The organism is Thalassobaculum sp. (assembly GCF_040219615.1).
Taxonomy (GTDB): Bacteria; Pseudomonadota; Alphaproteobacteria; order Thalassobaculales; family Thalassobaculaceae; genus Thalassobaculum_A.
In genome coordinates this window covers 1-54,015 of sequence record NZ_JAVJSE010000028.1, presented here as the reverse complement: position 1 = coordinate 54,015, position 54,015 = coordinate 1, and the positions used below count along the sequence as shown (strand labels likewise).

57 protein-coding genes, 1 pseudogene and 1 riboswitch are annotated in these 54,015 nt (G+C 70.0%); of the genes and pseudogenes, 27 read left to right on the top strand and 31 right to left on the bottom strand.

The annotated features are described in order from the left end of the window. On the bottom strand, window positions 1–2,728 hold a 2,728-nt coding region (locus RIC31_RS15090), incomplete at its 3' end, for a trypsin-like serine protease (RefSeq protein WP_350109151.1). A 46-nt stretch (window positions 2,729–2,774) separates the two neighbouring features. Further along, a complete protein-coding gene (locus tag RIC31_RS15085) occupies window positions 2,775–2,966 on the bottom strand; it encodes a hypothetical protein (RefSeq protein ID WP_350109148.1) in 192 nt (63 codons plus the stop codon). 561 nt (window positions 2,967–3,527) lie between these two features. Here RIC31_RS15085 and RIC31_RS15080 point away from each other — a divergent pair. Continuing rightward, window positions 3,528–3,788 carry a hypothetical protein gene (locus tag RIC31_RS15080; RefSeq protein WP_350109145.1) on the top strand — a complete coding sequence of 87 codons (261 nt, stop codon included), beginning with the start codon at window positions 3,528–3,530 and terminating at the stop codon, window positions 3,786–3,788. Window positions 3,789–3,875: 87 nt separating this feature from the next. Here RIC31_RS15080 and RIC31_RS15075 read toward each other — a convergent pair whose 3' ends face one another. Further along, entirely contained in the window at window positions 3,876–4,436 is a 561-nt protein-coding gene (locus RIC31_RS15075; protein WP_350109142.1) for a helix-turn-helix domain-containing protein, read from the bottom strand. Window positions 4,437–4,588: 152 nt separating this feature from the next. Beyond that, a riboswitch (SAM riboswitch) is annotated at window positions 4,589–4,664 on the top strand. A gap of 113 nt (window positions 4,665–4,777) precedes the next feature. Here RIC31_RS15075 and RIC31_RS15070 point away from each other — a divergent pair. The 5 genes from RIC31_RS15070 to RIC31_RS15050 all read left to right on the top strand — a co-directional run bounded on the left by RIC31_RS15070 (window position 4,778) and on the right by RIC31_RS15050 (window position 9,289). Then, a complete protein-coding gene (locus RIC31_RS15070) occupies window positions 4,778–5,812 on the top strand; it encodes an SAM-dependent methyltransferase (protein ID WP_350109139.1) in 1,035 nt (344 codons plus the stop codon). A gap of 11 nt (window positions 5,813–5,823) precedes the next feature. After that, entirely contained in the window at window positions 5,824–6,123 is a 300-nt protein-coding gene (locus RIC31_RS15065; RefSeq protein WP_350109136.1) for a DUF2849 domain-containing protein, read from the top strand. 14 nt (window positions 6,124–6,137) lie between these two features. Further along, window positions 6,138–7,796, top strand: coding sequence for a nitrite/sulfite reductase (locus RIC31_RS15060; RefSeq protein ID WP_350109133.1), 1,659 nt, complete (start codon window positions 6,138–6,140; stop codon window positions 7,794–7,796). Continuing rightward, window positions 7,783–8,358 (top strand): DUF934 domain-containing protein, encoded by a 576-nt coding sequence (locus tag RIC31_RS15055; RefSeq protein WP_350109130.1) that lies wholly within the window; start codon window positions 7,783–7,785, stop codon window positions 8,356–8,358. Before RIC31_RS15060 ends, RIC31_RS15055 begins: the two co-directional genes overlap by 14 nt. Window positions 8,359–8,533: 175 nt before the next feature. After that, window positions 8,534–9,289, top strand: a complete 756-nt coding sequence (locus RIC31_RS15050; RefSeq protein WP_350109127.1) for a phosphoadenylyl-sulfate reductase — start codon at window positions 8,534–8,536, stop codon at window positions 9,287–9,289. Between the two features lie 158 nt (window positions 9,290–9,447). Here RIC31_RS15050 and RIC31_RS15045 read toward each other — a convergent pair whose 3' ends face one another. Continuing rightward, on the bottom strand, window positions 9,448–10,461 hold the full coding sequence (locus RIC31_RS15045; protein WP_350109124.1) for a 1-aminocyclopropane-1-carboxylate deaminase: 1,014 nt from the start codon (window positions 10,459–10,461) through the stop codon (window positions 9,448–9,450). 158 nt (window positions 10,462–10,619) lie between these two features. Between RIC31_RS15045 and RIC31_RS15040 the strand changes: the two genes are divergently transcribed. Beyond that, window positions 10,620–11,084, top strand: coding sequence for an Lrp/AsnC family transcriptional regulator (locus RIC31_RS15040; protein WP_350109121.1), 465 nt, complete (start codon window positions 10,620–10,622; stop codon window positions 11,082–11,084). 198 nt (window positions 11,085–11,282) lie between these two features. Here the strand turns inward: RIC31_RS15040 and RIC31_RS15035 are convergent. Both RIC31_RS15035 and RIC31_RS15030 read right to left on the bottom strand, forming a co-directional pair. Then, window positions 11,283–11,537: pseudogene (locus RIC31_RS15035) on the bottom strand (ketopantoate reductase C-terminal domain-containing protein); the annotation flags it as partial. A gap of 36 nt (window positions 11,538–11,573) precedes the next feature. Further along, window positions 11,574–12,092: a PAS domain-containing protein gene (locus RIC31_RS15030; RefSeq protein WP_350109118.1), complete on the bottom strand. Its 519-nt coding sequence runs from the start codon at window positions 12,090–12,092 to the stop codon at window positions 11,574–11,576. Between the two features lie 270 nt (window positions 12,093–12,362). Between RIC31_RS15030 and RIC31_RS15025 the strand changes: the two genes are divergently transcribed. Further along, on the top strand, window positions 12,363–13,394 hold the full coding sequence (locus tag RIC31_RS15025) for a D-cysteine desulfhydrase family protein (RefSeq protein ID WP_350109115.1): 1,032 nt from the start codon (window positions 12,363–12,365) through the stop codon (window positions 13,392–13,394). A 7-nt stretch (window positions 13,395–13,401) separates the two neighbouring features. Here the strand turns inward: RIC31_RS15025 and RIC31_RS15020 are convergent, their stop codons facing one another. The 3 genes from RIC31_RS15020 to RIC31_RS15010 form a co-directional block, all read right to left on the bottom strand. Next, entirely contained in the window at window positions 13,402–13,929 is a 528-nt protein-coding gene (locus tag RIC31_RS15020; RefSeq protein WP_350109112.1) for a PAS domain-containing protein, read from the bottom strand. A gap of 137 nt (window positions 13,930–14,066) precedes the next feature. Next, window positions 14,067–14,846: an SDR family oxidoreductase gene (locus tag RIC31_RS15015; RefSeq protein ID WP_350109109.1), complete on the bottom strand. Its 780-nt coding sequence runs from the start codon at window positions 14,844–14,846 to the stop codon at window positions 14,067–14,069. A gap of 28 nt (window positions 14,847–14,874) precedes the next feature. Next, entirely contained in the window at window positions 14,875–15,636 is a 762-nt protein-coding gene (locus tag RIC31_RS15010) for an aspartate/glutamate racemase family protein (RefSeq protein ID WP_350109106.1), read from the bottom strand. Window positions 15,637–15,804: 168 nt separating this feature from the next. On the opposite strand from RIC31_RS15010, the gene RIC31_RS15005 reads away from it, so the two are divergent. Next, a complete protein-coding gene (locus RIC31_RS15005) occupies window positions 15,805–16,269 on the top strand; it encodes a PAS domain-containing protein (protein ID WP_350109103.1) in 465 nt (154 codons plus the stop codon). Between the two features lie 31 nt (window positions 16,270–16,300). On the opposite strand, the gene RIC31_RS15000 is transcribed toward RIC31_RS15005, so the two are convergent. Together RIC31_RS15000 and RIC31_RS14995 are read right to left on the bottom strand one after the other, a co-directional pair. Then, window positions 16,301–17,086 (bottom strand): class II aldolase/adducin family protein, encoded by a 786-nt coding sequence (locus RIC31_RS15000; RefSeq protein ID WP_350109100.1) that lies wholly within the window; start codon window positions 17,084–17,086, stop codon window positions 16,301–16,303. A 69-nt stretch (window positions 17,087–17,155) separates the two neighbouring features. After that, window positions 17,156–17,566, bottom strand: a complete 411-nt coding sequence (locus RIC31_RS14995) for a VOC family protein (protein WP_350109098.1) — start codon at window positions 17,564–17,566, stop codon at window positions 17,156–17,158. Window positions 17,567–17,625: 59 nt separating this feature from the next. Here RIC31_RS14995 and RIC31_RS14990 point away from each other — a divergent pair, with 59 nt between their 5' ends. Beyond that, the gene (locus RIC31_RS14990) at window positions 17,626–18,828 is read left to right on the top strand and encodes a winged helix-turn-helix domain-containing protein (protein ID WP_350109095.1); all 1,203 of its coding nucleotides are present in this window, start codon (window positions 17,626–17,628) and stop codon (window positions 18,826–18,828) included. A 252-nt stretch (window positions 18,829–19,080) separates the two neighbouring features. Here RIC31_RS14990 and RIC31_RS14985 read toward each other — a convergent pair whose 3' ends face one another. After that, window positions 19,081–20,034, bottom strand: a complete 954-nt coding sequence (locus RIC31_RS14985) for a PLP-dependent cysteine synthase family protein (RefSeq protein ID WP_350109092.1) — start codon at window positions 20,032–20,034, stop codon at window positions 19,081–19,083. A gap of 79 nt (window positions 20,035–20,113) precedes the next feature. Between RIC31_RS14985 and RIC31_RS14980 the strand changes: the two genes are divergently transcribed. Further along, on the top strand, window positions 20,114–21,052 hold the full coding sequence (locus tag RIC31_RS14980; RefSeq protein ID WP_350109089.1) for a LysR family transcriptional regulator: 939 nt from the start codon (window positions 20,114–20,116) through the stop codon (window positions 21,050–21,052). 182 nt (window positions 21,053–21,234) lie between these two features. Here RIC31_RS14980 and RIC31_RS14975 read toward each other — a convergent pair whose 3' ends face one another. From RIC31_RS14975 to RIC31_RS14965, 3 genes are all read right to left on the bottom strand, one after another. Next, entirely contained in the window at window positions 21,235–22,197 is a 963-nt protein-coding gene (locus RIC31_RS14975; protein ID WP_350109086.1) for a dimethylarginine dimethylaminohydrolase family protein, read from the bottom strand. Between the two features lie 77 nt (window positions 22,198–22,274). Next, window positions 22,275–22,700, bottom strand: a complete 426-nt coding sequence (locus RIC31_RS14970) for a hypothetical protein (protein WP_350109083.1) — start codon at window positions 22,698–22,700, stop codon at window positions 22,275–22,277. Between the two features lie 61 nt (window positions 22,701–22,761). After that, complete coding sequence (locus tag RIC31_RS14965; RefSeq protein WP_350109080.1) at window positions 22,762–23,358, bottom strand: helix-turn-helix transcriptional regulator; 597 nt, start codon at window positions 23,356–23,358, stop codon at window positions 22,762–22,764. Between the two features lie 78 nt (window positions 23,359–23,436). On the opposite strand from RIC31_RS14965, the gene RIC31_RS14960 reads away from it, so the two are divergent. Both RIC31_RS14960 and RIC31_RS14955 read left to right on the top strand, forming a co-directional pair. After that, window positions 23,437–24,990, top strand: a complete 1,554-nt coding sequence (locus RIC31_RS14960; RefSeq protein ID WP_350109076.1) for an adenosine deaminase family protein — start codon at window positions 23,437–23,439, stop codon at window positions 24,988–24,990. Then, window positions 24,987–25,382: a DUF2306 domain-containing protein gene (locus RIC31_RS14955; RefSeq protein ID WP_350109073.1), complete on the top strand. Its 396-nt coding sequence runs from the start codon at window positions 24,987–24,989 to the stop codon at window positions 25,380–25,382. Before RIC31_RS14960 ends, RIC31_RS14955 begins: the two co-directional genes overlap by 4 nt. A 171-nt stretch (window positions 25,383–25,553) precedes the next feature. Here the strand turns inward: RIC31_RS14955 and RIC31_RS14950 are convergent, their stop codons facing one another. The 3 genes from RIC31_RS14950 to RIC31_RS14940 are packed head-to-tail and all read right to left on the bottom strand — an operon-like array spanning window position 25,554 to window position 28,651. Further along, window positions 25,554–26,684, bottom strand: coding sequence for a CaiB/BaiF CoA transferase family protein (locus RIC31_RS14950; RefSeq protein WP_350109071.1), 1,131 nt, complete (start codon window positions 26,682–26,684; stop codon window positions 25,554–25,556). A gap of 16 nt (window positions 26,685–26,700) precedes the next feature. After that, window positions 26,701–27,648 (bottom strand): hydroxymethylglutaryl-CoA lyase, encoded by a 948-nt coding sequence (locus RIC31_RS14945; protein WP_350109068.1) that lies wholly within the window; start codon window positions 27,646–27,648, stop codon window positions 26,701–26,703. Between the two features lie 16 nt (window positions 27,649–27,664). Next, a complete protein-coding gene (locus RIC31_RS14940) occupies window positions 27,665–28,651 on the bottom strand; it encodes an SMP-30/gluconolactonase/LRE family protein (protein ID WP_350109065.1) in 987 nt (328 codons plus the stop codon). A gap of 153 nt (window positions 28,652–28,804) precedes the next feature. On the opposite strand from RIC31_RS14940, the gene RIC31_RS14935 reads away from it, so the two are divergent. Together RIC31_RS14935 and RIC31_RS14930 are read left to right on the top strand one after the other, a co-directional pair. Then, entirely contained in the window at window positions 28,805–29,377 is a 573-nt protein-coding gene (locus RIC31_RS14935; protein WP_350109063.1) for a YMGG-like glycine zipper-containing protein, read from the top strand. Continuing rightward, window positions 29,374–29,934, top strand: a complete 561-nt coding sequence (locus tag RIC31_RS14930) for a hypothetical protein (protein WP_350109060.1) — start codon at window positions 29,374–29,376, stop codon at window positions 29,932–29,934. The genes RIC31_RS14935 and RIC31_RS14930 overlap by 4 nt, the downstream gene beginning before the upstream one ends. Window positions 29,935–29,940: 6 nt before the next feature. On the opposite strand, the gene RIC31_RS14925 is transcribed toward RIC31_RS14930, so the two are convergent. After that, window positions 29,941–30,831 (bottom strand): pirin family protein, encoded by an 891-nt coding sequence (locus RIC31_RS14925; RefSeq protein ID WP_350109057.1) that lies wholly within the window; start codon window positions 30,829–30,831, stop codon window positions 29,941–29,943. A 71-nt stretch (window positions 30,832–30,902) separates the two neighbouring features. On the opposite strand from RIC31_RS14925, the gene RIC31_RS14920 reads away from it, so the two are divergent. Next, on the top strand, window positions 30,903–31,841 hold the full coding sequence (locus tag RIC31_RS14920) for an SMP-30/gluconolactonase/LRE family protein (RefSeq protein ID WP_350109053.1): 939 nt from the start codon (window positions 30,903–30,905) through the stop codon (window positions 31,839–31,841). 171 nt (window positions 31,842–32,012) lie between these two features. On the opposite strand, the gene RIC31_RS14915 is transcribed toward RIC31_RS14920, so the two are convergent. After that, a complete protein-coding gene (locus RIC31_RS14915) occupies window positions 32,013–32,654 on the bottom strand; it encodes a DUF4347 domain-containing protein (RefSeq protein WP_350109050.1) in 642 nt (213 codons plus the stop codon). 206 nt (window positions 32,655–32,860) lie between these two features. Between RIC31_RS14915 and RIC31_RS14910 the strand changes: the two genes are divergently transcribed. Continuing rightward, complete coding sequence (locus RIC31_RS14910; protein WP_350109047.1) at window positions 32,861–33,973, top strand: helix-turn-helix domain-containing protein; 1,113 nt, start codon at window positions 32,861–32,863, stop codon at window positions 33,971–33,973. A gap of 5 nt (window positions 33,974–33,978) precedes the next feature. On the opposite strand, the gene RIC31_RS14905 is transcribed toward RIC31_RS14910, so the two are convergent. Further along, window positions 33,979–34,416: a hypothetical protein gene (locus RIC31_RS14905; protein ID WP_350109044.1), complete on the bottom strand. Its 438-nt coding sequence runs from the start codon at window positions 34,414–34,416 to the stop codon at window positions 33,979–33,981. Between the two features lie 81 nt (window positions 34,417–34,497). Here RIC31_RS14905 and RIC31_RS14900 point away from each other — a divergent pair, with 81 nt between their 5' ends. The 5 genes from RIC31_RS14900 (at window position 34,498) to RIC31_RS14880 (ending at window position 40,375) form a co-directional block, all read left to right on the top strand. After that, the gene (locus tag RIC31_RS14900; RefSeq protein ID WP_350109041.1) at window positions 34,498–35,301 is read left to right on the top strand and encodes a helix-turn-helix domain-containing protein; all 804 of its coding nucleotides are present in this window, start codon (window positions 34,498–34,500) and stop codon (window positions 35,299–35,301) included. 329 nt (window positions 35,302–35,630) lie between these two features. Then, the gene (locus tag RIC31_RS14895) at window positions 35,631–36,767 is read left to right on the top strand and encodes a sugar ABC transporter substrate-binding protein (RefSeq protein ID WP_350109038.1); all 1,137 of its coding nucleotides are present in this window, start codon (window positions 35,631–35,633) and stop codon (window positions 36,765–36,767) included. Window positions 36,768–36,839: 72 nt separating this feature from the next. Continuing rightward, a complete protein-coding gene (locus tag RIC31_RS14890; RefSeq protein ID WP_350109034.1) occupies window positions 36,840–38,405 on the top strand; it encodes a sugar ABC transporter ATP-binding protein in 1,566 nt (521 codons plus the stop codon). Beyond that, window positions 38,402–39,388 carry an ABC transporter permease gene (locus tag RIC31_RS14885; RefSeq protein ID WP_350109031.1) on the top strand — a complete coding sequence of 329 codons (987 nt, stop codon included), beginning with the start codon at window positions 38,402–38,404 and terminating at the stop codon, window positions 39,386–39,388. The genes RIC31_RS14890 and RIC31_RS14885 overlap by 4 nt, the downstream gene beginning before the upstream one ends. 9 nt (window positions 39,389–39,397) lie before the next feature. Next, complete coding sequence (locus RIC31_RS14880) at window positions 39,398–40,375, top strand: ABC transporter permease (protein WP_350109028.1); 978 nt, start codon at window positions 39,398–39,400, stop codon at window positions 40,373–40,375. 350 nt (window positions 40,376–40,725) lie between these two features. On the opposite strand, the gene gntR is transcribed toward RIC31_RS14880, so the two are convergent. The 6 genes from gntR to RIC31_RS14850 all read right to left on the bottom strand — a co-directional run bounded on the left by gntR (window position 40,726) and on the right by RIC31_RS14850 (window position 46,941). After that, the gene (gene gntR, locus RIC31_RS14875) at window positions 40,726–41,754 is read right to left on the bottom strand and encodes an HTH-type transcriptional regulator GntR (RefSeq protein ID WP_502990127.1); all 1,029 of its coding nucleotides are present in this window, start codon (window positions 41,752–41,754) and stop codon (window positions 40,726–40,728) included. Between the two features lie 157 nt (window positions 41,755–41,911). Next, window positions 41,912–42,751, bottom strand: coding sequence for a polysaccharide deacetylase family protein (locus RIC31_RS14870; RefSeq protein WP_350109022.1), 840 nt, complete (start codon window positions 42,749–42,751; stop codon window positions 41,912–41,914). A 139-nt stretch (window positions 42,752–42,890) separates the two neighbouring features. Next, window positions 42,891–44,027, bottom strand: a complete 1,137-nt coding sequence (locus RIC31_RS14865) for an ABC transporter ATP-binding protein (protein WP_350109019.1) — start codon at window positions 44,025–44,027, stop codon at window positions 42,891–42,893. Beyond that, window positions 44,024–44,848, bottom strand: coding sequence for an ABC transporter permease (locus tag RIC31_RS14860; protein WP_350109016.1), 825 nt, complete (start codon window positions 44,846–44,848; stop codon window positions 44,024–44,026). The genes RIC31_RS14865 and RIC31_RS14860 overlap by 4 nt, the downstream gene beginning before the upstream one ends. Before the next feature lie 7 nt (window positions 44,849–44,855). Next, window positions 44,856–45,767, bottom strand: a complete 912-nt coding sequence (locus RIC31_RS14855; RefSeq protein WP_350109014.1) for an ABC transporter permease — start codon at window positions 45,765–45,767, stop codon at window positions 44,856–44,858. Between the two features lie 10 nt (window positions 45,768–45,777). Beyond that, window positions 45,778–46,941, bottom strand: a complete 1,164-nt coding sequence (locus RIC31_RS14850; RefSeq protein WP_350109011.1) for an ABC transporter substrate-binding protein — start codon at window positions 46,939–46,941, stop codon at window positions 45,778–45,780. A gap of 204 nt (window positions 46,942–47,145) precedes the next feature. Between RIC31_RS14850 and RIC31_RS14845 the strand changes: the two genes are divergently transcribed. After that, complete coding sequence (locus RIC31_RS14845; RefSeq protein WP_350109008.1) at window positions 47,146–47,823, top strand: peroxiredoxin-like family protein; 678 nt, start codon at window positions 47,146–47,148, stop codon at window positions 47,821–47,823. Window positions 47,824–47,832: 9 nt separating this feature from the next. On the opposite strand, the gene RIC31_RS14840 is transcribed toward RIC31_RS14845, so the two are convergent. Both RIC31_RS14840 and RIC31_RS14835 read right to left on the bottom strand, forming a co-directional pair. Beyond that, window positions 47,833–48,543, bottom strand: coding sequence for a 2OG-Fe(II) oxygenase (locus RIC31_RS14840; RefSeq protein ID WP_350109005.1), 711 nt, complete (start codon window positions 48,541–48,543; stop codon window positions 47,833–47,835). A 91-nt stretch (window positions 48,544–48,634) separates the two neighbouring features. Next, window positions 48,635–49,084: a dihydroneopterin aldolase gene (locus tag RIC31_RS14835; RefSeq protein ID WP_350109002.1), complete on the bottom strand. Its 450-nt coding sequence runs from the start codon at window positions 49,082–49,084 to the stop codon at window positions 48,635–48,637. Window positions 49,085–49,263: 179 nt separating this feature from the next. Here RIC31_RS14835 and pcaC point away from each other — a divergent pair, with 179 nt between their 5' ends. Genes pcaC through RIC31_RS14820 form a run of 3 tightly spaced genes read left to right on the top strand, consistent with a single transcriptional unit; the run spans window position 49,264 to window position 51,487 of the window. Then, window positions 49,264–49,641 (top strand): 4-carboxymuconolactone decarboxylase, encoded by a 378-nt coding sequence (gene pcaC, locus RIC31_RS14830; RefSeq protein WP_350108999.1) that lies wholly within the window; start codon window positions 49,264–49,266, stop codon window positions 49,639–49,641. A 14-nt stretch (window positions 49,642–49,655) separates the two neighbouring features. Continuing rightward, window positions 49,656–50,570, top strand: a complete 915-nt coding sequence (locus RIC31_RS14825) for an NAD(P)-dependent oxidoreductase (protein WP_350108996.1) — start codon at window positions 49,656–49,658, stop codon at window positions 50,568–50,570. After that, window positions 50,570–51,487, top strand: coding sequence for an NAD(P)-dependent oxidoreductase (locus tag RIC31_RS14820; protein WP_350108993.1), 918 nt, complete (start codon window positions 50,570–50,572; stop codon window positions 51,485–51,487). The genes RIC31_RS14825 and RIC31_RS14820 overlap by 1 nt, the downstream gene beginning before the upstream one ends. Window positions 51,488–51,502: 15 nt before the next feature. On the opposite strand, the gene RIC31_RS14815 is transcribed toward RIC31_RS14820, so the two are convergent. After that, window positions 51,503–52,150, bottom strand: a complete 648-nt coding sequence (locus tag RIC31_RS14815; protein ID WP_350108990.1) for a hypothetical protein — start codon at window positions 52,148–52,150, stop codon at window positions 51,503–51,505. A 66-nt stretch (window positions 52,151–52,216) separates the two neighbouring features. Beyond that, window positions 52,217–53,020, bottom strand: coding sequence for a phosphodiesterase (locus RIC31_RS14810; protein ID WP_350108987.1), 804 nt, complete (start codon window positions 53,018–53,020; stop codon window positions 52,217–52,219). 157 nt (window positions 53,021–53,177) lie between these two features. On the opposite strand from RIC31_RS14810, the gene RIC31_RS14805 reads away from it, so the two are divergent. Continuing rightward, window positions 53,178–53,783: a superoxide dismutase gene (locus tag RIC31_RS14805; RefSeq protein WP_350108984.1), complete on the top strand. Its 606-nt coding sequence runs from the start codon at window positions 53,178–53,180 to the stop codon at window positions 53,781–53,783. Window positions 53,784–54,015: the final 232 nt, after the last annotated feature.

The following is a 54,015-nucleotide window of genomic DNA, read 5'->3' as shown; positions in this document are numbered from 1 at the left end:
TCGACACCGACACCGCCGGGGCCACCAGCGTGATGCTGGTGCTGCCGCCCGCGAACACCGCCGAGAAAGTACCGCTGGCGGAACCGACTCCCGCCAGTATCAGGGCCTGGCCGCCGCCGAGGTCGATGCTGCCGCTCGCCGCCTCGCCATCCAGCGACGACAGGTCCGCCCCCACCACTGCGATGCTGTCGCCGACCGCAAAGTCCGCGACTGTGTCGCCGTCCAGATTCCAGACCCGGCCTGCGAACTCGTCGTTGCCGGCTCCGCCCGAGAGCCACTCGACTCCCGAGCCGGCGATGACGGTATCGTCGCCCGACCCGCCGAGCAGGCTGTCAGCGCCGGCACCTCCGGACAGACGGTCCGACCCGTCGCCCCCGAACAGGACGTCGTCCCCCGCATCGCCGAGCAGGGTGTCGGAGCCGTCACCGCCCGACAGCGTGTCGTTGCCGTCCATGCCCGACACACGGTCGTCGCCATCCAGCGCAGAGACCATGTCGTCTCCGCCCAGCGCCGTGACGGTTTCGGCCCCGTTCGTGCCGATTATCGTATCGGCCGCCTCCGTCGAAACGATGGCCGGTGATATCAGGGTGATTGTCGAAGTGGTCCCGCTTTGGCTGACCGAGAACGTGCCGCTTCCAGCATCGACACCCGCGAGCGTCAGGATCTGGCCGCCACCGAGGTCGATAGTTCCGCTGGCCGCGGTTCCGTTGAGCGAGGTGAGATCGACATCGCCGACGAGGATCTGATCGTCGTGCGTGAAATCGGCGATCGTGTCCTCGCCGAGTTCGGTGGGCGTGCCGCGGAACGCATCGTTCCCGGAGCCACCGCTCAGCAGATCGGCGCCGGCATCGCCAAAAAGCGTGTCCCGTCCGCCGCCCCCGACCAGGGTGTCGTCGCCGTCACCACCCCGCATGTAGCTGGAACCGGAGCTGCCATACAGAAGATCGTTCCCGGCATTTCCGTAGTGATTGGCGATCCAACCGCTCTCGCCGCCGTAGATGGTGTCGTCGCCGGTGCCGCCGCTCAGCTTGTCGCCGCCGTGGCCGCCGTAGAGCACATCGGCGCCGCTCCCGCCGCTCATGCTGTCGTTGCCGTCGCCGCCGGACAGCAGGTCGTTGCCGGCGCCGCCCAGCACGATGTCGTTGCCGTCGAGCGCCGAGACCGTGTCGTCCCCGTCGAGGGCGCTGATCGTGTCGCTGTGCGACGTACCGGCAATCGCCTCGCTGCCGGCGGTGCCCACGATAGGATCGGGAGTGGTCGCGACGATGTCGGTGCCGAGCGCACCGGAAACGGTCGAAAAGAACAGTTCCTGGTCGCTCGATATCTGAAGGCTGACGTCCCCGAAGCCGTCGCCGTCCGTGTCGACGACCATCACCGTGTCGGCGCCCAGACTCGACACCGACACTATGCCGGCGGTTGGCGCCCCCTCCACGCTGATCGAGTCGTGGCCCGCCTCGAAGCCGACGATCTGGATCGACGTGCCCGACAAGCCCTGGCCCGACAGGATATACCGGTCGTCGCCGGGCCCGCCGACCAGGACATCCGATCCACCGTCGGCGTACAGCGAGTCGTTGCCGAGGCTCCCGGACAAGGTATCCAAGCCGTCACCGCCATATAGCGTGTCGTCACCGCCCGTGGCCCATAGCTGGTCGTTGCCGCTACCTCCAGACAGCACATCATCGCGGCCGGTACTGAGCAGGAAATCGTTGCCATCACCGCCCACCAGCAAGCCGAATCCATTGCTGCTGTACAGAGAATCGTCGCCCGCTCCGCCCGAGAGAGTGTCGTTGCCAGTGTTTCCCGAGAGCCTGTCGGTTCCGGCACCGCCCAACAACAGATCATCGCCGAAGCCGCCGTACATGGTGTCATTGCCGTCGCCGCCGGACAGCACATCGCCGCCGCCACCGCCGCTCAGGACATCGTTGCCGCCAAGCCCGCTGACGGTGTCCGAGGTTTCATTGCCGCCGACGATCGAATCGTTCGAGTTCGTACCGGCGACGACGCTGCCCGGAGTGACACCCGTCGTGATGTCACCACCGGTCCATCCGGAGATCAGGTTGTAATAGTCCGAGGTGATGGTCGCGCCGGCGTTGCTACTATTCCCTGCGCCGGCGAGGACGCCGACCGCTGTAAGCTGACCGTCGAGCGAGACCCACATCGGTGAGCCGCTCTGGCCGCCGGCGACATCGATCGTATCGCTGAACCGTATGAGGTCGTGATACTCCGAATAAACGACGGACCCGGACGCGGTGTACTGTGCGAGGCCGCCCGAGAAGTCGCCCGGGTATCCTGCGGTCGTCACCGAAGACCCGATTAGGCCATGACCGGAATTCGCCTGGATCGCAAAGGTGCCGGTCGAATCGCCGATCGACGTGCCCAGGTTGATAATACCGACATCGTGCTGGTATTGCGTCTGACTGCCGGACGTACGCAGGTCCTGGTACTGTTCGGACACATGCAATGTCGAGCTGTTGACTGAACCGAACGGTTGGCTCCCGACATCGATACCGGGGATCACCCGGACGTTCTGGGCATAGCCGTAGGTGGGGTTCCACAGAACATGCGCGGCAGTGAGGACGTCGTCGGGGCTGATCATCGCCCCGGTTCCCCAGCCTTCGTATGAGCCGTCGCCGTCCCAGTCGATTTCGATTCTGACGACCGCCGCGTTCGGGAATGCAGTGGTGTCGGGCACCTGGGTCCGATCGTCCGTGCCGATAATCCCGGCCATTCCCTGCCCCCGTCGTCGCTGAACCCGTAGCCGCCGACCCTACCGGTCAGGCATGCATCACCACGCCGGCCGAACCGGCCGATACCCCGCCCTCATTCAGCTTGATTGCCTGCCCGGTCCACCAACTCGCGACCGAAACGCCGCCGTCGGAGTCAATGTAGGCTTTGACGATCGACGAGCACGGTCGTGCCATGGTCTCGCCGAGCAGAACCCGGTCGTCGGCTTCCGTCGAAGGCATCCTCGATCCTCGACTATTCTATCGAGGGCGATGACGCGGCCACCGGCAACACTCACGCTTGCAGCGATCCTGCCACCCGTCTCCCGCCCCCGCCTCCAACGGTTGTTCTAGTGATACGATTGTATTTGCGCGATTTACGAGCAAGCAAGTCCAATTCGACAATTGCTCGATGAAAGTTCGACACCAAACTTCGGCCAATGTCGATCGCTTGGCGACATTGCAATCGACCGAACAGCCAAGAGGCATTCGCCACATCCGGGCGCTTCCACACATCCGAGAAGCGACGTCGGGCCAAGACGCGAGGTCCGGCGCACCGGGCACCCGGCCGCCGACTTCCACCCGCGAGATCAGCCTTGCCGTTCCCCGAAATCTCGGTGCGCCGGCGCCAAGCGGTACCCTGCAACCGTCCTTCAAGTGATGACGCCTGCCTATCGTCGTCCTATGTTGGAACCTTCCTAGACCACGCGCGTTTCAGACTCTGACAATTCCGGGGCGCCGAAGCCGCAGCCGGGGCTTATTCCCGGTCAACACTGAGGTCCCATTCAGGAGGGGTAAAGAGAGATGAAAGCCACTATCGCGACGATCGCCTTCGGTCTTCTGGTGTCGGCCTGTGCCAACGACACCGGGGCCATTCCGGCGGCCGAGATCCAGTCGATGTCCGACAACCAGATCAAGGTCGTCTACTACGACAGCATCTCCGGCATGGGCGACGCCACCCGGATCGCCAGGGAGCACTGCGACCCGCGCGGCCCGATGTCGGCCGGCAGTGCCGACGCCGGCGCCATGCCGGACCAGACCGTGGTGACCTTCAACTGCAAGTGACCTGACGGCGGCCGCCGCCACGGTCGCCGCGCCGATCAGCGAACGGGCCGGCCCGGCGAGCGATCGCCGGGTGCGGCCCGTTCGTCTTCAGAGCACGCAGACCATCATCGCCCGCGCAGGCTCGCTGCCGGCGTTCTTCACCACATGGGTCCCCTGGGCGGTAGCGTAGCGCAGGGTCTCGCCGGGGCCGGCGGTCTTGGTGTCGCCGTTGGCGGTCACCGCCAGGGTGCCCTCCAGCACCGTCAGGTGCTCGACGCTGCCGTTGCCGTGCGCCGTCGAGACCAGCTCGCCGCCGGGGTCGGCCGCGAACTCGTACCACTGCACGCGCTCGACGGTCTCGATCGCGCCCAGGATGCGCAGCCGGCAGCGCCCGTCCTCGCTCTGGATCTCCGGGGTGGCGTTGGCGCTCAGCAGCACCACGCCGGACTCCTCCGCCTCGCCGCTGCGGAACAGGCTCTCCGGCGTGCGCTCGAGTGCCGCGCAGATCCGCCAGACGGTGGCGATGGTCGGATTGGTGCTGTCGCGCTCGATCTGCGAGAGGATCGACTTCGACACGCCGCTGCGGCGCGCCAGTTCGTCGAGGCTGAGGCCCGCATCCTTGCGCGCCCGCAATATCTCGCCGCCGAACTTCGGCGGTGCCACGGCCATTCCCGGCTCCCTGATCCGCTGCGACATCGTTCCCTGACCTATCACAATCCCCGCCGGAGCGGATTTCGTTCTTTCTGTCGATCCATGTTCTTTACAACGAACGTTCGTTCGCTATATGCTACTTCGAACGTCGCATCGGGCCTGGTCCTCCCTGACGGACCCGCGGCCATTTGATCGGGCAGCTTGCAGCCGCGTCACAAAATGCTAAAGCGCCACGGGGAACAACTCCGTGGGCTCGTGGATACGAACCAGTGGAGTGTGACCGTGCCCCTCGCCACCCTCACCGCAGACACTAGCACAGCCGCCCGGGGCACCGTGCGCTCCACGTGGGAGCGCCGCCCGTGAACGGCTTTCCCGCCTTCCTGCGGCTGGCCGGCCAGCCGGTGCTGGTGGTCGGCGGTGGCGAGGCAGCGGTCGCCAAAACCCGGCTGCTGCTGGCCGCCGGCGCCGACGTCACCGTCGCCGCCGGGGCGCCCGCCCGCGAGCTGCTGGAGTGGGCCCGGGACGGGCGCGTGACGATCGATCGCCGCCGCCCGACCGCCGACGCGGTGGCAGGCCGGGCGGTCGTGATCGTCGCCGAGCCGGACGCCGACGGCGTGGCGGTGTCGGCGGCCGCACGGGCGGCCCGGGTGCCGGTCAACGTGGTCGACCGCCCGGCGCTGTCGACCTTCATCATGCCGGCGATCATCGACCGCGACCCGGTGCTGATCGCGGTGTCGACCGGCGGCAGCTCACCGGCGCTGGCCCGCCGGGTGCGCGCCTGGATCGAGGCCCTGCTGCCGGCCCGCCTGGGCGCCCTCGCCCGCGCCCTCGACGACGCCCGGCAGGCCGTCAACGAGACGCTGGAATCGGCGCCGGTCCGCCGCCGGTTCTGGGATTCGGTCCTGGACGGGCCGATCGCGACGCGGATCCTGCGCGGCGACGAGGCCGGGTGCTCCCAGGTCCTCGGCCAACTCGCCGCGCAGGACCGCGGCCAGCCCGCGGGCGTGGTGCACATCGTCGGCGCCGGCCCGGGCGACCCCGACCTGCTGACCCTGAAGGCGCTGCGGCTGCTGCAGCAGGCCGACGTGGTGATCCACGACCGGGAGATCGACGGCGAGGTACTCGCCTACGCACGCCGGGACGCCACCCGCATCGCGGTCGGCAAGGCCCGGGGCGCGCAGTCCTGGAGCCAGGCCGAGATCGACGCCCTGCTGGTGCACCGGGCCCGCGAGGGCCAGCGGGTCGTCCGGCTGAAGTCCGGGCCGGCGACCGCCGGCCACGAGGCCGCTCACCTGCGGGTCCACGGCATCGAGGTCGAGGTCGTCCCCGGCGTGGCCGCATCCGGCGCCGCTCCGGCCGCAAGCGCGCCCCGCACGCTTTCCGTCGCCTCCTGAGGACCATGGCCATGCCGAGCACCGCCATCACCGCCAATCGCCTGCTGGACGGCGCCGTGATCTACCTGACCGCGGACGGCGACTGGACGGAGCGCCTGGCCGACGCCGCCGTCGCCGACGGCAAGGACGCCGAGGCGGCGCTGCTGGCGGTCGCCGAGGCCCAGGCCAGGGCCGGCACGGTGATCGGCCCCTACGCCTTCAAGGTCGACATCGCCGAGGGCTTCCCGACCCCGCTCGGACAGCGCGAGGCGATCCGCACCCTCGGCCCGAGCGTGCGCACCGACCTCGGCTACCAGACCGCCCCGAACTGACCGGAACCGGCGACATGTACCGCTACGACGAATTCGACCACACCTTCGTGACCCAGCGGGTCGAGCAGTTCCGCGAGCAGGTCGCCCGCCGGATCAGCGGCGAGCTGAGCGAGGACGAGTTCAAGCCGCTGCGCCTGATGAACGGCCTGTACCTGCAGCTGCACGCCTACATGCTGCGGGTCGCCATCCCCTACGGCACCCTGTCGGCCCGGCAGCTGCGCCAGCTCGCCTACATCGCCCGGCGCTACGACCGCGGCTACGGCCACTTCACGACCCGCCAGAACATCCAGTTCAACTGGCCGACCCTGTCCGACACCCCGGACATCCTGGCCGACCTGGCGGCGGTCGAGATGCACGCCATCCAGACCAGCGGCAACTGCATCAGGAACACCACCGCCGACGCCACCGCCGGCGTCGCCGACGACGAGGTCGCCGACTCCCGGATCTACTGCGAGATCATCCGGCAGTGGTCGACCCTGCACCCGGAATTCTCGTTCCTGCCGCGCAAGTTCAAGATCGCGGTGACCGGCTCCGGCCGCGACCGCGCCGTGACCGCCGCCCACGACATCGGGCTGCGCATGAAGCGCGATGCCGACGGCAACCCCGGCTTCGAGGTGCTGGTCGGCGGCGGCCAGGGACGCACCCCGGTGCTGGCCGCGAAGATCCGCGACTTCCTGCCCGAGCAGCACCTGCTGTCCTACCTCGAGGCGATCCTGCGCGTGTACAACCAGCTCGGCCGCCGCGACAACATCTACAAGGCCCGCATCAAGATCCTGGTGCGCGAGACCGGGGCCGAGGAGTTCGCCCGGCTGGTCGAGGAGGAGTGGGCGCATATCCGCGACGGCGAACTGCGGCTGCCGGCCGACGAGATCGAGCGCATCCGCGGCTATTTCGCGCCGCCGGCCTACCAGACGCTCGACGATTCCTGCCTGGAGCTGGCGGTCCAGCGCGCCGGCAACCGCGGCTTCGACGCCTGGGTCCGGAGCAACGTCGAGGCCCACAAGCGCCCCGGCTACGCCATCGCCACGATCTCGCTGAAGCCGCATGGCGGCATCCCCGGCGACGCCTCGGCCGAGCAGATGGAGGCCGTCGCCGACCTCGCGGACCGCTACGGCTTCGGCGAGATCCGCGTCACCTACAAGCAGAACCTGCTGCTGCCGGACCTGCGCAAGCACGACCTGTTCGCAGTCTGGCAGGCGCTGGTCGCGGCCGGACTGGCGACCGCCAACTCGCACCGGCTGTCCGACATCATCGCCTGCCCGGGCCTGGACTACTGCAACCTGGCGAACGCCCGGTCGATCCCGATCGCCCAGGTCATCAGCACGCGCTTCGCCGACCTGGAGCGCGAGCAGGCGGTCGGCAACGTCACCGTCAACATCTCCGGCTGCATCAACGCCTGCGCCCATCACCACGTCGCCAACATCGGCATCCTCGGCGTCGATAAGAAGGGCAAGGAGTTCTACCAGGTCACCCTCGGCGGGGCCGCCGACGAGAACGCCGCGATCGGTGACATCGTCGGCCCGGCCTTCGACGAGGAGCAGATCGCCGGCGCGGTCGAGACCGTCGTCGACGTCTACCTCGCCGAGCGCCGCGACGCCGACGAATCCTTCATCGACACCTACCGCCGCATCGGCCTCAAGCCGTTCAAGGAGAAGCTCTATGCCGCTCATTAAGAACGGAGCCCCGCTCCAGGATCCGTGGTTCACGGCCGCCGGCGAAGGCGACCTCGACCGTGACGGCCCGTTGCTGGTGCCACTCGAGCTGTGGCAGGAGCACCGCGACCGGCTGTCCGGCCGGGTCGGCCCGGTCGGGGTGCGGCTGGCCAGCCACCAGTCGCCGGCGCTGATCGCCGACGACCTGGACCGCCTCGACCTGGTGGTGCTGGAGTTCCCGAAATTCACCGACGGCCGGGCATATTCCTACGCCCGCCTGCTGCGCGAGCGGCACCGCTTCAGCGGCGAGATCCGGGCGGTCGGCCACATCCTGCGCGACCAGTTCGCCTTCCTGCAGCGCTGCGGCTTCGACGCGCTGGAGGTCGACGAGCGGGCGGCCGCCGGCTGGCAGGCGGCGACCTCGGCGTTCAGCGCCTGGTACCAGCCGGCCGCCGACAGCCAGGCGCCGATCCCGGCACGCCGGCGCTACGCGGTGCCGGCGCGGTCGACCGCCGCGGTCATCCGCTCCGAGCCGATGGCGGCGCCGGAACCCGCCGTATGCGCGGCAAACTGGGCGTACTGAGCTGGACGCGACTGAGCAGCGGGTGGGTTCCGGAGCCTGGCGTTGACGCGCCCTCTCCGGAATGACGGAAATCAAGTGTCGTCATCCCGGAGAGTCCCGGACTTGATCCGGGATGGCTCCGGGACCCACGGTGCGACGGGCGCAGACCAGCAGATCTCCAACCGGGAAGACCGAGATGTATCGGGATCCGACCACCGAGCCGGCGGACAGCGGTCCGCCGAACGCCCCTTCCGTTGCCCGCAGCTATGCCGCCGCCTGGGACCGGGCGTTCGGCCGGCTCGACGGCGAGGCGCTGCTGGAAGCGATGATCACCCGGGTGTTCCCGGGCCGGATCGCCCTGGTCTCGTCGTTCGGCGCCGAGGCGGCGGTGTTGCTGGACATGGCGGCCCGCATCGACCGCTCGGTGCCGGTGCTGTTCCTGGACACCGGCAAGCATTTCGACGCCACCCTGAACTACCGCGACATCCTGGCCCGTCGCTTCGGCTTCACCGACCTGCGCAACCTGCGCCCGGATTCCGCCGACCTGCGGCACGCCGACCCGGACGGCAACCTGCACCGCCACGATCCCGACGCCTGCTGCCACATCCGCAAGGTGGTGCCGCTGGAGCGCGCGCTGACGGGTTTCGACGCCTGGATCACCGGCCGCAAGCGCTTCCAGGGCGCCGACCGGTCGCGGCTGAGCCCGATCGAGGTGATCGACGACCGGGTCAAGGTGAACCCGCTGGCCGGCTGGACCGCCGGGCAGGTGGAGGACGCGTTCCGCCACCGCAACCTGCCGCGCCACCCGCTGTTCGAGGACGGCTACCGTTCGATCGGCTGCGCGCCCTGCACCCGTCGGGTGACGGCCGGCGAGGACGCCCGCGGCGGCCGCTGGGCCGGGCTCGGCAAGACCGAGTGCGGGATCCATCGCGGGGCGGCGGCTTCGGGCTGAGACGCCGGTCGCTCCGTAGGTTCCGGCTCCGTTCCGCCTACGGCGACCCGGTCCGGAATGACGTCCACTAGAACAACTCGTCATTCCGAACGGACGCGCCGCCCTCGGCGCGGCCGAGCCGGAACCCACCCGCCACCTCGTTGTCCTGGACTACACCCTCACCCGTTGCGGTACACGTAGCTGTAGCCGTTGATCGCCGGCACGCCGCCGAGATGGGCGTAGAGGACCCTGGAGCCGGCCGCGAAGAAGCCCTTGCGCACCAGGTCGATCATCCCCTGCATGGATTTTCCCTCGTAGACCGGGTCGGTCATCATGCCCTCGAGCCGGGCCGCCATGCGGATCGCCTCGTTGGTCTCGGCCGACGGCACGCCGTAGACCGGGTAGGCGTATTCGGTCTTCAGCACCACCTCGTCGTCCTCGATGGCGCGGCCGAGGCCGACCAGATCCGCCGTGCCGCGGGCGATCTCCAGGACCTGCTCGCGGGTCTGCTCCGGGGTGCAGGACGCGTCGATGCCGATGACGTTGCGGGCCCGGCCGTCGGCGGCGAAGCCGACCACCATGCCGGCGTGGGTCGAGCCGGTGACAGTGCACACGACCACGTAGTCGAACTTGAAGCCGAGCTCGGCCTCCTGGGCCCGGACCTCCTCGGCAAAGCCGACATAGCCGAGGCCGCCGAGCGGGTGCACCGAGGCGCCGGCCGGGATCGCGTAGGGCCGGCCGCCCTTGGCCTTCACGTCCTCGATGGCGTTTTCCCAGCTCTCGCGGATGCCGATGTCGAAACCCTCGTCGACCAGTTCGATCTGGGCCCCCATCACCCGGCTCATCAGGATGTTGCCGACCCGGTCGTAGACCGCGTCCTCGAACGGCACCCAGCTCTCCTGCACCAGCCGGCACTTCATGCCGAGCTTGGCCGCCACCGCCGCCACCTGGCGGGTGTGGTTGGACTGCACGCCGCCGATCGACACCAGGGTGTCGGCGTTCGATCGGATCGCGTCCGGGACGATGTATTCCAGCTTGCGCAGCTTGTTGCCGCCGAAGGCCAGGCCGGAGTTGCAGTCGTCGCGCTTGGCGAAGATCTGCACGCCACCGCCGAGATGGGCGGACAGCCGCTCCAGCTTCTCGATCGGCGTCGGGCCGAAGGTGAGGGGATAGCGTTCGAACTTCTCCAACATGGCGGTCGCTCCTGGCGCCTCAACGAGAGCGCCAGACTAGCGGCTTCGGCTCGGAAGGTGCTTCCGAAGTGGACCCTCGATTCGAATGGACTGGACGGCCAACTGCCGGATATATCCTCAATTGCATCGAGCTGATCGGATTTTCGGGAGATTCTTTCATGGATCGCGGGCTGGACCGAACCGACCTGAAGATTCTCCGCCTGCTGCAGGCCGACGGCCGGCTCAGCAATGCCGAGATCGCCGCCCGGTCCGGCACCAGCCCGGCGACCTGCCACCGCCGCACCCAGCGCCTGCTGGCCGAGGGCTACGTCAAGTCGGTGCGCGCCCAGATCGCGCCGGATCGGGTCGACCGTGGCGCCCTGGTGATCGTCGGCGTGGTGCTCGACCGCTCGACGCCGGAGAGCTTCGCGGCCTTCGAGACCGCGATCGAGGGGCTGGACTTCATCCTCGACTGCCACCTGGTGGCCGGCGATTTCGACTACTTCCTGAAGATCCGGGTGCGAGACATCGCGGACTTCAGCCGCCTGCACGCCGAACGCCTGCTGCCGCTGCCGGGGGTGCGCCAGACCCGGACGTTCTTCGTGATGAAGGAGGTCACCGACAACGCGCCGCTGGCGTTCTGAGCGGGCGCCCGTCGCGTCGTGGGTTCCGGATCCGTCCCGCCTCCGGCAGTCCGGTCCGGAATGACGATGGAAGGAGGGCTTCTCCCCTTCCGTCATTCCGGGCAAGCCCAAGCGCGACCCGGGACCCACCCCGCGACGGGCGCTCTCCTGGAACGCCAGCCCGTAGGCCCCGGCCTTGAAGCCGCGCAGCTTCACCAGCCCCAGCACCGCGTCGATGGTCGGGGTCGGGACCTCGGTCGGGCGGCCGAGTTCCTGGGCTGCCGTCACCAGGGCGTCGATCTCCATGGCCCGGCCGCGCTCCAGGTCCTGCGGCATCGAGGTCTTGTGGGCGCCGAGCGCCGCGAGCGCGGCGCCGGTGCCGCACTGTCCGTGCCTAGGCTCTCCCTCGGAAGCGTTCTGGTGGCGCGGCCGGAATGCACAGTCCCGGCCTGTCGTACAGGGCCGCCATTCCACGGCCGAGCCGGCTCCGGCGCATGGCCCCCGAGCGGCTCAACGCCCGAGGGCGCCGAACTCGGCCAGGACCAGAACAATGTCGAGACGCTCGCCATCGTCCGACAGCGGCAGGCGGAGCACCCGGAAGCGGCGGGACACGGCCTCCCGGTTGATGAAGTCGTGCCGCAGGTATTGCGGCTCCAGGTCCTGCGCCATGCGCATCAGGTCGGCCTGCAGGATCTTCGCGAACGGCTCGGGCTCGAGGTCCAGGACCCGCACGCCCCTCAGCCGCATGCCGTGGATGTGGTCCGCCGCGGTGCCCGCGAGCCGGTACCGGAAGTCGAGGGGATCCCGTTCGACGTCGATCAGCAGCAGATGCGGCAACAGGGCCGCCGGCAGGTCTACCGGGTCGATATCGGCCCGGCTGGGCGCCACCCGGTCGCGCCGCCGGTCCGCCCAGTACCCGAAAAGCGGTCGGAAGAACTCGAAGTCGGCCGCGTCCGGAACGATCTCGAGCGCAGTGCGCTGGACCACCGTCGCGCCGCTCAACTCGAAGGTGTCCGTCGAAGAAGCCATCCCGGGCGTTCCCCCATCTGCATTTTGCAGCTGGTCGCACTCACGCTTCGCATCCCGCCTCGCTTCCGGAGGCTCACGACATATGACGCGACGGGGCCCCGGAGTCCACATGGTTGCGATTCGCCAGGTCCACTATCGTACCGTGACCGGCCAGAACCAGGCCCCTTCCCGGCCGGTCTTCGCCGGCAGCCGGGCGGCGGGTAGTCTGGCGGGTTCGCGCCGCACGCCGTCCTGGCGGTCCGCGGCGCGGCGCTTGCGGGGGAGACTTCCATGTCCGACGCCATCGACCGCCTGATCGCCCCGTTCCCGAGGACCCGGCTGCTTTCCTGGGCCACGCCGGTCGAGGCGCTGCCCCGCCTCGGCGACCGGCTGGGGATCGACCTGCGCGTCAAACGCGACGACCTGACCGGCATCGCGTTCGGCGGCAACAAGGTCCGCAAGCTGGAGTTCTATCTCGGCCAGGCGCGGCACGAAGGCGCCGATACCCTGCTGATCACCGGTGCGGTGCAGAGCAACTTCGTCCGCGTCGCCGCCGCCTGCGCCGCCCGCCTCGGCATGGACTGCCACGTCCAGCTGGAGGAGCGGGTTCCCGGGCAGGGCGACACCTACCGCAGTTCGGGCAACGTGCTGCTCGACGACCTGCTCGGCGCCACCCGGTACAGCTATCCGGTCGGCGAGGACGAAGCGGGTGCCGATGCCCGCCTGCACGAGATCGCCGCGGACCTGACGCACCGGGGCCGACGGCCCTACGTGATCCCGCTCAGTCCCGGGCATCCGCCGCTCGGTTCGCTCGGCTATCTCGTCTGCGCCGCCGAACTGATGGCGCAGGGCGCCCTGGACGTCGACACGATCGTGCTGGGTTCGGGCAGCGGGCTGACCCATTCGGGCCTGCTGTTCGGGCTGCGGACGCTGGGCTGGCGCGGCCGGGTGGTCGGCATATGCGTGCGCCGGGCCGCCGCGGCCCAGGCCGAACGGCTGCTGCGCCACTGCGAGCGGCTGGCGGCGCTCCTGCAGGTCGCAGTGCCGGTCGGCCCGGGCGATATCGAGGTGCATGACGACGTGCTGGCGCCCGGCTACGGGCAGGTCAACGACCCGGTCGCCGACGCGATGCGCCTGGCGGCCCGCCTCGATGGGATGCTGGTCGACCCGGTCTATACCGCGCGGGCGCTGGCAGGCCTGATCGCCTGCGCCGCCGACGGCCGGATCGCGGCCGGCAGCCGCGCGCTGTTCCTGCACACCGGCGGCCTGCCCGCCCTGTTCGCCTACGAGACCGACCTGCGGTCGCGGGTGCTGAACGGCTGAGCGGCGGTCAGGGAATTCCGGCGCCGATGTCGATGAACTCGCGCTCGAACACGTGGAAGCTGGTGGTGGCGCCGTGGTCGGGCCAGTTTCCGGGGGTCTCGTCGATCCGCGTGCCGACGAACACCATCTGCATCCCGGCGCCGTCGTCGCGCCGGAACGGGAATCCCACGGTCTCGACCGTCAGCGTCTTGCCGTTGCCGTACCGGTTCTCGCCCAGCACGCGCATGCCGCAGGGCTGGCTGGCCGGGACGATGAAACCCTCATACGCGGCCTGCCGCCGTGCCGGCTCCACCAGTTCGAGGTAGTCGCGGCCGGTCGGGTCGAACCCGAAGCTCGACACCATGCCGGTGCCCATCAACCGGATCCGCACGATCCCGGGTTCCGAGAGGTCGCAGATCAGCATGTGCGGGAGCAGCCGCGGAATCGCCAACGGGTCGAACACCGATCGTGACGGCACCACGGTCTCGCGCGGCAGCGACAGCCAGTGGCGCGCCCAGGCGCGGCTCCCCTCGGTGACGAAAGCCTTGGTGTCCATCTCTCCTGACCGGGCAGGACTCGCGGCAAGACCCACGCACATGACGACTTGTTCCAGGACCTCCGGGCCGTGGCGGCCACATGCCGCCACGGCAGAGACTAACGATCATGCCTTAAGTCCCGGTTAACGAGCGTTTCTCAGAACGAGGCCTGGTAAAGCCCGCCGTCCAGCAGCAGGTTCTGGCCGGTGATGTAGCCGGCCCGGGCGCTGCACAGGAACGCCGCCGCGTCGCCGAACTCGGCCGGGTCGCCGGCGCGCCGGGCCGGGACCGTGGCGACCCGCTCCGCATGCATGGCGTCATGCGACTTGCCCTGCGCCTTGGCGGTGGCGTCGATGCCGGCCCGGTAGCGGTCGGTGTCGAAGTAGCCGGGCAGGATGTTGTTGATGGTGACGTTCGCGTGCGCCACCGAACGCGAGACGCCGGCCAGGAAGGCCGTCAGCCCGGCGCGCGCGCCGCTCGACAGGTCGAGGCCGAAGATCGGCATCTTCACCGAGACCGAGGTGATGTTGACGATCCGGCCGAACCGGCGCTCGACCATGCCGTCGACCGAGCGCTGGATCAGTTCGATCGGGGTCACCATGTTGGCGGTCACACCCTTCAGCATGGCCTCCCGGTCGATCTCCCGGAAGTCCTTGAACGGCGGTCCGCCGGCGTTGGTGATCAGGATGTCCGGCTCCGGGCAGGCCGCGAACAGGGCGTCCTGGCCGTCCCGGGTGGTGACGTCGGCGGCCACCGGAATCACCTGGGCCCCGGTCTCGCGGGCCAGTGCCTCGGCCCGCTCCGCCAGCTTCCCGGCGTCGATGCCGTTCATCACCACGACGCAGCCGGCCCGCGCCAGCGACCCGGCGATCGCCCGGCCGAGCCCCCGGCTCGACCCGCACACGATGGCCTTGCGGCCGCTGATTCCCAGATCCATGGCTTCCTCCCTCGATGTCGCGCCGACTCTATCCGTGCCCGTCGCTGCGCTCCACCCACGCCGTGAGCGACGGCGACAACCCCTGGGACGGCTTCGCAGGCGGCCGCGCGAAACTGCCGCGCGACGCCGGCCGGGGCGCCAGGTCGACCATCGCCTCGGCCAGCCGCACCGCGCAGGAGACGCCGTCCAGCACCGGCACCGGGATCTCCTGCGCCACCGTGCTGGCCAGGCCGGCGATCGGGCCGCCGCCCATGATCACCACCTCGGCGCCGTGCCGGTCGATCACCTCGTGGCAGGCCTCGACCAGCTTGCGGCCGGTCTGCTCCTTGGCGGCAGTGATGTCCGACGGCGGCACGTCGAGCGGCCGGACCGCGACCAGGCGGCCGGCCAGGCCGTGCTCCTCGGCGCATTCGCGGTACCAGACCCCGAGCCGCGGGGTCAGGCAGACGATGGCGTAGCGCCGCCCGAGGGTGTAGGCGGTCAGGAAGGCCGCCTCGGAGATTCCGATCACCGGGATCTCCAGCATCTCCTTGGCCGCGAACAGGCCCGGGTCGCCGAAGGCCGAGACGACGGCGGCGTCGCATCCGGGCGAATGCTCGGCCAGGGCGTCCAGCACCGCGTGGCCGGCGATCGCCGCCTCGACCCGGTTCTCGACATACAGGGTTCCGAAGCGGGCGGTCGCGGCCACGATCTCGGTGTCGGCCGAGGCGACGCGCCGGGCCTCCTCGACCATGGTCGCGGTGATCGCCTCGGTGACGTTCGGATTAAGAACCAGGATTCGCCGTGCCATGCCAACCGCCGACCTTGCCTTAGGAATCCAGCATAGCCGTGCGGCAGGATCATGCGAGCCCAAGTTCCGGCAACCTGGGATCGACCGCGGCGCCGATTCGCGGCATCCTGTCTGCAACACTTTGTCGAAAATGCCTCGAATCGCAGGATGTCCCTCGGTGCAGCGCCCGTGACCGACAATCCGGATCAGCAAGTCGACGTGCTGCCGCCGTCCACGGACGGGCGTGCCCGTGCGTTGCTCGAGCGATGGTCGGCCAGTTGCCTCGACGGCGTGCCGCCGGACCGCGAGACGCTGGACGTGTTCGAACTCCGTCCGTGGCTGGGCCACATCAGCATCTACGAGGCCCTGGACGGCGGCGCCGACTTCCAGATCCGGCTCGAGGGCAGCCGGGTCAGCCAGATGACCGGCGAGGACTGGACCGGCCGTCGGGCGAGCCAGGTCGACGAGAGGTTCGGCACCGAGCTGGTGGCCATCATGCGCGGGGTGATTCGAACCGGCAGCCCCAGCCTGCACATCACGCGGATCTACCAGCGCGAGTTCCGCCGCGCGGTCCGCATGCTGCTGCCGATGCGCAGCCGCCCGGGCGCGCCGGTCGACCAGATCTTCATGGCCCTCTACCTGGACCCGAAGTGACGGGTCCGATCGGAGGACGCCGGCCGGGGGCTCACTCCCGGAACGGCACGCCGAGCCGGTCGAGCTTCCGCATCCACGCCCCGAGTTCGAGCTGGCCATAGCCGCCGAACCGCGTGCCGACCGGTTTCTGCGACCGGGTGCGCTCGACGATCGACGACGGGATCCGGATGACCTCGGCCTGGCCGCCGGCCTGGGCCAGCACCTGCACCCGGCAGGCACGCTCCAGGTTGTACATGTGGAAGAACGCCTCGGCGACGGTCTCGCCGACGGTCAGGGTGCCGTGGTTGCGCAGGATCATCGCCTTGCGGTCTCCGAGGTCGGCGACCAGCCGCGGCTTCTCGTCGTCGTCGAGCGCCAGCCCCTCGTAGTCGTGATAGGCGACGCCGCCGGGCAGGAACATGCCGAACTGCGAGGCGTCCAGCAGGCCCTCGCGCTGGCACGAGACCGCGACGCCGGAGTCGGTGTGCAGGTGGATCACGCAATGCGCCTCGGGCGCCATCTCGTGGATCGCGCCGTGGATCACGAAGCCGGCGTGGTTGATCGGATAGCCGGTGTCCTCGACGATGTTGCCTGCTAGGTCGATCTTCACCAGGTTGGACGCGGTGACCTCCTCGTACATCAGCCCGAACGGGTTGATCAGGAAGTGATGGTCGGGCCCCGGTATCCGCGCCGAGATGTGGGTGTAGATCAGGTCGTCCATGCCCTGCAGGCCGAAGATCCGGTAGACCGCGGCAAGTTCCTCGCGGACGGTCTGCTCCTCCGGCGACCGGGTCTTCGGCCGCTTGGCGCCGGGCTGTGCGAGCGATGTGACGGACATGACGATCCTCCCGATCTCGTGGCAGGCGGCAATCCTAGGCCGGGCCGCGCGGGCGGTCCACGGCAAGACTCAGGCGCTGCCGTCGTAGTCGGTCAGGTCGGCCTCCTCGTCTGCCGGGAAGTCGATGTGCAGGTGGTTGCCGTCGGCGTCGTGGATGTTCACCTGGCGGATCTCGAAATCCGGCAGCACCCGGCAGTAATAGGCGACCTTGTTGCGGCGCAGATGGGCCAGGAAGTCGCCGAGCCCGGTGGCGCTCATCGCATAGTGCTCGAGCCGCTGGTCGGGCCGGTACTCGGGCGGCGATTCGCGGGTACCGATCAGGTGCACGACGGCTTGGTCGCCGGCATACATCCACGCGCCCGGGAAATCGAAACCGGGCCGCGGCCCCTGCCGGAGCCCCATGACGCGCTCGTAGAAGTCGATCTGCCGCGGCAGCTCCTCGGTTCGAATGTTGACGTGGTCGAGCTTGTGGACTGGCATCGCTATCCTCCCGTGCCGGCGTTTTCGCCAGCATAGCGCGGAAAGCGGATTCTACGACCATGACCGACCGGGTGAGCAACGCCGACCTGCGACGCCTGTTCCTGGAGCGCCACGCGCTCGCCGACCCGCCCGGCGGGCCGCTGACCCGCGACGGCCTGGACGCCCTGATCGAGCGCCTGGGCTTCGTGCAGGTCGACACCATCTCGACCCTGGAGCAGGCCCATCACCACATCCTGTTCACCCGCGCCAACGGCTACCGCAAGCCGCAGCTCAAGCACCTGCTGGAGAAGCGGCGCTCGCTGTTCGAGCACTGGACCCATGACGCCTCGGTGATCCCGACCCGCTTCTATCCGTACTGGAAGCCGCGGTTCCAGCGTCGGGCCGCGCGCATTGCCGGAAGCCGGCACTGGATCGAGCGGTTCAACGGCCGGCAGGACGCGGTGCTGGACGAGATCCGGCAGCGGGTCAGGGAGAACGGCCCGGTCGGCTCGCGCGACGTCACCCCGGACGACGACGAGGAGCGTGGCGCCTGGTGGGGCTGGACCCCGTCCAAGGCGGCGCTCGAATACCTCTGGCATACCGGCGAGTTCGCGGTCACCGCGCGCCGCGGATTCTCCAAGCTCTACGACCTGGCCGAGCGGGTCATCCCGGACGAGCACCGCGAGCCCGAGCCGACCCACGAGGACATGGTCGACTGGACCTGCCGCGAGGCGATCGCCCGACTGGGGGTCGCCAGCCATTCCGAGGTCGCGGGGTTCTTCGAGGCGGCATCCCCCGACGAGGCCAAGGCGTGGTGCGCGGCGGCCGGACCCTCGGTACTGCGGCGCATCGAGATCGAGCATGCCGACGGATCGGTACGCGAGGTATTCGCCCGGCCCGACGTGCTCGAGCTGGTGCGCGCCGCCCCCGAGCCACCGGCCCGGGTGCGCTTCCTGTCGCCGTTCGACCCGATGATCCGCGACCGCGACCGCGCCCAGCGCTTCTTCGGCTTCGACTACCGGTTCGAGGCCTTCGTGCCGGCCGCCAGGCGGGTCTGGGGCTACTACGTCCTGCCGATGCTGGAGCGCGACCGGCTGATCGGCCGGATCGAGCTGAAGGCGCACCGGGACCGGAGCGAGCTGGAGGTCCGCGGCTTCTGGCTGGAGCCGCGCGTGCGCGCGGCGGCGTCACGGATGGCCCGGATCGATGCGGAGGTCGAGCGGTGGCGGGCCTTTGCCGGCCTGGATCGGGTGACCTGGTCGGCCCGCCGAGATACTGGGTAAAAATTGCCGTGTAGTTGATTGAAATACGGCAATTTATTCCCATTGATTGTATTGCCGAGTGGTTCCTAAAATTGAAATCGGGAGTTGGGGCGATACGCACGACGGAGAGCTGCCGTGGAAATCGCTATCTGGATTGTCGGCATCTGGTTCGCCCTGTCACTCGTCGCGTCCCCCTTGATCGCGGTGCTCGGACGCGCCAACGACGGGCCGTCCCGGCACGGTCGCTGACCTCGCGGACGGGCTCGAACGGCGTCAGTTCGACGGCGGCGCGTCCCGGTACAGGGCGGTGCTGAGGTACTTGATCCCGGAATCGCACATCACCGTCACCACGGTCGCCTCCGGCCCCAGCCGACCGGCGACCGCCAGCGCGGCGACCAGGTTGGCGCCCGTCGAGGTGCCGGCGAACAGGCCCTCGACCGCGGCAAGCCTGCGGGCCATGGCCATCGCCCGGTCGGTCGACACCGCCACGATCTCCGAGATCGCCGACCGGTCCCACAGCGGCACCACGAAGCCGGCGCCGACCCCCTCGATGCGGTGAACCCCGGAGGCGCCGCCGGACAGCACCGCCGACTCCGCCGGCTCGACGGCCACCGTGTGGATATCCGGACGGCGCGCCCGTAGTGCCTCCGCGACGCCGCGGACCGACGCCGCGGTCCCGGTGCTCTGCACGAAGGCGTCGACCCGGCCGCCGGTCTGCTCCCAGATCTCCTCGCCCATGCGATGGTAGGCCGACAACTGGTCGGCATTGTTCAGCTGGTCGGTCCAGAAGCCGCCGCTTTGCGCCGTGATCCCGCGCGCCGCCTCGATCATCTCGCGGGTCAGCGCGGCGTTCATCCCGCCGGCGTCGCTGCGGATCACCGTCAGCTCGGCCCCCAGCGCCGCCATGTGGTCGCGCTTCTCCCGGCTGAACGCGTCCGAGGTCACGATGCTGAGCGGATAGCCCTTCACCGCGCAGACCAGCGACAGCGACACCCCGGTGCTGCCGCCGGTGTACTCGACCACGCGCTGCCCGGGTGCCAGCCGGCCGTCGCGCTCGGCGGCGGCCACCATGGCCAGCGCCATGCGGTCCTTCATGCTGCCGGTCGGGTTCTCGCTCTCCAGCTTGACCAGGACCCGGGCGGCGCCGTTCGGGGCCAGGCGCCGGAGCTCGATCAGCGGGGTACCGCCGATGCGGTCGAGAATCGAGGAATGGATCGCTGCGGTCATCGGTCCGGCCCCGGGCTGGGTTGGTCGAGCGACACGCTATGCGGTTCAGTTTCGCTCCGCGAGAGTGTAAATCTGCGCCATGACGGATCGATTCTCATCCATCGACTGGGACGACCTGCGGGTCTTCCTGGCGGTCCACCGGGCCGGCACCCTGCGCGGCGCCGCCCGGGCGCTCGGCGTCAACCATGCCACGGTGACCCGCCGGCTGGCGCTGCTCGAGGACGGCCTGGACACCCGGCTGTTCGACCGCCGGCCGGACGGGCTGGTGGCGTCGCAGGCCGGCGAGGACCTGCTGGGCGCCGCCGAGCGCGTCGAGGTCGAGCTGACGGCGGTGCAGCGTCGGGTCGGCGGCCGCGACCACAGCCTGCACGGCCTGGTCCGCATCAGCGTCCCGCCGGCCATGCTACGGTCGTTCCTGGCCCGCGAGCTGGTCGCCTTCGCCCAGGCGCATCCCGGCATCGAGCTCGAGGTCGACGCCGCCCACAGCTATTCGGACCTGGCGCGGCGCGAGGCCGACGTGGCGATCCGCATGGCCGACGAGGTAACCGAGGATGTCGTCGGGCTGCGGGTGATCCGCTACCGCAAGGCCGTGTATGCCGCGCCCGGCTATCTGGCGACCGCCGGCGGCGGGCGGACCTTCGACCCGGCGGTGCACAGCTGGATCGGCTGGGGCGAGGACCTGCCCTACCCCTCCTGGACCCGGGACACCCCGTTTCCGGAGCTGCCGGTCCGGCACCGGCTGTTCTCCAACATCCTGCAGCTCGAGGCCGCCCGCGAGGGACTGGGACTGACGCTGCTGCCCTGCTTCCTGGGCGAGGCCGAGCCGGGCGTGGTGCGGGTGCCGGGGACCGCGACGCTCGACGGCAAGAGCATCTGGCTGCTGCACCACCGCGACCTCGGCCGGACCGCGCGGGTCCGCACCCTGATCGACCACCTGGCGCCGGCGATCAGGCGGCACCGCCGGCTGATCGAGGGAGCGCCTCCATCAGATACAATTGCGGCAAATACCAAATATTAACTTCCGGGGCCCCATGCTCTCTTGCGACCGTTGAGCGGAGGGAGCGTCTCGCATGGAAATCGCGCTGTGGATCGCGGGTGGTTGGCTCGGCCTGGCGGTCGCCATCGCCGTGTGGGTGGCGGCCTTCATCCGGCGTGGCCGCAACACCAACGCGATGGTGCTGTAGCCACCTCGCCCCGGCGTCACCCGACCGGATCGCGCTGCACCACCCCGGTAAGGCAGCCGATCGCGCCCGCCGCCTTGATCAGTTCCGAGCCGTCGACCGTCACGCACTCGATGCCGGCCGACTCGTAGACCTTCTGCACCGACGGATAGCCGGCCAGCATCAGCACCTTGCGCGGGCCGAGCGTGACCACGTTCAGGGCGCGGTTCAGCACCGAATCCGGCTCGTCCGGCAGCCACACGATGCGGTGACCGCGCTCCTCCAGCGCCCGCACCGTCGCGAACGGCGTGCGCTGCGGCCAGCAGATCGCCAGGTCGCGGTCGACGATCCGCAGCATCCCCATGAAATGCATGGTGCCGTACGGCATGTCGACCGCCAGGGTCTCGATCCCGACCTCCTCCAGCACCGCGGCGATCTGGGCCGCCGCCTCCTCGTTGGTGCGCAGGCCCAGGCCGACCATCGCGGTCTCCGGGTCCAGCCACATCAGGTCGGCGCCCTCGAACACCGCGTTGCCGGTCAGGGTGCGCAGGATCGGCACCCCCAGGTCGGCCAGCCGCCGCGCCACCCAGCGCTCCTCGCCGGCCCGCACGGTCGAGGCCGGCCGCGCCAGGATCGCGCCCTCCGGGGTCATCACGAACAGGTCGGCGCAGAACATCTGGTTCGGGGTCGGCTGGCCGGCCGGATCGACGTAGTCGACCGCCACGCCGTTGGCCCGGTAGGCCTCGGCCATGGCGTCGTGCTGCTCGCCGGCCAGGCCGATGTCGAGCGGCGCCAGCATCTGCACGGAGTCGGGGTCGTCGAGCGCCGCCGCCAACTCGCCGCCCGGACGGTGCAGCACGACCGCGCGCAGCCGGCCGTATTCGCTGTCGATACCGGACGCCGCCCACAGGTCGCCGATCTCCTCGCGATGGCTGCGGGTGCGGCCCTGCCAGCCGGGCCCGCCATAGGCCGAGGTGCCGAAGGTGCTGCCGTCGCTGTCCATGGGGTCTCTCCGCCGGGTGGGATGCGGAGGATCGGCCCGGCCGTCCGGCGCGTCAACAGAAGGCCCGCCGAACCGGATCAGCCGGCGGCGCGGACGCCCCGGGCTGCGGCCAGCGCGTCGCCGAGCGCCCGCAGGAAGCCGTCGCGCGGTACCGCGGCCCGGCCGTCGAGCAGGGCGGCGACCGCGCCGACCAGCCGGGCCTCCGAGGTCCCGCCGGTGTCCATCTCCAGGCGCAGGGCGTGAAGATGCAGCCCGTTGTCCGGATCCAGCATGTCGCGCAGCCTCTCCGGCGGCCCGGGGATCACCCTGACCAGGGCCATTTCCAGGACGCGCTGCAGGTCGACCGGATGGTCGAGGTGCCGGGCCGCCAGCAGGACCGCGACGGCGACCCGCCAGGCCTGCGCCGCCACCCCGTCGTCGACGGCGGCCCCGCCGCGCAGGAATCCGGCGATCTCCCTTGCCGGACCCGGGCGCTGGCGGTGTCCAAGGATGGTTCTGTGCATGCCCGGCAAGCTATCCACGGTGCGGTCGCCCGGCCACGCATAACTTATGCTGCCGATGCCCTCAGGCCTGCGGCGGCTCGCCGTCGAACAGCCGCACCAGCCCCCGCTCCGGGGTCGCGCCGGCCGGCAGGGTGGTGACCAGCCGGACCGGGCTGCCGTCGTTCAGGGTCAGCCGCTCCCACACGCAGTACCCGGTCGCCATGCGGATCGGCGCACCGCGATCGCGGCCGCGGATCCACAGCACCGCGCCGGTGGTGGCGTCGGCGAACCAGCCGAGCCCGTCGAGCCGGCTCTCGGCGTCCCGGATCTCGTCGGTGGCGTATGGGAACAGCGGCTCGCCGTGCAGCTCGCTGGCCGACACCGTCCACTCGGCCTCGCGAGCCGGCGACGCCGCCAGCAGCCGGTGCGTCAGGTCGCAGATCAGGTGGACCGGCAGCGGCGAGGACAGCACCAGCCGCTTCAGGCCGCTGTCGCGCGCCAGGTCGGCGACCGGCGTCAGGATCGGGCCGAGGCGGCGAAGCTGCTCCGGCGACGGTTCGATGGCGCCGGCCTCCCAGCGCGACACCGTGGTCTGGGCGACACCGGCGAGGTCGGCGACCGCCTGCTGCTTCCAGCGCCGCAGGGCGCGCGCGCGTCTGAGGAGCGGACCGATCTTCATGGCTGCGGCCTTCGTGCGAACGACCCGGGCATGATACTACGGATGCCTGTGCTGCAGCGACCATCCGCGGGGGAAACCATGCACGAGTTCGTCCGAGGCCTTGCCGTCATGGCTGCCGGCGCCCTGCTGGCCGCCTGCACCACCGCCGACCCGGCCGGCTGGCCCGCGGTGCCCGGCGACGGCGGCGCCGCCGCGGCCCGCTTCGAGCGGCTGAAGGCCGAGCGCCCGGCCGAGCTGTCCGCCTTCCTGCGCGCCATGCCGAAGGGCGGCGACCTGCACAACCACCTGAGCGGCACGGTCTATGCCGAGAACTTCATCGCCTGGGCGATCGCCGACGGCCGCTGCCTGGTGGTCGCCGAACAGGCGATCGCGCCGGCCCCCTGTGACGCCAAGGCCGGCCGGCCGGCGCTCGCCGAGGCCGTGGAATCCGCCGACGCCTACAACCGCCTGATCGACGCCCTGTCGACCCGCAACTACGCGCTGCGGGAGGTTTCGGGACACGACCAGTTCTTCGAGACCTTCGCCCGCTTCGGCGCCGCCGAGGGCGGTCGCGACGGCGACATGCTGGCCGAGGCGATGGTCCGCGCCGCCGACCAGAACATCGGCTATCTCGAACTCATGCTGTCGCCGGGCATGGCCGCCGCCCGCGCCCTCGGCGCCAGGGTCGGCTGGGACGACGACCTCGCCCGGTTCCGCGGCAGGCTGGAGGCGGCCGGGCTGCCGGCCGTGGTGAGCGGCGCGCGCGACGAATTCACCGCCATGGAGACGCGGGCCAGGGAGATCCTGGACTGCGCCGGCAGCCGCCCGCCGGCCTGCGACGTGACCGTGCGCTACCTCGCCCAGGTGATCCGGGTGTTCCCTAGGGAGCAGGTGTTCGCCCAGACCGCCCTCGCCTTCGCCCTGGTCGCGGCCGACCCGCGCATCGTCGGCCTGAACTTCGTCGCTCCCGAGGACGACCGCACGGCACTCGGCGACTACAGCCTGCACATGCGCATGATCGCGGCACTCGCCGCCGGAACCCCGGGCGTACCCGTGACCCTGCATGCCGGAGAGCTGGCGCTCGGCCTGGTGCCGCCCGAGGACCTGCGGTTCCATATCCGCGAGGCGGTCGAGGTCGCCGGCGCGCGGCGCATCGGCCACGGCGTCGACCTGCTGCACGAGGACCGGCCCTACGACCTGCTGCGGCGCATGGCGGAGGGCGGCATCGCCGTCGAGATCAACCTGACCAGCAACGACGTCATCCTCGGCATCGTCGGCGACGAGCACCCGTTCGAGACCTACCGGGCGCACGGCGTGCCGCTGACCCTGTCGACCGACGACGAGGGCGTGTCGCGCATCGACCTGACCCATGAATACGTCCGGGCCGTGCGGACCTACGACCTCGGCTACGGCGACGTGAAGGCGCTGTCGCGCAACGCCCTGACCTACGCCTTCCTGCCCGGGGTCAGCCTGTGGGCCGACCCGGCCGCCGCCCGCCCGCTCGGCGCCTGCATGCGCGACGACCTGGGCGACCCGAAGCCGTCGCAGCCCTGCGCCGCGGTCCTGGCGCGCAGCGAGAAGGCCCGGGCGCAATGGCGGCTGGAAGCGGCGTTCGAAGTGTTCGAGGCCGAGCAGGCGAAGCTCGCGCCGTGAACGTCGCCCCGGTCCTGTCGGCCGCGCCGGCGGTGCTGCTGCATCTGGTCACCGTACTGCCGGCGGCAGGTATCGGCGCCTGGCTGATCCTGGCCAGCCGCAAGGGTGCCTTGTGGCACCGGCGGCTGGGCTCCCTGTTCCTGGCGCTGATGACCGTCAGCGCGATCAGCGCCGTGTTCGTGCGCGAGATCAATCACGGCGGCTTCAGCTGGATCCACCTGCTGATCCCGGTGACGCTGCTCGGCGTCGGCGGCGGGCTGATCGCTGCCCGGCGGCACGACGTGCGCCGCCACAAGGCGGCGATGCTGGGCCTCTATCTCGGGGCCCTGGTGATCGCCGGCGCCTTCACCCTGGCGCCCGGCCGGCTGCTGCACCGGGTGCTCTTCGGGTAGCCGCCTGCGCCCGTCGCGCCGTGGGTTCCGGCTCTGTCACGCCCTCGGCGATCCAGTCCGGAATGACGGCAGGAGTGAAAGCGTCGGGCACCTTCCCCGCTATGTCGTCATTCCGGAGCGGACCGCCCGTAGGCGGGACGCATCCGGAACCAACGGCGCGACGGGCGCGGATCACAGCCCGCCGAGCACTTCCTCGGTATGCTCGCCGAGCTCCGGCGGCGGCAGGTGGACGGTGCAGGGGGTGTCGGACAGCTTGACCGGGAAGCCGGTCATGCGGATCGGTACCCGGCCGGGACGCGCCGACTCCACCACCATCTCCTGGGCCAGGACCTGCGGGTCGGTGAACACCTCGGTCAGCGGCATCACCCGGCCGGCCGGGCAGCCGGCCTTGTTGATCGCGGCGATCCAGTGGTCGACCGGCCTGGTCCGGGTCACCGCGTTGACCAGGGCGTTCAGCGCCGGCCGGTTGGCCATGCGGCTGGCGTTGTCGCGGAACCGGTCGTCGCCCAGCAGGTCGGACAGCCCGAGCACGCCCAGGAACCGCGCCACCATCACGTCGTGCGACGGCGACACCGCGATCTCGCCGTCGGCAGCCTCGAACAGGCCGTAGGGCGCCACGATCGGGTGGTCGTTGCCGGTCCGCGTCGGATTCCTGCCGGTCGCGAAATACTCGGCCGACAGATAGGCCATCATCGACATCAGGCCGCCGGTCAGGGACGACTCCACCTTCTGGCCACGCCCAGTGCGGTGCCGGGCCTCCAACGCCGCGGTCACGCCGAACGCGCAGTACAGCCCGGCGACCAGGTCGGAGATCGGCGGGGCCGCCCGCCGCGGCGGTCCGTCCGGGTCGCCGTTCACCGCCATGAAGCCGCTCATCGCCTGGGCGATGAAGTCGAAGGCCGGCCGGTCGACATAGGGTCCGGTCGAGCCGTAGCCGTTGACGCTGGCGGTGATCAGACGGGGGTTCAGCTCCTCCAGGCGGGCGTCGTCGAAGCCCATCCGGGCCAGCACGCCGGGCCGGTAGTTCTCGACCAGCACGTCGGCCGTGGCGATCAACTTCGCCAGCGCCGCCTTGCCCTCGTCGGCGTAGAGATCCAGCACCACCGACTTCTTGTTCCTGTTGAACTGGGCGAAGTACCAGGAATAGCCGTCGACGATGGCGCCCTGGGCGCGCACCGGGTCGCCGCCCGGCGGCTCCACCTTGATGACTTCCGCGCCCATGTCGGCGAGCAACTGCGTGCAGAACGGACCCGCGAGAATCCGCGTGAGGTCGACGACCCGAATACCGGCAAGCGCACCCATGTACCTTGTCCCCCGGTCAGCCCGTGGCTGTCCGGACGGATTCCATCGGGTGGACGTCGAGCCGCAACCCGGCCTTCATGAGCTGGCCCGGCAACTCGCGGCCAAGCACCGCCTGCACGTCGCAGGCGAGGTCCATCATCTTGCGCAGGTCGATGCCGGTCTCGATGCCCATCTCGTCGAGCAGGTACAGCAGGTCCTCGGTGCAGATGTTGCCGGTGGCGCGCGGCACGAACGGGCAGCCGCCGGTGCCGCCGAACGCGCTCTCGTAGCGGTCGACACCCTCCGCCAGGCCGGCCATGACGTTCGCCAGGCCGACCCCGCGCGTGTTGTGGAAGTGCAGCACCTGGTACAGCTTCGGCGCCGCCTCGCGGACCGCCTGCACGCGCTGCAGCACCAGCGGCGGGGTCGCCATGCCGGTGGTGTCGCCGAAGGTCATCCCGACGAAGCCCATGTCCTGGTAGGCCCTGGCGATCTTCGCCACGGCCTCGACCGCGACGTCGCCCTCGAACGGGCAGCCGAACGCGGTGGCGATGGCGCCGTGCACCGGGATGCCGGCGTCTCCGGCGATCTTCGCGACCTCCTCGAAGGCCTTGAGGGACTCGGCGACGCTGCAGTTGACGTTCTTCCGGTTGTGGCTCTCCGACGCCGACATGAACACCACGATCTGGTCGACCCCGGCCTCGGCGGCCCGGATGGCGCCGCGGGCGTTCGGCACCAGGGCCGCCAGGATGGTGTCCTTGGAGCGCTTCACGCCCTTCATCACCTCGGCCGCGTCGGCCAGCTGCGGCACCGCCCGCGGCGCCACGAAGGAGGTCGCCTCGATGCGCGGCACGCCGGCCTCGATCAGCCGGTTGATCCAGGCGATCTTGTGCTGGGTCGGCACGAAGGTGGCGTCGGCCTGGATGCCGTCGCGCGGACCGACCTCCGTCACCTGAACCTTGCGGACCTTGGTAAGCTCGGTCATCGAACGTCTCCTGTTCTCAGAATTTCCAGTGCGGCGGCGCGGCACCCGCCACCGGCGACCGGAAGGTCGCCAGGCTGTCGCCGGCCAGCGAGCCGAGATAGGCGGTCTTCAGGTCGGGCCCGCCGAAGGTGATGCTGGCGATGTTGCGCAGCCGGCGGGCGGCGCCGACGTTCATGTCGGCCCGGGTGAACGTGCCGTCGCGCCAGTTCCGCATGCCGGTCTCGACCTCGAGCGGGTCGCAGTCCTCGATAATCACCGTCTGGCTGCCGTCCGGCGCCACCCGCACCACCCGGTTGCTCAGCACGCTGGCGCACCAGATGCCGCCCTCGGCGTCGAACTCGAAGCCGTCGGGGAACACCCCGTCGACATACTCGGCCACGGTCTCGCGCGGGCCCAGGCCGCCGGCGGTCAGCTTCCAGCGCGAGATCCGCCGCGCCATCGTCTCGTTGGCATAGAGCCAGGCACCGGACGGGTCGACCTTCACCTCGTTGGCGTAGCCGAGCCCGTCGGCGACGATCCGCGCCGAGGCCGGATCGCCGGCATCGGCCATGCGGATCACGAAGCCGTCGGCGACGTCGCGGTGGAACGCCCGGTCGCGCGGCGCCCGCCAGGTGCTGACCGAGATCCACACGGTGCCGTCCTCGGCCCGGTGCACGAAGTTCACCGACGGCAGCCGCTGGCCGTCGACCTCGGTCAGGACCGGGTCGCAGCCGCCGTCCGGCCGCAGCCGCCAGGCGCCGCCGGATTCCCCGAGATTGGCGATCAGGAACGAGCCGTCCGGCGCCATCGACCAGCCGTTCGGCATGAAGTCGCCGGGCATGCCGGTGCGGGCCAGCAGCGGCTGCACGCTGCCGTCGGCCGCCAGCCGGGCCACGCCGCCCCCGCCGCCGTCCGGCAGCGCATGGCTGACCCAGATCGCGCCGGCGGCCGTGCATGCCACGCATTCCGGCCGCCGGAGGCCGGATCCGAGGAAGGTCACGTGGTCGAGTGTCAGCGTTGCCATCGGCGCGCACTCTATCCCCGCGCGGCCGGACGGCAAAGCCGAGGTCGCGCAAGAGAGCTTTGCGGGATCGCGACGAAGCGGCCGGATTCGGCCGGGATCCGGGGGCAAAACCGTTGCCATGCCGCGAGCGGTTCGGCACGATTGCGCCCAAGGGTGGAAGAGCATCGAAGGCCGGTACCGCCTTCGCTGTGCAGTCGGGGGGATGGCACCATCACAAGGACCAGACGAACGGTCGCCTCGCTGGCCGTTGCGGCACTTCTGCTGGCCGGCTGCCAGACGACCGGCGACGACCCGCCGTCGGGTGCCGCGGCGGGCGCGCTCACGGGGGCGGCGAGCGGCGCCGGCGCCGCGACCGGGATCGCCATCGCCAGCGGCGGGTTCTCGGGCCAGAACACGCTCCTGGGCCTGCTCGTCGGTGCCGTCGTCGGCGGCGTCGCCGGCCACTACATGTCGAGCGGCGACAACTCCGGAACCTATGGCGCCGCCGAACGCGACAAGGCCGACGAGGCCGCCATGAAGATCCTGACCGACCCGACGCTCAAGATCGTGCACTGGGAGAGCGAGGCGAGTTCGCGGGTCTTTGGTTGGGCGGAGCCTTCCACGGACGGAGTGGTCAAGGTCAAGAAGGGCTGTCGTGCGGTTCGCAGCGTGCGGTTCGTCAACGGACTCTCCACCGACCAGAATACGCAGTTCTGCCGCGACGGTGACAAGTGGATCAAATCGTGAGCCGCACCCGGCGTTCGTCGGCGCCGATGCGGACCCGCACGTCGGTTGCCCTGCTCGCGGTATCGACCCTGCTGCTGGCCGGTTGCGAGACGACCGGCGACGATCCGCCCTCCGGCGCCGTCGTCGGCGCGGCCACCGGCGCCGCGGCCGGGCTGGGGAGCGAAGCCGGGATCAGGATCGCCTCGGGCGGTCATACCGGCAATCCGCTCCTCGGCCTCCTGGTCGGCGGGCTTGTCGGTGGCGCGGTCGGGCTCTACGCGTCCGGCGAGCCTGCGCTGCCCAAGCCGATCCCGAAGCTCGGTGAAGCCGACCAGAAGCTCGCAGACCAAGCGGTCGCCCAGTCCGTCAATGCCGGGATCGGCCAGCGAATTCACTGGAAGAGCGAAGCGGACGAGAGCATCAGCGGCTGGGCCGAGGCATACCCGGTGGACGAACCTGTCGAAGGTCGCGAATGCCGAGAAATGCGCATGTACTACAATTTCGGCGACACGCCGCGGGTGGAGGCGAAGGTCTACTGCCGGGAGGACGGACGATGGGTCCAGGCACCGCCGGCCTGACCCGCCTCACCGCTCCGGCAGGGGGATGAACTCCTGCTCGTCGCCCGGCACGATCGCGAAGCGCCGGGCCTGCCAGTCGGCCTTGGCGGCCTCGATCTTCTCCCTCGAGGAGGCGACGAAGTTCCACCAGATGAAGCGCGGCCCGTCCATCGGCTCGCCGCCCAGCACCAGCACCCGGGCCCGGGACTCCGCCGTCACCGTGATCTCGTCGCCGGGATTCAGCACCAGCAGTCGACCGCAGTCGAAGCGGTCGCCGGCCACCGACACCGTGCCCTCGACGACATAGACCGCCCGCTCCTCGTGCTCGGCCGGGATCGGCAGCCTGGCGCCGGTGTCCAGGACGGCGTCGGCGTAGATGGTCTCGGAATAGCCCGGCACCGGCGAGGTCTCGCCCCACAGGGTGCCGGCGACCACCCGCACCCGCTTGCCCTCGCCCTCGATGGTCGGCAGCGCCTCGGAGCCTATATGGGCGAAGCTCGGCGCCACCTCCTCGGCCGCCTTCGGCAGCGCCACCCAGGCCTGGATGCCGTACAGCGCGGCACCCGCCGCGCGCAGCTCGCTATCGGTGCGCTCGGAATGCACAATGCCGCGGCCGGCGGTCATCCAGTTGACCTCGCCCGGCCGGATCGCCTGGGCGGTGCCAAGGCTGTCGCGGTGCATGACCTCGCCCTCGAACAGGTAGGTCAGGGTCGACAGCCCGATATGCGGGTGCGGCCGCACGTCCATGCCCTCGCCGAGCGGGAAGCGGGCCGGGCCCATCTGGTCCCAGAAGATGAACGGCCCGACCATCTGGCGCCGTGCCGAGGGCAGCGCCCGCCGCACCTCGAAGCCGCCGATGTCGCGCGCCCGGGGGACAATGACGGTCTCGATGCCGGCGGTCTCGCTCTGCTCGCTCATGGTCCCCTCCGGGTTTGCGCTTCGGCGTTCCTCCCGGCGATAGTTAGCGCAAACTAGGGAGGAGACCAGAAATGACGATGCGGACGATCGCCGAGGGGCTGCGGTTCCCGGAGGGACCGATCGCGCTGCCGGACGGCTCGGTCCTGGTGGTCGAGATCGGGCGGCGTACCCTGACCCGCTGCTGGCCGGACGGCCGCACGGAGATCGTCGCCGAGACCGGCGGCGGCCCGAACGGCGCCGCCATGGGACCGGACGGCAAGGTCTACATCTGCAACAACGGCGGCTTCGACTTCCACGTCGACCCCAAGACCGGGCACCACCGCACCATCGGCCAGGCGCACGACTACTCGGGCGGCCGGATCGAGCGGGTCGACCTGAAGACCGGCGCGATCGAGGTGGTGTTCACCGAATGCGGCGGCCACCCGCTCAAGGGCCCGAACGACCTGGTGTTCGACCGGACCGGCGGGCTGTGGTTCACCGACCTCGGCAAGGTCCGGGCCCGCGACATGGACCGCGGCGGCGTCTACTACTGCCGGCCCGACACCGGGCTGATCAAGGAGGCGATCTACCCGATGGTGATGCCGAACGGCATCGGCCTGTCGCCCGACGAGAAGACCCTGTACGTCGCCGAGACCGAGGGCGGCCGGTTGTGGTCCTACGAGATCGTCGGCGAGGGCGAGGTGGCGAAGCACCCGTTCCCGTCGCCGAACGGCGGGCGGCTGGTGGCCTGCGACGCCGGGTTCCGGCGGTTCGACAGCATGGCGGTGGAACGCGGTGGCTACGTCTGCGTCGCCACCCTCGGGACCGGCGGCATCACCGTCGCCTCGCCGGCCACCGGGACCGTCGAGTTCCACCCGATGCCGGACGCCTTCTGCACCAACATCGCATTCGGCGGCCCCGACCTGCGGACCGCCTTCATCACGCTCAGCGGCCATGGCCTGCTGGTCGCCGTCGACTGGGCGCGGCCGGGACTGCCGCTGAACTTCCTGAACGAAGGCGCCAACGCCTGAGGACCAAGTCGAGGTCAGAGGGCCCGATCTGGGCACTCTGCGCTCGACACCCCGGACGACGGTTCCTTGGGGGGAACGCAACGGTTGCACATACCGTCGTCACGGGGTGCCGGCGCCATGGAGGACGACCGCAGCGCGGCCGTCCGAACTCGCGGTAGCGGCGGCCTGCCGTCAGCCTGTGGCCGTCAGCAGGCCCGGATAGGTGGCACGCGACAGCGGCGTGAACGCCGTCTCGATCGAAGCGCCGTTGCGGTCGCGCAGGATCCAGCGACCGCCGAGCGCGGCGGCGCCGACGGGACCGGCCGATGCCGCGACGCCAACGCCCAGCACCGCCTCGAGGTAGTCGAGAAACCGCATGCCGGCCGATCCGGCCGCGACCGAGCAGCCATACAGCGCCACGCCGGCAACCGATCCGAAGGCCGGGGCCATGTTCGCCAGCAACGCCCGCCGGACCGCCAGGGCCGGCAGATCGATCCGGTCGCCCGCCAGCACCAGCGTGCCCGGTTCGCCATGGCAGAGCAGATGAAGGGTCGTCACGCCGTGGAGTCCGGACAGGTGCTCGGCGATCTGCTCCAGACCGCGGCCGCCGGGACTCAGATGGAAGACCTCGATGCCGGGGCGTCGGCCGTTCACCAGGATCGACGATTCGTCGATCCCAGGATCGACGACGAGCAGTTCGCCGCAGGCCCCCGCCCGGGCCGAGACCACCAGGCTGTCGACGGTCCGGCCGCCCTGGACGGTGCCGTCGTCGCCCGCCGAACAGGCGGTGTTTGCATTCTGCGGATCCGCGTAGATCCCGCGAAACTGAGCCATATCCCTGCCTCCGTTCTGGATTGCGGGCAAAAAGGCGTCTGGAAATTTGGGCCAGACAGGCCGACCTCCCTGCGTCGGCCCGAATAGTTAACGCAATCCTAACGGATTCGATTGCGCCTGCGTCTCAAATTTATTTCATCGTCGTCTCAATATGTCGTAAATCTGATTCGGGGAGAGATGGAGACGCGGCAAAGCGGAGCAGAGCCATGGGGCGTGCACGTTTGCCGACGGCGTCTCTACAGCCCGGGCACCTGTCGAACGAGGAAATGTTCTGGCACTGGCGCCGGAGCCTGATGCCGTTCTTCGACTGCGTGCCCCTGGCCGACCCGGGCGGTCCGCCGGAACCGCTCAAGAGCACCCAGTACCATGTCGGCGAGTTCCTGTTCGTCGACGCCGAGTATCCGCAGCAGCGGTTCGTCCGGGACGCGGCCTGGGCCCGCCGGCACGACGATGCCGACCATGTGCTGCTTCAGGTCTTCCTGCGCGGCACGAACGGCGGGATCAACGGCGACTCGACCTTCGTCGAGGAGCCGGGCGGGGTCTACGCCGTCAACCTCGGCTATGAGACCGACGCCGCCAGCAGCGGCGCCGACACCATGTCGCTGGTGCTGCCGCGCGACTGGCTCGGCGAGCACCTGCCCTCGCTGCGCGATGCCCGCGGCGCCGTGTTCGCCAAGGACAGCATGGCGGCCCGGCTGTTCGGCGACTTCATGCTGTCCCTGCGGCGCAACCTGCCGCATGCGACGGTCGAGGACGGGCCGCTGATCTCCCGGAACCTGGTCGGCTTCCTCGGCTCGCTGCTGGCGCACGAGGATCCGGTCAGCGCCGAGGCCCAGACCGGCGCCTTCCAGGCCCTGCAACACCACATCGACGACAACCTCGGAGACCCGGAGCTCGGCGCCGACGGCCTGTGCGCCCGCTTCCGCATGTCGCGCGCCACCCTGTTCCGCCTGTTCAAGGACCATGGCGGGGTCCGCAACTACATCCAGCGGCGCCGGCTGATGGCCTGCTTCAGGGCCATGCGGTCGCCCCGGCAGGCCGACCGCCTGATCTACGACATCGGCCTGGACTACGGCTTCACCAATCCGAGCCACCTGAGCACGCTGTTCCGCCAGCATTTCGGCATGTCGCCGCGCGAGGTCCGCGAGGCGGCCCGGCATCGCGAGTCGATCGGCGGCAGCCAGGCTGCGCCGATCGAGACCACGGGCCTGCCCGACGTCGAGATCATGCGACGCTGGGCCCTCGACCTCGGCAGTTCGGCGCGCCCCGCCGCGACGCCGGCGGGGCCGATCGGGACCGCCGGCATCGCGGGACTCTAGCCGGGCTATGCCGCCGCCGGGCCGGACAGCGCCGCGCCCAGGCAGCGCGCCTGCAGCACCGCGAACGCCGCGACCGCGAGTGCCATCAGGTCGACCAGGATCGCGCCGGTCCAGGTAAAGGCGCTCCATGCCAGCGCCAGCAGGACGGCGCTTCCCAGCACCCAGGCCCAGTCGAGGCCGCAGACAGCCCGGACCAGGGCCGGCCGCCCGACCGGCCGGGCCGATACCCAGAACACCATGCCGGCGAACGGCAGCAGGGCCAGGCCGACCAGGCGGATCCAGGCGCTGGCGTCGAGGCCGAGATAGCGGCCGGGGCCGTTCAGGCACAGCCCGGCGAGCGGCTCGGCGGCGGCCGCCATCGCGACGCCGATCAGCAGCGAGGAGCCGGCGTTCAGGCGCAGGACCGCGCGCAGGGCGGTTTCGGGATGGCCGAACATCGTCATGATCGTCTCCTTGGGTTTGACGTATCCTGGCGCGACCATCACCTGCGAGACCGGACCGCCTCAATTACGCCGGGAGTAATCATGGCCACCGCGCTCGACTCGCGTGATGCCCGGGACCCGTCCGACGAGTTCGGGGTGCTGCTGCGGCGCTGGCGCCGGCAGCGCGGGGTCAGCCAGCTCGACCTGGCGCTCAGCGCCGGCACCTCGCAGCGCCATCTGAGCTTCCTGGAGACCGGCCGGGCGCGGCCCAGCCGCTACATGGTGGTGGCGCTGGCCGGCGCGCTCGACGTGCCGCTGCGCGACCGCAACACCCTGCTGGCCTCGGCCGGGTTCTCGCCGGCCTTCCTGGCGCGCCGCGACAGCGACCCGGACCTGGCCGCGGTCGATGCCGCGCTGACCCATATCCTCGACAAGCAGGAGCCGTTCCCGGCGATCGTGATCGACCGCGCCTGGCATCTCCGCCGCGCCAACACCGCAGCCGAGCGGATGCTGGCGTTCCTGGCCCCCGACGGCCTGCCGACCGCGGCCGACGGCAGCATCGACCTGGCGGCCTGGATCTTCGACCCGGACGGGCTCGGGCAGTGGCTGCTGAACCGCGACGAGGTGCTGCCGCACATGGCCCGCCGGCTCGGCCCGTCGGCCCCGCACTGGGCCGCCGGCGGCGGGGCCGCCCGGGGTGGGGCCGCCGAAGTCGAGGACGCCGCCCCGCTGCCGCCGGTGCTGACCCTGGACGTCTCCAAGGACGGGGTGGCGGTGCGGCTGTTCTCCACCATCACCACGCTCGGCGAGCCGCAGGACATCGCCCTGCACGACATCCGCATCGAGAGCTTCTTCCCGGCCGACGACGCCTCGCGCGCGGTACTGGAGGCGATGGCGCGCGGCTGAACGCCCGCGCGGCGGCCCGGCCGACGAGGAAGTCTCCGACCCACGCGCGCTACCATACCTGCAAGCGCTATCACCGACCAATCGGAACACGATCGTCAGGCACTGCATCGCTGTAGTTCACGCGGCATCGCAGAGGGATTCAGGCATTTCGAATCATTGACAGCGCTGTCATAGACTCGCTAAACATTTGGTTGAGGCACATTCCGCTCCGCCGAACCGGTGCGTTCGCACGGTGCGACGGAGCCGCAGCCGCACCGGGCCGGTCGTCCTGACCGGCACCGGCCGGCGCCCGCCTCCGATAAGCAAGAACGTCACCCTGGGAGGGCTCCATGTCTCTGAACTCACTGCTGAAGCAGACGGGCGCGCTCGGCGCGGCCGCCGTCATCGCGCTGTCGGCCGCCGCCGCTGTCGCAGCGCCCGAGATCGTCGCCGGACCGGCCAGCGACCAGGCCTGCTACGTGCCGTGGTCGAAGGACACCAAGTTCTTCCAGTACGCGGCGAAGAAGGGCCCGTACCGGATCGCCCTGGCCAACGGCTACGTCGCCAACACCTGGCGCATCCAGATGATCCAGACCGCGAAGGCCTACGCGGCGCTGCCGGCGGTCGCGGCCGACCTGAAGGAGTTCAAGGTGGTCTCGACCGGCGAGGACGTTGCCGCCCAGATCTCCGCGATCAACAACTTCATCGACTCCGGCTTCGACGCCATCGTCGTCAACGCCCAGAACCCGCAGGCCTTCGCGCCGGTGATCCGGCGCGCCAAGCAGGCCGGCATCGTGCTGGTCGCCTTCGACAACATCCTCGACACCCAGGACGCCATCAACGTCAACGTCGACCAGAAGGGCCTCGGCGAGTTGTGGGCCCACTGGCTCGACAAGCACCTGGCGAAGGGCGGCAAGATCCTGGAGGTGCGCGGCGTCGCCGGCACCTCGGTCGACACCGACCGCCACCAGGGCATCCACGAGGTGCTCAAGTCCACCGGCAAGAAGTGGGAGGTGATCGAGGTGTCCGGCAAGTGGGACGACGGCACCGCCCAGAAGGCCACCGCCGACGCCATCGCCGTGCACGGCCGCTTCGATGGCATCACCGCCCAGGGCGGCGACACCGGCGTGGTGCAGGCGATGATCGACGCCAAGCACCCGTTCGTGCCGTTCGCCGGCGAGACCGAGAACGGCTTCCGCAAGTTCTGCGGCAAGCACAGCGGCGACGGCCTGCTGTGCTCCTCGGCCGGCACCGGCCCGGCCCAGGTCGCGGTGGCCATGAAGACCGCGATCGACGCGCTCAAGGGCAAGGTCGTCCCGCAGTCGATCAAGCTGCCGCTGGCGATCGTCGAGCACCCGGGCTTCAAGGACGGCGAGAACTACTACTCCAACGAGTCCGACAATTTCTTCGTCGGCAACTCGTTCCCGACCTGCGGCATCGAGTTCACGGCGCAGGAGATCATGAAGCAGACCAAGGACAACAAGTAGGCTTCCCGCCGGACCGACCGACCTCCGCGGGGCCGCCGGCCCCGCGGAGACTCTCCAGCAGGGAAGACGAGCATGCATGAGCACACGGCGCTCTTCCGCATGGAAGGAATCTCCAAGCGCTATGGGGGCGTGCACGCCCTCGAGAACGCCTCCCTGGACGTCCATGCCGGCCGGGTCCACGCCATCCTCGGCGAGAACGGCGCCGGCAAGTCCACCCTGATCAAGGTCATGTCGGGGGTCGTCGCCCCCGACGCCGGCCGGATGTTCCTGGACGGTCGCGAGGTCGGCTTCGCCGATCCGGCGGCGGCGAACCGTGCCGGCATCGTGTGCATCTTCCAGGAACTCTCGCTGATCCCGGACCTGTCGGTCGCCGACAACATCGTCGCGGCCGACCCGCCGACCCGCTTCGGCCTGATCGACCGCAAGGCGCAGCGCCGGCTGGCCGAGGCGGCGCTGGCCAAGGCCGGCGGCGGCGACATCCATCCCCGCGCCCGGGTCGGCGACCTGCCGCTGTCGCGCCAGCAGATCGTCGAGATCGCCAAGGCGCTGGCCCGCAGTCCCCGGGTCCTGATCCTGGACGAAGCCACCTCGGCGCTGACCGCCGCCGACGTCGCCAACGTCATCGCGGTGCTCAAGCGCCTGCGCGGCGAGGGCATGGCGCTGCTGTACATCTCGCACCGCATGCACGAGATCTCCGAGCTGGCCGACGAGTGCACGGTGTTCCGCAACGGCCGCAACGTGGCCAGCTACGCGGCCGGCACCAAGACCGACGACGAGGTCGTCGAGATGATGATCGGCCGGGAGTACCGGCACGTGTTCCCGCCGAAGTCCGCGGCGCCGCCGGCCACCGGCACCCCGGCGCTGTCCGCCCGCAACCTCGGCTGGACCGGCAAGCTGAAGGACATCTCGCTCGACGTGCATCCCGGCGAGGTCGTCGGCCTGGGCGGCCTCGACGGCCAGGGCCAGCGCGAGCTGCTGCTGGCGTTGTTCGGGGTGCTGCGCGGCGTCACCGGCCAGGTGCTGGTCGACGGCCGGCCGATCACGGTGAAGAACCCGCGGCACGCCAAGTCGCCCGGCATCGGCATGGCGCTGATCCCCGAGGACCGCAAGACCGAGGGGCTGATGCTGCCGATGCCGGTGCTGCACAACCTGTCGTTCGCCGCCCTCGGCCGGCTGTCGCGCGCCGGGGTCGTCGACCGTGCCGCCGAGCGCGACCGGGTCGACGAGATGATCCGGCTGCTGGCGATCCGCACCAAGGGCACCGAGGCGCCGGTCAGCACCCTGTCGGGCGGCAACCAGCAGAAGGTGGTGATCGCCAAGTGGCTGATGGTGGCGCCGAAGATCATCCTGCTGAACGACCCGACCCGCGGCATCGACGTCGGCACCAAGCAGGAGATTTACCAGCTGATGCGCAGGCTCAGCGCCGAGGGCGCGGCGATCATCCTGTACTCGACCGACTACGACGAGCTGATCGGCTGTTGCGACCGGGTGATGGTGCTGTACGACGGCGCCGTGGTCACCACGCTCGCCGGCGCGGAGATCACCGAGCACGCGCTGGTCGGCAGCGCGCTGAACATCGCCCCCGGCAACGGTTCCGCGACCGGGGAGGCCGGCGCCGCGCCGGTCGCCGGGCGATGAGGGAATGGCGCTTCCTGGTCGCCGAGAACCGCGGGACGCTGATGGCGCTGCTGCTGTTCCTGGCGATGTTCGCAGTCTATGTCGGCAACCATCCGGCGGGCTTCACCGCCAACGTGGTCCAGACCGCCGCCAACAAGGGCGTCATCCTGGCCCTGATCGCGATGGCCCAGGCGATGGTGGTGCTGACGGCCGGTATCGACCTGTCGGTCGGCATGATCTTCATCCTGTGCAACTGCCTGGGATCCCACCTGCTGGGCGGCCCGCCCTGGCAGGTCGGGCTCGGCGTCGCCGCGGTGCTGGCGACCGGCCTGGCGTGCGGCGCGGTCAACGGGCTGATCGTCATCGTCGGCCGGCTGCAGCCGATCGTCACGACGATCGCGACCGGTGCCGTGTTCTTCGGCATCGCGCTGTGGCTGCGCCCCTATCCCGGAACCACTCCCGACTTCGCCGCCGACCTGGCAGACGCCTTCACCGGCAAGCTGTTCGGCGTGGTCCCGGCCAGCCTGGCCTTCCTGGCCGCGGTGGTGCTGGTGGTGTGGGTGCCGTTCAGCCGCTCGGCGATCGGCCGTGCCGCCTACGCGGTCGGCTCCAACGACATGGCCGCCTACATGTCGGGGATGCCGGTCCGGCGCGCCCGGTTCGCGGCGTTCACGCTCGGCGGGCTGCTGGCGGCGCTGGCCGGGCTGTTCCTGACCTTCTTCACCTATTCCGGCGAGGCGTCGCTGGCCAACGGCGACAACTACACGCTGTTCTCGATCGCCGCCGTGGTGCTGGGCGGGGTGTCGCTGTACGGCGGCCGCGGCAGCGCGATCGGCGCGGTGTTCGGGGCGCTGGCGTTCCGCGCCATCGGCGACCTGCTGTTCGTCTTCGACCTCGATCCGCTGTGGCAGCCGCTGTTCCAGGGACTGGTGCTGGCGCTCGCGGTGACCGTCGGCGCCGCCCGCCTGTTCAGGATCCGCAACCGCCTCGACATGTTCAGCTGAGGACCCGCGATGACCGCCGAGGCCAGCCAGACCACAAGGGTACCGCTGCGCGAGCGGCCCAACCTGCCGATCCTGGTGTCGTTCGCCTGCATCGTCCTGCTGCTGCTGGTCGGCAGCCTGTATTCCAGCAGCTTCCTGTCGCCGGAGTACCTGGTCCAGCAGTTGAAGGTCGCCTCGTTCCTGGGCGTGATCGCCACCGGCATGATGCTGATCATCCTGCTGGGGCAGATCGACCTGTCGATCCCCTGGGTGGTGACCACCGGGGCGATGATGGCCTCCGCCGCCACCGCCTACGGCCCGCTCGGCGAGGCGCTGGCGGTGCCGTTCGGGATCCTGTGCGGCGCCGCGATGGGGCTGATCAGCGGCATCGGCGTGGCCTATCTGCGGATCCCGGCGATGATCGTCACCCTGGCCATGAACGTCATCGCCCAGGGGCTGATGGTGGCCTACACCGGCGGCTTCTCGCCGGCCGATTCGGCGTCCCCGGCGATGCGCTGGCTGGCCACCGGCACCCTGGTCTTCGGCGTCCCCAACGCCATCCTGGTGTGGGCCGCGGTCGGCGCGCTGGCGGTCTTCGCCCTGACCCGCACCACCTTCGGCCGCGCGATCTACGCGATCGGCAATCGCGAGAGCGCCGCCTACCTGTCGGGCGCCGCGACCCAGCGGCTGGTGATGGCGGCCTTCGCCATCTCCGGCGCGCTGGCGGCATTCGGCGGCGTCCTGCTGGCCGGTTACGCCGGCAAGGCGGCGCAGTCGATGGGCGACGCCTACCTGCTGCCGGCGATCGCCGCGGTGGTGCTGGGCGGCACCTCGATCCTGGGCGGCCGCGGCAACTACATGGGCACCGTCGCCGGCGTCATCCTGGTCACCCTGCTGCAGTCGATCCTGTCGGTCATGCAGATCGCCGAGTTCGGCCGGCAGATCATCTACGGCCTGGTGATCGTGGCGATGCTGCTGCTGTACGGGCGGGCCAAGGCCCTGCGATAGACCGGATGCTCACGCCTGCATTTTGATCTACCGGATATCGGAGTGCGAGGTAGGGCCGGGTTCCGTGGTCGCGCGAAGCGGTGGCCGATGCATGCGGCGGGTTGCGCTGGCTACCGTCCCTGAATTGTCGGTGTTCGAACTCCCTGGCGCCGCGTGGTCCGCGGGTCGGTAAGTCGGGCGCGGGAGAGTGCCGATTCGTTCTGCCACAGGATGCCGACGCCGTGGCGAGCCTGATGCGTCGCACGAAGACCCAACCGTGGACGCCGATCTTCCGCTGATCGAAGCAAATGCCACCACACGTGACGGCAGCGGCCTGCGTCCGCTTGGATGAAGTTACTGACCAGGTGGGACTAATTCACGCGCTTGGTGCTGTCCCGCTCGATCAGTTCGAAGCCCATGTCCACCACGGTCTCGCCCGACCGGTCGCCGGCGATGGCGGCCGCCAGCATCTCCACCGCCCTGCGGCCCATCTCGTAGCGGTAGGTCCGCACGCTCGTCACCGCCGGAACCGCCAGCCCGATGACCTCGAAGTCGTTGAACCCGGCGATCCCGAAGTCCTCGGGCACGCGCATGCGGCGGCGCTGGCATTCGAACAGCGCACCCAGCGCGATGTCGTCGTTGTTGGCCTGGGCGGCGTCGGCCTCCAGGCCCCGCGACAGCAGCTCCGAGAGCAGCTGGCCGCCCAGGGTCACCGCCGACGTCTTGTGGGTGGTCACGATCAGGCGCTCGTCGAACAGCCCGGCCTGCTGCATCGCCTCGCTGTAGCCGTCGAGCCGCTTCCTGGTCCGGGTGTCCATCTGCGCGGCGATGAAGCCGATCCGCCGGTAGGACCGCGCGATCAGGTGCCGGGTGACGGTGGCGGCGGCGCCGCGGTGGTCGAAGCCGACCACCATGTCGACCGGGTCGTCCGGCATGTCCATGATCTGGACCACCGGGCAGTCGGCGGCCTGAAGCAGGCGGCGCGCCTCTCGGGACTGCTCGAAGCAGGTGACCAGCAGCGCCGCCGGGCGCTGCCCGAGAAACAGCCGCAGCAGGTCCTCCTCCTTGATCGCCGAGTAGTTGGTGTTGCCGAACTGCGCCTGGAACGGCGTCGCCTCGATGGCGTCGTAGATTCCGCGCAGCACGTCGATGAACACCGAGTTGGTGACCGACGGGATGATCACGCCGATCACGTTCGAGTGCGACGACGCCAGCGCCTGGGCCGCGGTGTTCGGGACATAGCCGATCTCGGCGATCGCCCGGTTGATGCGGTCGCGCAATGCCGGCGAGACCATGTCTGGCTTGCGCAGCACCCGCGAGGCGGTGATGGGGCTCACTCCCGCGGCCCTGGCCACGTCAGCCAGTGTCGGCTTGCCCGAGCTTTTCCGGATTCGTGGCAAGGACTACCCCGTTGCTGTCGGATCGATCAGTGCCCTTGACTATACGGCGTGACCGGAAGTTATGCTAGCGCTATCATTGCGTGTTTTCAGGGGCGTGCTCCCAAGAGTGATATCGCCGACCGGGACGAACCACCGGCGCCGGAGGCCCGCCCGGCGGTCAACCCGGCGCCCCGTCGGCGAACGCCGCCACCGCCGCCCCATGCGTCCCGTCGGCCTCGACGAACCAGTCGCCGATCTCGCTCGACGTCATGAACACCACGTCGTCGCGGCCCAGCAGCAGATCGAGAACACGCCCGAAGTGATGCGCCACATGCGGCACCCCGATCAGGTGCGGGTGCAGCGCCAGGGTCAGGACCCTCGGCTGGTCGCGGCCCTCGCGCTCGAACACCGCCAGCGTCGCCTCGACCCGCCGGAAGATCTCGTCGGTCGAGTTGTGCTGGACCGCGTAGATCGGCACGTCGTTCAGCTCGAAGGTGTAGGGCATGGCCAGCATCGGCCCGTGGCGGGTCCGCATCCAGCACGGCAGGTCGTCGACCAGCCAGTCGTGCAGGAACTCGATGCCGTGCTTGCGCAGCAGGTCGGGCGTCTCCGGGGTCTCGCCGATGCCGGGGCCGAGCCAGGCGCGCACCGGCTTGCCGGACAACGCCTCCAGGCGCCGCAGAGACCGCACGATCTCGGCCTCCTCGTCGTCGACCTGCTTCAGCGACTGCTGGAACCAGCCGTGGCCGACCAGTTCCCAGTCGGCCCGCAGCACCGCGTCGGCCAGGCCGGGGTAGACGTCGGCCACCTGCGCGTTCATCAGCGCCGAGGCTCGCAGCCCGCGCGCCGCCAGCATCGAGAACAGCCGCGGCATGCCGCAGCGCAGGCCGTATTCGACCCAGGCGAAGTTCGGGACGTCCGGCGGGTCGCTCGGCCGGCCGTGCGGCGGCGGCAGCACGCCTCGCGGCATCGGCCGGTCGAACGGCCAGTACTCGATGTTGACGGCGACGTTGACCATGATCGGCCGTCCCTGGAACGGCGGAAGCGGCGGCCTCTCGCTCGCCATCTGGAACGGAATTCGCGGATTGGACCACATGGTCGCTCCCCTTCGCCCGGTTGGATGTCGTCACGTGGCGGCGCGCCGCCGCCTCGATGCCCTACGCCAGATGCACCCGCACCGCGTCCGGCCGCCACGACAGGAACGCCCGGTCGCCCGGGGCGAAGCGGCCGGGCAGGCTTCGGGTCGCCATCCGGACCGTTGCCGCATGGCCGGTCGGCAGGCGGACATGCATGACCGTGGAGAAGCCCAGATAGAACGCGTCGACCACCTCGACCGGCGTCTCGACCGCACCCGGCTCGGCGCCCGCCCCGGCCGCCAGCCGGAAGTCCTCGGCCTTCACCGAGACCGCCGCCGCCCGCCCGTCGGCGCTCGCCCAGTCGACGCCCGGCGCCGGCGGCAGCGGCAGGCTCAGGCCCTCGGCCACGGCCAGAGAGGCGGCGGCCCCGTCGTGCCGGACGATCCCGTCGAACAGGGTATTCTCGCCAACGAACCCGGCGGTGAACCGACGCCGCGGACTCTCGTACATGTGCCCGGGCGTGCCGCTCTCGACCAGTTCGCCGTCGGCGATCAGCGCGATCTCGTCGGCCACGGTCATCGCCTCTTCCTGGTTGTGCGTCACATGCACGAAGGTGATGCCGACGCTCTCCTGGATGTGCTTCAGCTCGAAGCACATGTCGCGCCGCAGCTGGGCGTCCAGTGCCGCCAGCGGCTCGTCCAGCAGGATCACCGAGGTCTTCAGCACCAGGGCGCGGGCCAGTTGCACGCGCTGCTGCTGGCCGCCGGACAGCTCGTGCGGCCGGCGCCGCTCGAAGCCGGCCAGCCCGACCAGCTTGAGCATGTCCAGAACCTGGGCGCGGATCGCGTCGCGCGGCAGCCGTCGCAGGGTCAGGCCGTAGGCGACGTTCTGCTCGACGGTCATGTGCGGGAACAGCGCCGAGCCCTGGAACACCATCGAGGTGTCGCGGCGGTCGGCCGGCTGATCGGTCACGTCCACGCCGTTGATCCGGACCCGGCCGCCGGTCGGCCGGATCAGCCCGGCGATCATCCGCAGCGTCGTGGTCTTGCCGCCGCCGCTCGGCCCCAGCAGCACGAAGTACCGGCCGGCCGGGATCGCGAAGCTGGTCGGCTTCAGCGCGGTGACCGGGCCGTAGTTCTTGGTGATCCCCTCGGCCTCGACGGCAGCCGGTGTCGGTGTCGGGCGGTTCGTCATCGCATCCGTGCCGGCCGCGCTCATGCCCGCCCCCTCGTCATCGCCATCACGAGCACCAGGCCGACCACCGCCATCGACACCACCGCGAACAGACCGGCCATGGCGTAGACCTCGGGGGTCATGCCGGTGTTGAGCATGTAGGACACCAGGTAGGTCGGGAAGGTGTCGAAGCCGCCCTTCAGGAAGTTGGTCCGGACGTATTCGTTGAACGACAGGATCACCACGAACGCGGTCGCCGACAGCACGCCGGGCCGGATCTGCGGAAACTCGACGTGCCAGAAGGCCTGCCAGGCGTTGGCGCCGCAGGTCCGCGCCGCCTCGGCCTGCTCCGGCCGGAACCGGGCCATGGTGACCAGGATCACCACGAAGGCGTATGGCAGGCACCAGGTGATCTGCCCGGCCACCGCGGTCCACAGCGACAGCTCGAACCAGGACTGGCCGAACGCCGCCTCGGCGACGGCGTTCAGGTTCTTGAAATACACCAGCAGCGCCGCCGCGGTGACGTCGGCCGGAACGAACAGCGGCGACAGCATCAGGAACACGAACGGCACCTTGAGGCGGGTCCGCTGGTAGAACTTGGCGGCCAGCACCGCCATCGGGATCGTGCAGGCCACCACGATCGCCGCGATCAGCGCGGTCCAGGACAGGGTCGCGCGGATCTCCTGGTTCTCGAACAGCGTCCGGTACCACAGCCAGGTGAACTCGTACCTCGCCGCGCCGAACCCGCCGTAGTTGAACGAGATGTAGAGCGTATAGAACACCGGCAGCATCAGGGCGCCGACGAGCGTCAGCATGTAGGCCCATTTCAGGCGGTATCCCCAGACGCTCTCGTAGTCGTGGGTCATCGGCGGCCTAGCGATAGGGCTGCAGGATCTTGGTGATGTCGAACAGGTAGTGGCCGATCAGCAGCAGCCCGGCCATCAGCCCGACCATGACGGCGGCGATCGCCATCGCCAGCGGGAAGTCGAGGGCGGCGATCGCGTTCACCACCAGGGTCCCGGCATTGGCGGCGCCCGGACCGCCCAGCAGGTCCGGCACCAGGAACAACCCGAGGCTGTTGACGAAGATGAACACGGTGGCAGCGAAGATGCCGGGCGCGGCCAGCGGCACGATCACCCGCACGAAGGTCCGCACCACCCCGCTGCCCAGGTCGCTGCACAGCTCGAACACGTAGTCCGGGATGCCCTCCATCGCCAGGAAGCCGCAGAACACCATGAAGGGCAGGAACGACAGCACCTCGCCGATCACCACTCCGGTCGGCGTGAAGATCAGCCAGTCGAGCGGCGCGTCGGTCAGGCCGATGCCGATCAGCGTATCGTTGACGATGCCGTTGCGCCCGAGCACCGGGCGCAGCGCGAACAGCCGGATCACTTCGGAGATCATGAACGGCAGGATGAACAGCAGCACCGCCTTGTGCTGCGCCGACGGGGGCAGCGAACGGCGCACGAACACCGCGACAGGGAAGCCGAGCGCGAAGGCGACCAGGACGGTGACCAGGCCGGACTGCACCGAGTTCAGGAAGCTGTCGAGCCGGCCCGACAGGAAGAAATCGCCATAGGCCGCCAGGGTGAAGCCGGGCTTCATCCAGAACATGGTGCGCTCGAACACGCTCCACACCAGCGTCAGCCCGAGCGGCACCAGGAAGAACACGGTCATGAAGACCGCCGGCAGGTAGAACAGCAGCCGGCCGGGGCCGTCGTCGGCCACCAGCCGCTGCCAGAGGGAGCCGTCTCCGGCTCCCTCCCGCGGCGTCACGACGGTCATCGGGGCCGGCTCAGGCCGCCTGCACCCGCGACCACCACTCCTGGTACGTGCGCAGATGCGTCGGATAGACGTTCTGCCAGGCGTTGCCGGCGGTCGCGTAGCGCTGCTCCTTGCGCTTCAGGGTCGCCTTCAGGTCGGCCACGTCGAAGTCGCCGGCATTGGCCTCCATGTAGGCCACCATGCCGGTGGTCAGCGACGCGAAGCCGAAGCGCGACAGCTGTCGCGTCGTGTACCAGGGCGACAGCACGGTCTCGGCCAGCTTGTAGAACGCCGCGTCCTTGCCGGCCTTGGCGGCGTCCTTGGTCAGCATGACGATGTTGTTCCAGACCTGGTGGCCTTCCTTCATCGTGCCGTACACGATGTCCTGGCCGGATTTCTTGGCGGCGACCCGCTGGATCGGCTCCCAGCACGACATCATCGCCACCTCGCCCGACGCCAGCAGGTCCACGCCCTGCTGGAAGCCGTTCCAGAAGGTCCGGAACTGCCCGGCCTTCTTCTTCTCGATCAGGAACTCGGCGACCCCCTGGATCTCGTCGGGCTGCATGTCGGACCGGTTCTTGATCGACATCTTGCCGGACTCGTGAAGGTAGATCGCGGTCACCGTCATGGTCGGGCCGAAGTCGTTCTGCAGGGCGGTGCGGCCCTTGAACTCCGGGTCGAAAATGGCCTCCCAGCTGGCATAGTCCTGGCCCAGCATCGACTTGTTGTAGGCCAGCGAGTCGGCGTTCGCGATGTACGGAACGGCGTACACCTTGTCCTTGTAGCGGATCGAGTGGGCGGCCTCGCCCTTCGGGTCCCTCACCTCGTCGCGCAGCAGGTTCCAGTTCGGGATACGCGAGGTGTCGAGCTCGGCGATCACGCCGTTCTCGGCCATCGCATCCTCCATCCCGCCGCCGTTGTCGGTGAAGGCGTCGTAGAGCTTGCGGCCGTCGCCGACCATCATCTTCGACAGGGCCTCGTCGGCGCTGGCGCTCTTCGGGCTCCAGGCCAGCTTGATCCCGGCCTTCTCCTCGAACGGCGCCCAGGTGTCGAACGGCCGCATGATCGGCGCGGCCCAGAGCCGCAGTTCGTCGGTGGCGGCCTGCGCCGGGACGACCCGGGCGAGCGCGGCGGATCCCAGCAGGCCGGCGGTCCCCTGCAGCAGCAGCCGGCGGGTGAATTCGCTCTGGTTCATGCGGAAGTCCCCCTGTGTGGTGATCGTTGATAGTTAACAGTTAACACCAACCTGTATGCAATCGCGGAATTGTCCAGGCCGGGCGGCGATTTCCCGGCCGGCGCGGCCATTCCGGCCTGACGTTTCACTCGTGCCCGGCCGACGGTGGAAACCGGGACGCCATCGGCCCGATGCTCGATGACGACACGACAGGGAGATGCCGCCATGTCAGAGACCGGAGACCCGCGGGGGACGCTGGCCGAAAGGCTCGAGGCGAACACCATCGAGCGCCGCAAGCGGCTGGCGGACTCCGACTGGAAGACCATCGACGGCTCGATCCGCGCACTCGACGCGAGCGGCGTCCGCGCGAACGTGCTGCAGCCCGGCCGGACGGCCCCGGACTTCGCGCTGCCGAACGCCGACGGCGAGATCGTCCGCTCGACGGAACTACGCAGCCGCGGCCCGCTGGTGGTGAAGTTCTACCGCGGCTCCTGGTGTTCCTACTGCAACGTCGAGGTCAGGGCACTGATGGAGGTGCTCGGCGAGATCCGCGCGCTCGGCGGCGACATGGTCGCGATCACCCCCGAACTGCCGGACGAGGCCGCGAAGATGACGGCGAAGCACGGCCTGGCGTTCGAGGTGCTGTCCGACGTGGGCAACAGGGTCGCCCGGCAGTACGGGCTGGTCTGGACCCTGCCCGACCGGGTCAGGGACTTCTACGGAAGGATCGGCCTCGACCTGGAGCGGTCGAACGGCGACGACAGCTGGGAACTGCCGATCCCCGGCAACTTCGTGGTCGCCCCCGACGGCACCCTGCTCGACGTGTTCGCCGACCCGGACTATCGGGTGCGCCAGGAGCCGGCCGAGGTCGTCGACGCGATCCGCCGCTGGGCCGGACGGTAGCCGTCCCGCCTACGCCGCGTCGTGCAGAATGATCCCGAGCGTGTAGCGCTCGCCCGACCGCAGCCGGCTGACCCCGTGGCGCATGGCGGTCCGGTAGATCCCGCGCGAGCCCTGTACCGGCCGGCGGTTGACCGGGAAGATCACCGCCTCGCCGCGCGCAAGGGCCACGACCTCGGCGCGCGACTGCATGCGCGGGCGCTGCTCGGTCAGCACGAACTCGCCGCCGGTGAAGTCGGCGCCGGGCTCGCTCAGCAGGAATGCCGCCTGCAGCGGGAACACGTGCTCGCCGTACAGGTCCTGGTGCAGGCAGTTGTAGTCGCCGGGGCCGTATCTCAGGATCAGCGGTGTCGGGCGGGTCTGGCCGGCGACATGGCATTCGGCCAGCCAGTCGTCGAGCCGCGCCGGATACCGCCGGCCGTCGCCGGTCCGCCCGGCCCAGGCATTCGCCAGCGCGGCCAGCCGCGGATACAGGGACGCGCGCAGGGCGCCGACGACGTCCGGCAGCGGGTAGCCGAAGTAGCGGTATTCGCCGCGGCCGAAGCCGTGCCGGGCCATCGTCACGGTGCTGCGGAACCGGCGGTCGTCGGGGTAGAGCGCGGTCAGGGCCCGGCACTCCCCGGCCGACAGCAGCGGCCCGGTGGTCGCCGCCCCCCAGCGGTCCAGGTCGGCGCCGATCCGGCTCCAGTCAAGGCCGGCGACGCGGTCGGCAATCTCGGCCATGACGGTTCCCTTCGTTCCAGGCGCTGGCCCGGACCGTAGAAGCCCTCCGCCGCCCGATCACTCCGGTTCTTGCTGTTGTCCCGCCCGGCGCCTATCCCGCACGGCGCCGCGTGACCGTCACGCCGGCCCCTTCGGCGTCGGGGAACACGTCCAGCTTGTCGACCGTCACCTCGGCACGGCGGGCCCGCGGGTCGGCCATCGCCAGTTCGGCGATGCGCTCGGCCAGCGTCTCGACCAGGCCGATGTGGCCGCCGCTTGCCAGCGCGCGGATCCCGGCGGCCAGCCGCTCGTAGCAGTAGACTCGCCGGTAGTCCTCCCGGAAGCCACCGTCCGGACGCACCGCGTCGACGGTCACGTCGACCCGCACGCGCTGGGCACCGTCGCGCTCGTGCGGGTGGATGCCGATGCGGAAGTCGACCACCAGGCCCCGCAGCCGCACCACGTACAGCTCGTCCGCCACGCCGGTGTCGAGGTCGCTGCCGGCAACCGGTCGGTCGTCTGCGTCGCGCCCGCAGGCGCGTCCTCCATCATCCGGGGCCATGCCGGTCTCCTGCGGTCCTGCGTGACCGTAACCTAGGGACGGACGGCCGCCGTCGCAAACCCGCCCTTGCCGGTCGTCCACGGAACGGCTGCGCAATGCTGCCGAAGCAGCACCTTGGCGACGGTCGGCCCGGCGGTCTAGGCTCGCCGTGACTTTGTATACACTCCCCGGAGGAACCCATGGACAAGGCCATGTTCGACGCCGGCCTGAAGAACCGTCGCGAGGTGCTGGGCGCCGACTACGTCGACAAGTCGATCGCCTCGGCCGACGACTTCAACATGCCGCTGCAGGAACTGGTGACCGAATACTGCTGGGGGGCCGTGTGGGGCCGCGAGGAGCTGCCGCGCAAGCAGCGCTCGATGCTGAACCTGGCGATGCTGGTGGCACTCAACCGCCCGCACGAGTTGCGCCTCCACATCCGCGGTGCCATCAACAACGGGGTCACCAAGGAGGAGATGCGGGAGGTGTTCCTGCAGACCGCCATCTACTGCGGGGTCCCGGCGGCGATCGACGCCTTCCGAAACGCCCGCGAAGTCTTCAAGGAACTGGAAATCTAGGGGAGAACGCCGCCATGGCGGACATGACCGTGGGCTGGATCGGCATCGGCAACATGGGTTGGCCGATGGCCCGCAACGCCAAGCAGGCCGGCATCGACATCGTGGTCTACGACGTGGACCAGGGCCGGATGGGCAAGTTCGCCGAGGAGTTCGACGCCAGGCGCGCGCCGACCCTGCGGGCGCTCGCCGAGATGTGCGACGTGGTCGTGACGATCGTTCCGGACGGCAAGATCGTCCGGCAGATCTGCCTGGGAGATGGCGACCGGCTGGCCGACGGCCTGAAGCCCGGCAGCATCGTGATCGACATGAGCTCGTCGGCGCCGACCGGCACCCGGGCGCTGGGCGACGACCTGCACAAGCTCGGCGTGACGCTGATCGACGCGCCGGTCTCCGGCGGCACCGTCGGGGCCGAGAAGGCGACGCTGTCGATCATGATCGGCGGCAGCGACGAGGCGGCGATCGCCAAGGTCACCTCGATCTTCGAGGCGACCGGCAAGAACGTGTTCCGCTGCGGGTCGCTCGGCTGCGGCCACGCCATGAAGTGCCTGAACAACTACCTGTCGGCGGTCGGCCTGACGGCGGCCAACGAGGCGCTGGTCATCGGCCAGAAGTTCGGCCTCGACCCGGCCACCATGGTCGACATCATCAACGTGTCGTCCGGCCGCAACAACTCGACCGAGACCAAGTACCACCAGCGGGTGCTGCCGCGGACCTACGGCTCCGGCTTCTCGGCGGCACTGATGGCCAAGGACGTCGGCATCGCCTCCGGGCTGGCCGGCGACCAGGAGGCGTTCGCGCCGCTGCTGCACACCCTGAACGACATCTGGCAGCAGGCCTCGGCGCAGCTCCCGGGCGTCGATCACGAGGTGACGATCGAGTACTACGAGCGGGCCAACGCCACCAGGCTCAAGCCCGGGAAGCAGGCGTGATGGCAGCCGGGACCAACGCCCCGCGGCTGGCCTTCATCGGCTTCGGCGAGGCCGGGCCGCTGATCGCCGGCGGGCTGTTGGGCGCCGGGGCGGCGTCGGTCGCCGCCTACGACATCCTGGTGGACGACCCGGCGGCCCGCGACGCCTGGATCGCCAAGGCCGGGGCAGTGCCGGCCCGGGCCTGCGCGCAGCCGGCCGAGGCGGTCGGCGATGCCGACCTGATCCTCTCGACCGTCACCTCGGAGCGGGCCCTGGAGGCGGCCTCGGCGGCGGCACCGCATCTGCGGGCCGGCCAGCTCTACCTGGACCTCAACTCCTGCTCGCCGGGCAAGAAGGTCAAGGCCGCGGCGGCGGTCGAGGCGGCATCGCCGGCCCGCTACGTCGACGTGGCGGTGATGGACACGGTCCCGGGGCGCGGCCACAAGGTTCCCATGCTGCTGGCGGGCCCGGCGGCGCAGGAGGCGGCCGAGCGGCTGGCGCCGTTCGGCATGACCCTGGAAGTGGTCGGCGACAAGGTCGGCCAGGCCTCGACCATCAAGATGGCCCGCAGCGTGTTCATGAAGGGGCTGGAGGCGATCCTGTGCGAGAGCCTGGTGGCCGCCGACCGGGCCGGGGTCGCCGACCGGGTGCTGGCCTCGATCCAGGGCACCTTCCCGGACCTGGACTGGCGCCGGCTCGCCACCTACCACATGGGCCGGATGGCCCTGCACGGCCGGCGCCGGGCGGTCGAGATGGAGTCGGTGGCCGACACCCTGACGGATCTCGGCCTCGACCCGTTCACCGCCGTCGGATCGGGCCGGCGCCAGATGTGGGTGGCCGAGCTTGGCCTGCGCGAGCGCTTCGGGGCGAAGGGACCGGAGACCCTGGAGGACTTCCTGGCAGCGGTCGCCGAGGCCGACTCCGCAAGCGGCGGCTGACCGAGGGCCGGGCCGTCAGGGCTGCCGCGGGCTGGGGTGAACCGCGGCCGTTTTGATCAATTCGATCACGTGGTTCACGTCGGCCACAGCCGCCGGCCAGGTGGTGTTGTCGCCGGCCACGAACCGCGGCCCCCGCCACTTCTGGAACACCTCGACGAAGGTGGTCTTCAGCTTGAACGCCTTATAGACCGCCAGCTCGCCGACGCCGTCGCGGTAGCCGATCCTGCCCGGCCCGCCGGCGCTGTTCTGGCAGAGGAACAGCAACATGATCCGATCCGGCAGGCGTTCGAGCACCCGGATCGCAATGTTCTCGCGGCCGCATGTCTGCTCGTACGGGATCAGCAGATTGGCGCCGAGGAACTCATCCATCGTGAGATCCGGCCGGGCGGCCAGGTAATAGCCGCGCACGGCGTACATACTGGTCCAGGTCTCGAATTTCTGCCCCTTCGGGATCTGCTCGATGACGAACTCCGGACCGTTCTGCCGGCGGTAGTGTTCGCTGGCGTCGATCGGATTGCCGCTCTCGTACCAGATCGGCCCCGGATAGGTGACGATCGCCTCGTAGACGTTGAGCGTGTGGTTCAGCTTCTCGGGCTGCGCCGTCGCCGCCCCGGCCAGCAGCGCCACCACGGCGGCGAAAAGACCTCCGACAACAGCGCGCATGGTCGTCCTCCGGCAGCCTTCCGCCGGGAGTCTAAGCGGACCCGCGGCAAGGCGGCCAGAACGCGATCAGCCGCCGCCGAACGGGTAGGCGTCGAAGGATTCGACCGTGAGCCGGTGGCTGACCAGGCCGGCGCCCGGCACCAGGCGATGCAGCTGCAGCATCGGCGGCTCGAAGGTCAGGCTCAGCGGCGCCCTGCCCTCGGCGTCGTAGGCGACCTGGTGGGCCGCCCCCGGCAGCACGTCGAGCACCGTGCCGGCGAACCGGACGGTCACGCCGCGGTGCAGATGGCCGGCGATGACGCGCTCCACGTTGGGCGCTCCTGCGACCAGCGCCTCCAACCGCTCCGCCCCCTCGAGCAGCCGCAACCGGTCCATGCCGGGGATGCCGACCGGGATCGGCGGGTGGTGCATGGCGACCACCGTCGGCGTCGTCCGGTCCTCCGCCAGCCGCGCGGCGAGCCAGTCGAGCCGGCGCTCGCACAGGGCACCGGTGGACTTGCCCTGGTCGAGAGTGTCGAGGACGAGGACCCGGCTGCCGTCCAGGTCCAGGGCATACTGGACGAAGGGCTCCCCGGCGTTCCAGTAGTCGAGATCCGGAAAGCCGGCCCGGAAGGCCTCGCGGTCGTCGTGGTTGCCGAGCGCCAGGCGCACCGGCATCGCCAGCGGCGCCAGCAGTTCCCTGAGACGGGCGTATTCGTCCGGATCGCCGCCGTCGACCAGATCGCCGGTGACCAGCACGAAGTCCGGCCGCGGGTCGAGACCGTTGAGCCGGGCCACCGCGCGCTCGAGAAACGCCCCGGTGTCGACGCGGCCGCCCAGCCGGTCGCCGGCAGCGCGGACATGCAGGTCGGTGATCTGGGCGAACAGCATGACGGGTCCCCTTCGTCGGCTGCCGATATAGGACGCCCCCGCATCTTCTCTGGACAAGATTTTTCTTGGGCTTACATCTAGCCCGGACCCGGGAGCCGGCCCCCCGCAAGACCGTTACCCGGGATCGACAGAGGATTTCACGAGAGGAGAGCGACCGATGGCATTCGAACTTCCCCCGCTGCCCTATGCGTATGACGCACTGGCGCCGTTCATGTCGGCGGAGACGCTGGAGTTCCACCACGACAAGCACCACAACGCCTACGTCACGAACGGCAACAACCTGCTGAAGGGCACCGGCCTGGAGGACAAGTCGCTCGAGGACGTGGTGAAGGCGTCCTACAAGGACGACAAGCTGACCGGGCTGTTCAACAACGCCGCCCAGCACTGGAACCACATCGAGTTCTGGCAGTGGATGAAGCCGAATGGCGGCGGCGCCATGCCGGGCGAACTCGAGAAGCGGGTCGTCGCGGACTTCGGCAGCGTCGACAAGTTCAAGGAGGACTTCGTCAACGCCGGCGTCACCCAGTTCGGCTCCGGCTGGTGCTGGCTGGCGGTCGGCGCCGACGGCAAGCTGAAGGTCACCAAGACCCCGAACGGCGTGAACCCGGTGGCGCTCGGCGAGACCGCCCTGCTGGGCTGCGACGTGTGGGAGCACTCCTACTACATCGACTACCGCAACCGCCGTCCGGACTACCTGAAGGCGTTCGTCGACAGCATGGTGAACTGGGAACGGGTCGCCGAGCTGCTCGCGAAGGCCTCCTGACCGCAGGCGGGCGCGGCCCGCTCCGGCGCCGCGCCCGCTGCCCCTCAATCGTTCGAGATCGCTGGCTTTTCATCGCCGCCTCAATTGCTTCTGTAGCTGACGCGTCAAGTTGTCCGGTGTTTGTAGCGCATGATCTGTCCGCTTCTGTTGTTTGCCCGGTGCGACAGCCGGAGGTCGCCGTAGGCGTCCGTATGCTGTCGCACCGGGTTGGCGCGTCGAAGCGGTTCACGCG

Coding starts and splice junctions, on each gene's coding strand:
- RIC31_RS15040 (WP_350109121.1), top strand. CDS start 10,620: ATGGATCGCGGGCTGGACCGAACCGACCTGAAGATTCTCCGCCTGCTG.
- RIC31_RS14950 (WP_350109071.1), bottom strand. CDS start 26,684: ATGGGTGCGCTTGCCGGTATTCGGGTCGTCGACCTCACGCGGATTCTC.
- RIC31_RS15000 (WP_350109100.1), bottom strand. CDS start 17,086: ATGTCCGTCACATCGCTCGCACAGCCCGGCGCCAAGCGGCCGAAGACC.
- RIC31_RS14925 (WP_350109057.1), bottom strand. CDS start 30,831: ATGAGCGAGCAGAGCGAGACCGCCGGCATCGAGACCGTCATTGTCCCC.
- RIC31_RS14915 (WP_350109050.1), bottom strand. CDS start 32,654: ATGGCTCAGTTTCGCGGGATCTACGCGGATCCGCAGAATGCAAACACC.
- RIC31_RS15075 (WP_350109142.1), bottom strand. CDS start 4,436: ATGGCCGTGGCACCGCCGAAGTTCGGCGGCGAGATATTGCGGGCGCGC.
- RIC31_RS14810 (WP_350108987.1), bottom strand. CDS start 53,020: ATGCTGTTCGCCCAGATCACCGACCTGCATGTCCGCGCTGCCGGCGAC.
- RIC31_RS14985 (WP_350109092.1), bottom strand. CDS start 20,034: ATGACCGCAGCGATCCATTCCTCGATTCTCGACCGCATCGGCGGTACC.
- RIC31_RS14910 (WP_350109047.1), top strand. CDS start 32,861: ATGGGGCGTGCACGTTTGCCGACGGCGTCTCTACAGCCCGGGCACCTG.
- RIC31_RS15085 (WP_350109148.1), bottom strand. CDS start 2,966: ATGCCTTCGACGGAAGCCGACGACCGGGTTCTGCTCGGCGAGACCATG.
- RIC31_RS14845 (WP_350109008.1), top strand. CDS start 47,146: ATGTCAGAGACCGGAGACCCGCGGGGGACGCTGGCCGAAAGGCTCGAG.
- RIC31_RS14850 (WP_350109011.1), bottom strand. CDS start 46,941: ATGAACCAGAGCGAATTCACCCGCCGGCTGCTGCTGCAGGGGACCGCC.
- RIC31_RS15020 (WP_350109112.1), bottom strand. CDS start 13,929: ATGGACACCAAGGCTTTCGTCACCGAGGGGAGCCGCGCCTGGGCGCGC.
- RIC31_RS14865 (WP_350109019.1), bottom strand. CDS start 44,027: ATGAGCGCGGCCGGCACGGATGCGATGACGAACCGCCCGACACCGACA.
- RIC31_RS15055 (WP_350109130.1), top strand. CDS start 7,783: ATGCCGCTCATTAAGAACGGAGCCCCGCTCCAGGATCCGTGGTTCACG.
- RIC31_RS14970 (WP_350109083.1), bottom strand. CDS start 22,700: ATGCACAGAACCATCCTTGGACACCGCCAGCGCCCGGGTCCGGCAAGG.
- RIC31_RS15050 (WP_350109127.1), top strand. CDS start 8,534: ATGTATCGGGATCCGACCACCGAGCCGGCGGACAGCGGTCCGCCGAAC.
- RIC31_RS15060 (WP_350109133.1), top strand. CDS start 6,138: ATGTACCGCTACGACGAATTCGACCACACCTTCGTGACCCAGCGGGTC.
- RIC31_RS14960 (WP_350109076.1), top strand. CDS start 23,437: ATGCACGAGTTCGTCCGAGGCCTTGCCGTCATGGCTGCCGGCGCCCTG.
- RIC31_RS14835 (WP_350109002.1), bottom strand. CDS start 49,084: ATGGCCCCGGATGATGGAGGACGCGCCTGCGGGCGCGACGCAGACGAC.
- RIC31_RS14990 (WP_350109095.1), top strand. CDS start 17,626: ATGACCGACCGGGTGAGCAACGCCGACCTGCGACGCCTGTTCCTGGAG.
- RIC31_RS15045 (WP_350109124.1), bottom strand. CDS start 10,461: ATGTTGGAGAAGTTCGAACGCTATCCCCTCACCTTCGGCCCGACGCCG.
- RIC31_RS15025 (WP_350109115.1), top strand. CDS start 12,363: ATGTCCGACGCCATCGACCGCCTGATCGCCCCGTTCCCGAGGACCCGG.
- RIC31_RS14805 (WP_350108984.1), top strand. CDS start 53,178: ATGGCATTCGAACTTCCCCCGCTGCCCTATGCGTATGACGCACTGGCG.
- RIC31_RS14980 (WP_350109089.1), top strand. CDS start 20,114: ATGACGGATCGATTCTCATCCATCGACTGGGACGACCTGCGGGTCTTC.
- RIC31_RS15030 (WP_350109118.1), bottom strand. CDS start 12,092: ATGGCTTCTTCGACGGACACCTTCGAGTTGAGCGGCGCGACGGTGGTC.
- RIC31_RS14900 (WP_350109041.1), top strand. CDS start 34,498: ATGGCCACCGCGCTCGACTCGCGTGATGCCCGGGACCCGTCCGACGAG.
- RIC31_RS15015 (WP_350109109.1), bottom strand. CDS start 14,846: ATGGATCTGGGAATCAGCGGCCGCAAGGCCATCGTGTGCGGGTCGAGC.
- RIC31_RS14855 (WP_350109014.1), bottom strand. CDS start 45,767: ATGACCGTCGTGACGCCGCGGGAGGGAGCCGGAGACGGCTCCCTCTGG.
- RIC31_RS14880 (WP_350109028.1), top strand. CDS start 39,398: ATGACCGCCGAGGCCAGCCAGACCACAAGGGTACCGCTGCGCGAGCGG.
- RIC31_RS14995 (WP_350109098.1), bottom strand. CDS start 17,566: ATGCCAGTCCACAAGCTCGACCACGTCAACATTCGAACCGAGGAGCTG.
- RIC31_RS15010 (WP_350109106.1), bottom strand. CDS start 15,636: ATGGCACGGCGAATCCTGGTTCTTAATCCGAACGTCACCGAGGCGATC.
- RIC31_RS14840 (WP_350109005.1), bottom strand. CDS start 48,543: ATGGCCGAGATTGCCGACCGCGTCGCCGGCCTTGACTGGAGCCGGATC.
- RIC31_RS15065 (WP_350109136.1), top strand. CDS start 5,824: ATGCCGAGCACCGCCATCACCGCCAATCGCCTGCTGGACGGCGCCGTG.
- RIC31_RS14905 (WP_350109044.1), bottom strand. CDS start 34,416: ATGACGATGTTCGGCCATCCCGAAACCGCCCTGCGCGCGGTCCTGCGC.
- RIC31_RS14940 (WP_350109065.1), bottom strand. CDS start 28,651: ATGGCAACGCTGACACTCGACCACGTGACCTTCCTCGGATCCGGCCTC.
- RIC31_RS14895 (WP_350109038.1), top strand. CDS start 35,631: ATGTCTCTGAACTCACTGCTGAAGCAGACGGGCGCGCTCGGCGCGGCC.
- RIC31_RS14820 (WP_350108993.1), top strand. CDS start 50,570: ATGGCAGCCGGGACCAACGCCCCGCGGCTGGCCTTCATCGGCTTCGGC.
- pcaC (WP_350108999.1), top strand. CDS start 49,264: ATGGACAAGGCCATGTTCGACGCCGGCCTGAAGAACCGTCGCGAGGTG.
- RIC31_RS14965 (WP_350109080.1), bottom strand. CDS start 23,358: ATGAAGATCGGTCCGCTCCTCAGACGCGCGCGCGCCCTGCGGCGCTGG.
- RIC31_RS14920 (WP_350109053.1), top strand. CDS start 30,903: ATGACGATGCGGACGATCGCCGAGGGGCTGCGGTTCCCGGAGGGACCG.
- RIC31_RS14870 (WP_350109022.1), bottom strand. CDS start 42,751: ATGGTCAACGTCGCCGTCAACATCGAGTACTGGCCGTTCGACCGGCCG.
- RIC31_RS14885 (WP_350109031.1), top strand. CDS start 38,402: ATGAGGGAATGGCGCTTCCTGGTCGCCGAGAACCGCGGGACGCTGATG.
- RIC31_RS14945 (WP_350109068.1), bottom strand. CDS start 27,648: ATGACCGAGCTTACCAAGGTCCGCAAGGTTCAGGTGACGGAGGTCGGT.
- RIC31_RS14815 (WP_350108990.1), bottom strand. CDS start 52,150: ATGCGCGCTGTTGTCGGAGGTCTTTTCGCCGCCGTGGTGGCGCTGCTG.
- RIC31_RS14825 (WP_350108996.1), top strand. CDS start 49,656: ATGGCGGACATGACCGTGGGCTGGATCGGCATCGGCAACATGGGTTGG.
- RIC31_RS14975 (WP_350109086.1), bottom strand. CDS start 22,197: ATGGACAGCGACGGCAGCACCTTCGGCACCTCGGCCTATGGCGGGCCC.
- RIC31_RS14890 (WP_350109034.1), top strand. CDS start 36,840: ATGCATGAGCACACGGCGCTCTTCCGCATGGAAGGAATCTCCAAGCGC.
- RIC31_RS14860 (WP_350109016.1), bottom strand. CDS start 44,848: ATGACCCACGACTACGAGAGCGTCTGGGGATACCGCCTGAAATGGGCC.
- RIC31_RS15080 (WP_350109145.1), top strand. CDS start 3,528: ATGAAAGCCACTATCGCGACGATCGCCTTCGGTCTTCTGGTGTCGGCC.